54 protein-coding genes and 1 tRNA gene (1 of these 55 running past the window's edge) are annotated in these 57,269 nt (G+C 62.1%); 18 read left to right on the top strand and 37 right to left on the bottom strand.

The features are described 5' to 3' along the window. A protein-coding gene (locus IFO71_RS10655) for a sensor domain-containing diguanylate cyclase (RefSeq protein ID WP_192029617.1) crosses the window boundary here: on the top strand, positions 1-1,450 show its 3' portion. The gene continues 254 nt to the left of window position 1, outside the view; the window shows 1,450 of its 1,704 coding nt (coding positions 255-1,704); the start codon falls outside the window, past its left edge; its stop codon occupies positions 1,448-1,450. A gap of 67 nt (positions 1,451-1,517) precedes the next feature. Here IFO71_RS10655 and IFO71_RS10650 read toward each other — a convergent pair whose 3' ends face one another. Then, the gene (locus IFO71_RS10650) at positions 1,518-2,708 is read right to left on the bottom strand and encodes a trans-sulfuration enzyme family protein (RefSeq protein WP_192029616.1); all 1,191 of its coding nucleotides are present in this window, start codon (positions 2,706-2,708) and stop codon (positions 1,518-1,520) included. A gap of 101 nt (positions 2,709-2,809) precedes the next feature. Here IFO71_RS10650 and IFO71_RS10645 point away from each other — a divergent pair, with 101 nt between their 5' ends. Together IFO71_RS10645 and IFO71_RS10640 are read left to right on the top strand one after the other, a co-directional pair. Continuing rightward, positions 2,810-3,286, top strand: a complete 477-nt coding sequence (locus IFO71_RS10645; RefSeq protein ID WP_192029615.1) for an Lrp/AsnC family transcriptional regulator — start codon at positions 2,810-2,812, stop codon at positions 3,284-3,286. 117 nt (positions 3,287-3,403) lie between these two features. Continuing rightward, entirely contained in the window at positions 3,404-4,222 is an 819-nt protein-coding gene (locus IFO71_RS10640) for a hypothetical protein (RefSeq protein ID WP_192029614.1), read from the top strand. Positions 4,223-4,351: 129 nt separating this feature from the next. On the opposite strand, the gene IFO71_RS22745 is transcribed toward IFO71_RS10640, so the two are convergent. From IFO71_RS22745 to ffh, 8 genes are all read right to left on the bottom strand, one after another. Then, positions 4,352-4,552, bottom strand: coding sequence for a glycine zipper domain-containing protein (locus tag IFO71_RS22745; protein ID WP_484573326.1), 201 nt, complete (start codon positions 4,550-4,552; stop codon positions 4,352-4,354). A gap of 254 nt (positions 4,553-4,806) precedes the next feature. Continuing rightward, entirely contained in the window at positions 4,807-5,247 is a 441-nt protein-coding gene (locus tag IFO71_RS10635; protein WP_192029613.1) for an RNA-binding S4 domain-containing protein, read from the bottom strand. Between the two features lie 51 nt (positions 5,248-5,298). Then, positions 5,299-7,170 carry a molecular chaperone HtpG gene (gene htpG / locus IFO71_RS10630; RefSeq protein WP_192029612.1) on the bottom strand — a complete coding sequence of 624 codons (1,872 nt, stop codon included), beginning with the start codon at positions 7,168-7,170 and terminating at the stop codon, positions 5,299-5,301. A gap of 140 nt (positions 7,171-7,310) precedes the next feature. Next, entirely contained in the window at positions 7,311-7,670 is a 360-nt protein-coding gene (rplS, locus tag IFO71_RS10625) for a 50S ribosomal protein L19 (protein WP_192029611.1), read from the bottom strand. Between the two features lie 117 nt (positions 7,671-7,787). Next, complete coding sequence (gene trmD / locus IFO71_RS10620; protein WP_192029610.1) at positions 7,788-8,567, bottom strand: tRNA (guanosine(37)-N1)-methyltransferase TrmD; 780 nt, start codon at positions 8,565-8,567, stop codon at positions 7,788-7,790. Between the two features lie 13 nt (positions 8,568-8,580). Further along, positions 8,581-9,084, bottom strand: coding sequence for a ribosome maturation factor RimM (rimM, locus tag IFO71_RS10615; protein ID WP_192029609.1), 504 nt, complete (start codon positions 9,082-9,084; stop codon positions 8,581-8,583). Positions 9,085-9,109: 25 nt separating this feature from the next. Then, positions 9,110-9,370 carry a 30S ribosomal protein S16 gene (rpsP, locus tag IFO71_RS10610; protein ID WP_192029608.1) on the bottom strand — a complete coding sequence of 87 codons (261 nt, stop codon included), beginning with the start codon at positions 9,368-9,370 and terminating at the stop codon, positions 9,110-9,112. A 109-nt stretch (positions 9,371-9,479) separates the two neighbouring features. Next, positions 9,480-10,856, bottom strand: a complete 1,377-nt coding sequence (gene ffh / locus IFO71_RS10605; protein ID WP_192029607.1) for a signal recognition particle protein — start codon at positions 10,854-10,856, stop codon at positions 9,480-9,482. Positions 10,857-10,954: 98 nt separating this feature from the next. Between ffh and IFO71_RS10600 the strand changes: the two genes are divergently transcribed. Both IFO71_RS10600 and IFO71_RS10595 read left to right on the top strand, forming a co-directional pair. Further along, complete coding sequence (locus tag IFO71_RS10600; RefSeq protein ID WP_192029606.1) at positions 10,955-11,758, top strand: cytochrome C assembly family protein; 804 nt, start codon at positions 10,955-10,957, stop codon at positions 11,756-11,758. Between the two features lie 10 nt (positions 11,759-11,768). Next, positions 11,769-12,128, top strand: coding sequence for a PilZ domain-containing protein (locus tag IFO71_RS10595; RefSeq protein ID WP_192029605.1), 360 nt, complete (start codon positions 11,769-11,771; stop codon positions 12,126-12,128). A 5-nt stretch (positions 12,129-12,133) separates the two neighbouring features. Here IFO71_RS10595 and radA read toward each other — a convergent pair whose 3' ends face one another. Beyond that, entirely contained in the window at positions 12,134-13,495 is a 1,362-nt protein-coding gene (gene radA, locus IFO71_RS10590; RefSeq protein ID WP_192029604.1) for a DNA repair protein RadA, read from the bottom strand. A gap of 162 nt (positions 13,496-13,657) precedes the next feature. Next, positions 13,658-14,722: an ornithine cyclodeaminase gene (locus IFO71_RS10585; RefSeq protein WP_192029603.1), complete on the bottom strand. Its 1,065-nt coding sequence runs from the start codon at positions 14,720-14,722 to the stop codon at positions 13,658-13,660. A 136-nt stretch (positions 14,723-14,858) separates the two neighbouring features. Between IFO71_RS10585 and IFO71_RS10580 the strand changes: the two genes are divergently transcribed. Beyond that, positions 14,859-15,278: an Lrp/AsnC family transcriptional regulator gene (locus tag IFO71_RS10580; RefSeq protein WP_192029602.1), complete on the top strand. Its 420-nt coding sequence runs from the start codon at positions 14,859-14,861 to the stop codon at positions 15,276-15,278. Positions 15,279-15,291: 13 nt separating this feature from the next. On the opposite strand, the gene IFO71_RS10575 is transcribed toward IFO71_RS10580, so the two are convergent. The 10 genes from IFO71_RS10575 to IFO71_RS10530 all read right to left on the bottom strand — a co-directional run bounded on the left by IFO71_RS10575 (position 15,292) and on the right by IFO71_RS10530 (position 25,799). Continuing rightward, positions 15,292-16,131, bottom strand: coding sequence for a hypothetical protein (locus tag IFO71_RS10575; protein WP_192029601.1), 840 nt, complete (start codon positions 16,129-16,131; stop codon positions 15,292-15,294). A gap of 87 nt (positions 16,132-16,218) precedes the next feature. Next, on the bottom strand, positions 16,219-18,567 hold the full coding sequence (locus IFO71_RS10570; protein WP_192029600.1) for a proprotein convertase P-domain-containing protein: 2,349 nt from the start codon (positions 18,565-18,567) through the stop codon (positions 16,219-16,221). Between the two features lie 403 nt (positions 18,568-18,970). Next, a complete protein-coding gene (locus IFO71_RS10565) occupies positions 18,971-20,251 on the bottom strand; it encodes a tetratricopeptide repeat protein (protein WP_192029599.1) in 1,281 nt (426 codons plus the stop codon). Between the two features lie 12 nt (positions 20,252-20,263). Next, entirely contained in the window at positions 20,264-21,751 is a 1,488-nt protein-coding gene (locus tag IFO71_RS10560; RefSeq protein ID WP_192029598.1) for a DUF4331 family protein, read from the bottom strand. A gap of 177 nt (positions 21,752-21,928) precedes the next feature. Further along, entirely contained in the window at positions 21,929-23,290 is a 1,362-nt protein-coding gene (locus IFO71_RS10555; protein WP_192029597.1) for a chloride channel protein, read from the bottom strand. A 51-nt stretch (positions 23,291-23,341) separates the two neighbouring features. Beyond that, positions 23,342-23,417: transfer RNA gene (locus tag IFO71_RS10550), tRNA-Thr, on the bottom strand. A 75-nt stretch (positions 23,418-23,492) separates the two neighbouring features. Continuing rightward, complete coding sequence (locus IFO71_RS10545; RefSeq protein ID WP_192029596.1) at positions 23,493-24,470, bottom strand: beta-ketoacyl-ACP synthase III; 978 nt, start codon at positions 24,468-24,470, stop codon at positions 23,493-23,495. Between the two features lie 146 nt (positions 24,471-24,616). Continuing rightward, a complete protein-coding gene (gene rpmF, locus IFO71_RS10540; RefSeq protein ID WP_192029595.1) occupies positions 24,617-24,811 on the bottom strand; it encodes a 50S ribosomal protein L32 in 195 nt (64 codons plus the stop codon). A gap of 13 nt (positions 24,812-24,824) precedes the next feature. Beyond that, the gene (locus IFO71_RS10535; RefSeq protein ID WP_192029594.1) at positions 24,825-25,343 is read right to left on the bottom strand and encodes a YceD family protein; all 519 of its coding nucleotides are present in this window, start codon (positions 25,341-25,343) and stop codon (positions 24,825-24,827) included. Between the two features lie 81 nt (positions 25,344-25,424). Next, on the bottom strand, positions 25,425-25,799 hold the full coding sequence (locus IFO71_RS10530; protein WP_192029593.1) for a TfoX/Sxy family protein: 375 nt from the start codon (positions 25,797-25,799) through the stop codon (positions 25,425-25,427). A 107-nt stretch (positions 25,800-25,906) separates the two neighbouring features. On the opposite strand from IFO71_RS10530, the gene IFO71_RS10525 reads away from it, so the two are divergent. Further along, on the top strand, positions 25,907-26,335 hold the full coding sequence (locus IFO71_RS10525) for a universal stress protein (protein ID WP_192029592.1): 429 nt from the start codon (positions 25,907-25,909) through the stop codon (positions 26,333-26,335). Between the two features lie 395 nt (positions 26,336-26,730). Here IFO71_RS10525 and IFO71_RS10520 read toward each other — a convergent pair whose 3' ends face one another. The 6 genes from IFO71_RS10520 to IFO71_RS10495 all read right to left on the bottom strand — a co-directional run bounded on the left by IFO71_RS10520 (position 26,731) and on the right by IFO71_RS10495 (position 33,738). Beyond that, the gene (locus IFO71_RS10520) at positions 26,731-27,732 is read right to left on the bottom strand and encodes a HEAT repeat domain-containing protein (protein ID WP_192029591.1); all 1,002 of its coding nucleotides are present in this window, start codon (positions 27,730-27,732) and stop codon (positions 26,731-26,733) included. Beyond that, complete coding sequence (locus IFO71_RS10515; protein ID WP_192029590.1) at positions 27,729-28,931, bottom strand: HEAT repeat domain-containing protein; 1,203 nt, start codon at positions 28,929-28,931, stop codon at positions 27,729-27,731. Before IFO71_RS10515 ends, IFO71_RS10520 begins: the two co-directional genes overlap by 4 nt. Before the next feature lie 15 nt (positions 28,932-28,946). Next, complete coding sequence (locus IFO71_RS10510) at positions 28,947-29,735, bottom strand: hypothetical protein (RefSeq protein WP_192029589.1); 789 nt, start codon at positions 29,733-29,735, stop codon at positions 28,947-28,949. Positions 29,736-29,737: 2 nt separating this feature from the next. Continuing rightward, entirely contained in the window at positions 29,738-30,316 is a 579-nt protein-coding gene (locus IFO71_RS10505; protein ID WP_192029588.1) for an RNA polymerase sigma factor, read from the bottom strand. Positions 30,317-30,499: 183 nt separating this feature from the next. After that, complete coding sequence (gene hutU, locus IFO71_RS10500) at positions 30,500-32,170, bottom strand: urocanate hydratase (RefSeq protein ID WP_192029587.1); 1,671 nt, start codon at positions 32,168-32,170, stop codon at positions 30,500-30,502. 77 nt (positions 32,171-32,247) lie between these two features. Continuing rightward, entirely contained in the window at positions 32,248-33,738 is a 1,491-nt protein-coding gene (locus tag IFO71_RS10495) for an MBL fold metallo-hydrolase (protein WP_192029586.1), read from the bottom strand. A 453-nt stretch (positions 33,739-34,191) separates the two neighbouring features. Between IFO71_RS10495 and IFO71_RS10490 the strand changes: the two genes are divergently transcribed. The 3 genes from IFO71_RS10490 to IFO71_RS10480 all read left to right on the top strand — a co-directional run bounded on the left by IFO71_RS10490 (position 34,192) and on the right by IFO71_RS10480 (position 39,368). Continuing rightward, complete coding sequence (locus IFO71_RS10490; protein WP_192029585.1) at positions 34,192-35,025, top strand: BON domain-containing protein; 834 nt, start codon at positions 34,192-34,194, stop codon at positions 35,023-35,025. 237 nt (positions 35,026-35,262) lie between these two features. Beyond that, positions 35,263-36,267, top strand: a complete 1,005-nt coding sequence (locus IFO71_RS10485) for an efflux RND transporter periplasmic adaptor subunit (protein WP_192029584.1) — start codon at positions 35,263-35,265, stop codon at positions 36,265-36,267. Continuing rightward, entirely contained in the window at positions 36,264-39,368 is a 3,105-nt protein-coding gene (locus IFO71_RS10480) for an efflux RND transporter permease subunit (protein WP_192029583.1), read from the top strand. The genes IFO71_RS10485 and IFO71_RS10480 overlap by 4 nt, the downstream gene beginning before the upstream one ends. A 59-nt stretch (positions 39,369-39,427) precedes the next feature. Here the strand turns inward: IFO71_RS10480 and IFO71_RS10475 are convergent, their stop codons facing one another. Continuing rightward, positions 39,428-40,210, bottom strand: a complete 783-nt coding sequence (locus IFO71_RS10475; protein ID WP_192029582.1) for an FHA domain-containing protein — start codon at positions 40,208-40,210, stop codon at positions 39,428-39,430. A gap of 83 nt (positions 40,211-40,293) precedes the next feature. Beyond that, entirely contained in the window at positions 40,294-42,600 is a 2,307-nt protein-coding gene (locus tag IFO71_RS10470) for a bifunctional serine/threonine-protein kinase/formylglycine-generating enzyme family protein (RefSeq protein WP_192029581.1), read from the bottom strand. Positions 42,601-42,782: 182 nt separating this feature from the next. On the opposite strand from IFO71_RS10470, the gene IFO71_RS10465 reads away from it, so the two are divergent. After that, positions 42,783-43,079: a DUF3301 domain-containing protein gene (locus tag IFO71_RS10465; RefSeq protein ID WP_192029580.1), complete on the top strand. Its 297-nt coding sequence runs from the start codon at positions 42,783-42,785 to the stop codon at positions 43,077-43,079. A 615-nt stretch (positions 43,080-43,694) separates the two neighbouring features. On the opposite strand, the gene IFO71_RS10460 is transcribed toward IFO71_RS10465, so the two are convergent. From IFO71_RS10460 to petA, 5 genes are all read right to left on the bottom strand, one after another. Then, positions 43,695-44,090, bottom strand: a complete 396-nt coding sequence (locus tag IFO71_RS10460; protein WP_232371332.1) for a ClpXP protease specificity-enhancing factor — start codon at positions 44,088-44,090, stop codon at positions 43,695-43,697. 20 nt (positions 44,091-44,110) lie between these two features. Next, positions 44,111-44,749 carry a glutathione S-transferase N-terminal domain-containing protein gene (locus tag IFO71_RS10455; RefSeq protein WP_192029578.1) on the bottom strand — a complete coding sequence of 213 codons (639 nt, stop codon included), beginning with the start codon at positions 44,747-44,749 and terminating at the stop codon, positions 44,111-44,113. 69 nt (positions 44,750-44,818) lie between these two features. Then, complete coding sequence (locus IFO71_RS10450) at positions 44,819-45,547, bottom strand: cytochrome c1 (protein ID WP_192029577.1); 729 nt, start codon at positions 45,545-45,547, stop codon at positions 44,819-44,821. Further along, complete coding sequence (locus tag IFO71_RS10445; RefSeq protein WP_192029576.1) at positions 45,540-46,784, bottom strand: cytochrome b; 1,245 nt, start codon at positions 46,782-46,784, stop codon at positions 45,540-45,542. Before IFO71_RS10445 ends, IFO71_RS10450 begins: the two co-directional genes overlap by 8 nt. Then, positions 46,784-47,383, bottom strand: coding sequence for a ubiquinol-cytochrome c reductase iron-sulfur subunit (gene petA / locus IFO71_RS10440; protein ID WP_192029575.1), 600 nt, complete (start codon positions 47,381-47,383; stop codon positions 46,784-46,786). Before petA ends, IFO71_RS10445 begins: the two co-directional genes overlap by 1 nt. Positions 47,384-47,604: 221 nt before the next feature. Here petA and IFO71_RS10435 point away from each other — a divergent pair, with 221 nt between their 5' ends. Then, entirely contained in the window at positions 47,605-48,750 is a 1,146-nt protein-coding gene (locus tag IFO71_RS10435; protein WP_192029637.1) for a S1C family serine protease, read from the top strand. Here IFO71_RS10435 and IFO71_RS10430 read toward each other — a convergent pair. Continuing rightward, on the bottom strand, positions 48,733-49,650 hold the full coding sequence (locus IFO71_RS10430) for a lytic transglycosylase domain-containing protein (RefSeq protein ID WP_332309358.1): 918 nt from the start codon (positions 49,648-49,650) through the stop codon (positions 48,733-48,735). The genes IFO71_RS10435 and IFO71_RS10430 overlap by 18 nt on opposite strands. A gap of 210 nt (positions 49,651-49,860) precedes the next feature. Here IFO71_RS10430 and miaB point away from each other — a divergent pair, with 210 nt between their 5' ends. The 6 genes from miaB (at position 49,861) to IFO71_RS10400 (ending at position 55,431) form a co-directional block, all read left to right on the top strand. Next, positions 49,861-51,228: a tRNA (N6-isopentenyl adenosine(37)-C2)-methylthiotransferase MiaB gene (miaB, locus tag IFO71_RS10425; RefSeq protein ID WP_192029574.1), complete on the top strand. Its 1,368-nt coding sequence runs from the start codon at positions 49,861-49,863 to the stop codon at positions 51,226-51,228. Continuing rightward, a complete protein-coding gene (locus tag IFO71_RS10420; protein ID WP_192029573.1) occupies positions 51,225-52,214 on the top strand; it encodes a PhoH family protein in 990 nt (329 codons plus the stop codon). Before miaB ends, IFO71_RS10420 begins: the two co-directional genes overlap by 4 nt. A 211-nt stretch (positions 52,215-52,425) precedes the next feature. Then, entirely contained in the window at positions 52,426-52,896 is a 471-nt protein-coding gene (gene ybeY / locus IFO71_RS10415) for an rRNA maturation RNase YbeY (protein ID WP_192029572.1), read from the top strand. Positions 52,897-53,013: 117 nt separating this feature from the next. Further along, a complete protein-coding gene (locus IFO71_RS10410; RefSeq protein WP_192029571.1) occupies positions 53,014-53,862 on the top strand; it encodes a CorC family transporter in 849 nt (282 codons plus the stop codon). 25 nt (positions 53,863-53,887) lie between these two features. Further along, a complete protein-coding gene (locus tag IFO71_RS10405) occupies positions 53,888-55,090 on the top strand; it encodes a lipoprotein N-acyltransferase Lnb domain-containing protein (RefSeq protein ID WP_192029570.1) in 1,203 nt (400 codons plus the stop codon). Positions 55,091-55,116: 26 nt separating this feature from the next. Then, on the top strand, positions 55,117-55,431 hold the full coding sequence (locus IFO71_RS10400; protein WP_192029569.1) for a hypothetical protein: 315 nt from the start codon (positions 55,117-55,119) through the stop codon (positions 55,429-55,431). A 227-nt stretch (positions 55,432-55,658) separates the two neighbouring features. Here the strand turns inward: IFO71_RS10400 and IFO71_RS10395 are convergent, their stop codons facing one another. Together IFO71_RS10395 and IFO71_RS10390 are read right to left on the bottom strand one after the other, a co-directional pair. Then, positions 55,659-55,994 (bottom strand): hypothetical protein, encoded by a 336-nt coding sequence (locus IFO71_RS10395; RefSeq protein WP_192029568.1) that lies wholly within the window; start codon positions 55,992-55,994, stop codon positions 55,659-55,661. Further along, positions 55,991-57,269: RHS repeat domain-containing protein (locus IFO71_RS10390; protein ID WP_192029567.1), on the bottom strand; the 1,279-nt coding region annotated here is incomplete at its 5' end. The genes IFO71_RS10390 and IFO71_RS10395, both read right to left, overlap by 4 nt.

The raw sequence follows: 57,269 nt of genomic DNA, 5'->3' as shown, positions 1-57,269 counted from the left end.
GCGCAAGGGCACCGAGTTGCTATCGACCGCGGAACGCTTGCTGGTTCGCTTCGAGCAAGGCTCGGCACAGTCGGGCCACGCCAAGCAGCTTCTGGCCCTGGTGCAGGAATCCACCGAACGCGCCCAGGAGGTGCTAAGTGACGCGCGTCAGGCCGGCCCCAGCAGCGGCACCCTGGCCATGGGCCACGGCCTGATTGCTGCGCGGCTGGATCGTCTGGACAGCGTGATCAATGCCCTGCAGTCCGGCGCACAGTCGGAACTGCGTGCGTTGGATGAACGTGCCGCCAGTCGCTTTCTGATCAGCGCGGCCGCCGGCCTGGCTTCCCTGATCATCGCCTCCCTGATGCTGGCCCTGCTGTATTTCGAGGCGCGCAGCCGGGCCCGTGCCGAACACGAGCAAGGACGGCTGGCGGCGCTAACCGAGCAGGCCGAACGCCGAGCGCAGAAGCGCGAACAGGACATCCAGCGCCTGGCGGAACTGGGTGATCAGTTGCGCCCGGCCAAGAGCATCGAGGACATCGCCGAAGTATTGGGCGCCACCATGCGCAATGTGTTCGCTCAGTTCGACGGCGCCCTGTACCTGCAGGCGCCGTCGCGCAACGTGGTGCGGCGTCAGGTCGGCTGGGGCAAACCGAATCCACCGCTGGAAGATCTGTTCACGCCGGAAGACTGCTGGGCCATGCGGCGCGGCGTCTGTTATCCGACCGAGCCACATTCACCGCCTTGCCGACATCTGGCCGAAGGCACCAATCCCAAGCATGTGATCTGCGCACCGCTGATGGCGACCGGCGAGATCATGGGTGTTCTGCACCTCAGCGGCAGCATGCTGCCCGATCTGCACGAACGGCGTATTGCCCAGGCGCTGGCCGACCAGCTCGGGCTAGCGGTGGCCAATCTGCGCTTGCAGGAGAATCTACGTGTTCAGAGCGTGCGCGATATGGCCACCGGCCTGTATAACCGCCGCTATATCGAATCGGCCCTGCTGCGCGAATGCCTGCGCGCACGGCGTTCACAGCAGACCCTGGCGATTATCCTGATCGATCTTGATCGCTTCAAGGATTTCAACGAACGACACAGCCATGAAGCCGGCGATGCGGCGCTTGGCCAGATCGGCTCGATCCTGAACCAGACGATTCGTCCGGAAGACCTGGCCGGGCGCTACTCCGGCGAGAAGTTCATGGTGCTGATGCCGGAAGCCGACCTTTCCACGGCCATGGATCGCGCCGAACTGCTGCGCCGGGCGGTGCGCTCCACCCCGATCGACCTGCATGGCCGGCGGGTTGAGGCCCTGACCTGCTCGATTGGTCTCGCCCTGTTTCCGCTTCATGGCAGCGAACCTGCGCTGTGTCTGCGCGCCACCGAACGCGCCCTGGCCGAGGCCAAGAAGGATGGCCGCGATCGGATTGTCTCGGCCGAAGACGAAGGCGCAGGTAAGGTGGCGCAATCATAGGTGCGCCTTGGCGCACCGCTCTTGACGGCGATTCGGTGCGCCAAGGCGCACCCATGGACACCCTACTTCACGCCGCCTTGTCCACCGCCGGATGAGCCGCATCGAGCGCTGCACTGAGATCGTCCCATAGATCCTCGGTGTGCTCGATACCGACCGAGAGGCGCAGCAGGTCGGGCGTGATACGGGTGCGCAGCTGGGTTTCGGCATCCAACACCCGATGGGTCAGACCGGCCGGATGCTGGATCAGTGAATCCACCGAGCCCAGGCTCACCGCGGGAGTGATCAACTTAACGTTTCGCATCACCGAAGCGGCGGCCTCGTAGCCGCCATGCACACGCAGAGCAATCAGGCAGCCAGGCCCGCGCATCTGCGAGCCGAGCAGATGCGCATTGGCCACCGTGCCCAGTGCAGCGTAGTGCACCCGCGAAACCGCTGGGTGCGCCTGCAATCGCTTTGCCAGTTCGATGGCATTGTTCTGTGCCCGCTCGACTCTCAAGGCCAGGGTGGCCAGACCGCGATGCAACAAATAAGCCGCCAGCGGATGCAGCAGGCCGCCGGTGGCCGCGCGCACCGTACGCAGCGGCCTGGCATCTTCGTCGGCACAGCAAATCACCCCGGCCACCACGTCGCCGTGGCCACCCAGAAACTTGGTGGCACTATGAAGCACATAGCGCGCGCCGTGACGCAGCGGTTGCTGCAGCATCGGCGTGGCAAAGGTCGAGTCGACCAGCACCGGCACCTTGCCGGCGGCGGCCACCACGGCCTCGATGTCGACCAGATCGAGGGTCGGATTGGCTGGCGTTTCGATGATGACCAAGACGGTGTCCGAGCGGATCCGGGCGCTGATCTCGTCGGCGCTGACGAAGTCGGCCTCAATGCCAAGCAAGCCACTGGCCAGCAGGTGATCGGATGTTCCGTAAAGCGGACGCACCACCAGCACGTGGTTGCCGGCGCCCCTACGAGCCAGCAAGACGGCGCTGAGTGCCGCCATGCCCGAGCCATAGGCCACGCAGGCCTCGGCCCCTTCCAGCTGCGCAATCGCCTGTTCGGCGCGGGCCACCGTGGGATTGTGCAGCCGGGCGTAGATCGGATTGGCGGCACTGGCCTCGCCGGCCACCAGCGCATCCAGACTGGCGGTGCCCACCGCCAGATCGGTGACCGGATAGGTCGAGGAAAGATCGATCGGTGAGGCATGCACGCCCAACTGGAGAAAGTCCTCGCGACCGGCATGCACGGCGCTGGTATCAAGATGTTGCATGGCCTTCCCGCCCCAATTGGCTCAAAAGATGGCGCTATGATGAAATATCATTCGCAGCGTAAGTTGCCCCGCCGAATACTATTTCGCCAAGGAATGCATAGATGGACCTCGATCGAATCGACTTCGAACTATTGCGGCTGTTGCGAAAGAATGCTCGGATGGCCAACAAGGAACTGGCCGAACGGGTTGGCGTGGCGCCATCCACGGCGCTGGAGCGCATTCGCCGGCTGCGTGAAGCGCGGGTCATCCAGGGCTACCACGCCGACATTCAGCCCAAGGCATTGGGCATCACCCTGCAGGCCATCGTCGCCATCCGCCTGACCCAGCACACCCGCGCCCTGGTCGATAGTTTCCGCGAGCATCTGTTGCAACTAAGCGAAGTGCTGGCCTTCTATCATCTGGCCGGCGCCGACGACTTTCAGGTCCATGTGGCAGTGCAGGATGCCGATCACCTGCGCGATTTCGCCTTGAGCGCCTTCGCCCAACGACCAGAAGTGGCCCACATCGAGACCCGGCTGATCTTCGAATACCGCCGCGGTGATGAACTGCCGATCTATGTGCAGTCGGCCGACGATTGAATGCGTCCGGCAGTGGCCAACCACATGGTTTTCACAACTGCAATTCGCCGATTCGCTACAAACACGGTAGATTGAGACCCAGGGTTTTTGTCACCAACGTTGCGAAGGACCGTGCTCATGAGCGAGTCGCAAACCAGCAACCGTGGGAACGAGATTCTTCCGGAGCAGTTGCACGTCATACTGCATGAATGGAGCCAGTTGATCGGGTCCTTGGCCAACCTGATCAAGGAAAACGTCGAGGGCCTGCTGCCAGCGGTGTTTGGCCTGGCCGGACTGGCGCAGAAGACCACCGAAGCCAAGGTCGGCGCCTCCTCGTCGGCCCGCGAAGCGGGCGCCTCCCTGCGCGACCGCGCCGCCTCGCTGCAGAGCGTTCTGGCACCTCTGGCAAGCGCTGCAGACGACGCCAAGAGTTTGCATGCGCAGTGGGAAACCATCCGCGAAGAAGCCGCCGCGCTAGCTCAGAAGCATGCCGGTGATACCGAACTGAGTGGCTTCTTCCAACGCTTTGCAGCCGGCTCGGGCAGTTCCATCGATCGCCTCGATCATCTGGTGGACGCGGCAGAGGCCGTGCAATCCACCGGCCTGGGCGCGCTGCAGGAGCTCGAGCAAAGCCTGGACCAGGTCGATTCGTTGTTGCACCACGATACCGCCGAGCTCGAAGCCGCAGCCGCCAGAGTGAAACAGTTCGTTGAGTCGAGCCGAGCGGCGATCGATCAACTGATCGTCAAGCTGCAGTTCCAGGACCGCACCGACCAGATTCTGCAGCATCTGCTGGCCGACTTTGAAAGCCTGCGCAGCGCCCTGGCTGAGGTAGGTGATCAACCGTTCGATCTGGAAGCGTGGAACGAGAACCGCAAGCAGCGCTTCACCACGGTCGAAGAGCGCAGCGCCGGATCGGCGATTTCCACCGACCCGGGCGATGTAGAGTTGTTTTGATCGGCTGACAACGAGTCCAACTGGCGCTGGCCCACCCAGGATTTAAGCCACCTGCGGGCTCGCGCCCAACACGGCTACTGGGCGTTGCTGGACACTCATCGCAAGTCCGCTTGGCGGGCCGCAGACCCTTCAACCTTTCTGACTTCGCTTCTTGGCGCCTTTCGAGGCGCCCATTGCTAGCCCGAGAGCAATTCCAAGAGCGACTCCAAGTCCGACATTGTCAAAGCCTGCGCCAAGCGCAACACCAATGGCGACTCCGCTGCCCACCCACGCTCCCGCCTGGCCACTGCCGGCTGCGACTTCATCATTCTTCTTTTTGTCGGGTTCCACAGCGATTCCTTACTTGGTCGGCGACACCGTCAATCGGTACATGAGCAGCAGGCGTGGAATGCAGGGCATGCTTTCCGGCTGTACAAAGATAAGCCTACGCACATATCAGGGCAGTGTTGAAAGTCATGCCGGCATAAGGCGACTCGGATTGCCGTCCTACGAAAAGCTGAGCGATATGCCCCTCCACCTCGGCGCTAATGATTCGTTGCGGAGTCCCGGAAGCACAAACTCTTGCTTCACCGCGCACCCGCCGCCTAGCGCGGAAACCAGGGCGGCAAGCCATCATCGGGTTTGTTATTGCGCGACTTCAGCTGATTGAGCTTGCGCCGATCGCGCTTGTCGGGCCGATGGTCGGGCGGCTGAAAGCCAGCATTCTGAAGCTTGCGCGTCTCTCTCAACTCAGCACGCCGTTTGGCGGATGCTTCGTCTTCAAAGTACAGTGATTGCGCCACCGAGGCCGGGCCGCGTTGCTCAGACAGGCCTCGTACTTCGACCTCATACAGCTCACCCCCACGCTCGATCTGCAGCCGGTCACCGACTCGCACCGCGCGGGCCGGCTTGCTGACTGTCTGATCACCCAGTTTGATCTTGCTGTGCGCGACGGCCTCTTTGGCCAGGCTACGCGTCTTGAAGAAGCGCGCAGCCCACAGCCAAAGATCGATCCGAACCGAACTTGCCGTCTCGCCTGCGCTCATCGCATCGTGTCCGCGCAGTCGAAAGTGTGCCAGATCGAGCGCAACGACCGATCAGCCCAGGATGGCACGGTTCATCCGTGCCACAAAGCTGGCCGGGTCGTCCAACGCGGCGCCCTCAGCCAATTGAGCCTGTTCGAACACCAGCAAGGCCAAGTCGGTGGCGCGCTCATCGTCACTCTCAGCCTCAAATCGTTTGATCAGTCCGTGGCCCGGATTGATCTCAAGACTGGGCTGCGCCGACGGTGCTTCATGGCCGGCCGCTTTCAGCAGGCGCTGCATGTGCAGGGCCATGTCCTGGTCTTCCAACACGAGACAGGCGGCAGATTCGGTCAAGCGATCCGACACTCGCACCTCCTTGACCTTGTCGCCCAGCAAGTCCTTGAAGCGCTTGACGGTATCGGCTGCCTCTTGCTTCAGCTTCTCGCGCTGCTCCTTGTCCTTCGGCTCGCCCAGTTTGTCGAGATCCAGTTCGCCCTTGGCAATATTCTTCAGGCTCTTGCCGGCGTACTCGTGCAAGTAACCGATCATCCACTCGTCGATGCGCTCGTGCAGCAACAGCACTTCTACGCTGCGCGCTTTCAGTCCCTCCAGCTGCGGGCTGTGACGGGCCGCATTCCAGCTATCGGCGGTGAGGTAGAAGATCTCCTCCTGCGACGCCGGCATGCGACCGATGTACTCATCCAGCGAGGTCAGCTGATCGGGCTTCTCACTCTTGGTGGAGGCAAAGCGCAACAGTTTGGCGATGCGCTCGCGATTGCCGTGATCTTCCGTGACGCCTTCCTTCAGCAAGGCGCCAAACTGGGCCCAGAACTCGGCATATTTCGCCGCATCGTCATTGGCCACTTTGTCCAGCAAGTCCAGCACACGCCGGGTCAGCGCACTCTTCAATTTGTCGAGCTGACGGTTGTTCTGCAGCAACTCGCGACTGACGTTGAGCGGCAGATCGTCGGAATCGACCACACCACGCACGAAGCGCAGATAGTTCGGCAGCATCTGTTCCGCGGCGTCCATGATGAACACCCGCTTCACATAGAGTTTCAGCCCCTTGCGCTCATCACGGTTGTAAGTGAAATCAAACGGCGCCTTGCTTGGCAGAAACAGCAGGGAGGTAAAGTTCTGATTGCCTTCAACCCGGTTGTGGGTCCAGGCCAGCGCATCGTTGAAGTCGTGCCCGACGTGCTTGTAGAAGGCCTGATACTCTTCGTCGCTGATCTCGGCTTTGGGGCGTGTCCACAAGGCGGCGGCCTGATTGGCCACCTCGAACTCGTCGGTCGGCTTGCCTTCCTTCAACACAGGCAATTCGATCGGGAAGGCAATATGGTCTGACCAGGTGTTGATCAAACCGCGCAGCTTCCACGGCTGCAGGTAATCTTCGGCATCGCTCTTCAAATGCAGGGTGATGCAGGTCCCACGACTCAGGCCCGCTGCCGGTTCCAGAGTGAATTCACCAGCGCCATCCGACACCCAGCGCCAGCCTTGGTCGCTGCCGGCACGCCGCGTTTCGACCGTCACCTTGTCGGCAACGATGAACGCCGAATAGAACCCGACACCAAACTGACCAATCAGATTGGCATCGGCTTTCTGCGTGGCGCTGAGCTGCTCAATGAACTTCCGCGTACCAGACCGGGCGATCGTGCCGAGGTTCTCGATCAGTTCTTCCCGGCTCATTCCGATGCCGGTGTCGGAGACGGTCAGCGTCTTGTTCTCGCTGTCTGCACTGATGCGGATCTTCAGCTCACCTTGTTCACCATACAGTGTGGCGTCCGACAGCGCTTCGAAGCGCAGCTTGTCACAGGCATCCGACGCATTCGAAATCAGCTCGCGCAGAAAGATGTCGCGATTGGAATACAGCGAATGAATCACCAGGTGCAGTACTTGCTGCACTTCGGCCTCGAACTTGAATGACTCAACGGCAGTCGTCATTGGCAAACCCCTCAAACAAAACACGCGCAAACAAGGCGCAGGACTGTTTGCAAGGTATGCCCTCCCAGCAGGAATTCAAGGGCCGGAAATGAAAACGGCCGCCTCGTGGGCGGCCGTTCTGCTTCGGCGCTGGCGACGGCTTATTCGCCGCGGGCGCTGATGTCTTCCTTGATGCGAGCAGCCTTGCCTTCCAGACCGCGCAGGTAGTAAAGCTTGGCAGCGCGGACCTTGCCGCGGCGCTTCACTTCCACCGAGTCGATGGTCGGCGAATGGGTCTGGAACACGCGCTCAACGCCGGTGCCGTGCGAAATCTTGCGTACGGTGAAGGCGGAGTTCAGGCCGCGATTGCGCTTGGCGATGACCACGCCTTCATAGGCCTGGACGCGCTCACGGTTGCCTTCCTTGACCTTGACATTGACGACAACGGTGTCGCCCGGGCCAAAGTCCGGCAGCTGACGCTGCGTCTGCTCGGCTTCGAATTCTTGGAGGAGCTTGTTCATGGTTGCACCGACCCTGATCTGATTCTGTAGTTCTAGTGGATTGTTGATGCGCGTGCGCGTCAGGAAGTTGGCCATTATAGCCGACTTCGAAAAGAGATTTCTAGTGTTTCTGGTGACTTAGCGCACTGCGCCCGGGCCGCCATCCTGCGCTCGCCACTCGGCGATGAATTCCGCTAGCAGCTGTCGATCATCGGCACTCAGATCGCAGCGTGCGAGCACATCCGGTCTGCGCAGCCAGGTGCGGCCAAGGCTTTGTTGCCGCCGCCAGCGGGCGATCTTTCTATGGTCGCCGGAGGCCAGTAGCGCAGGGACATCGCCAAGTTCATGACGCTCAGGCCGGGTGTAGTGTGGGCAATCCAGCACGCCGTTCTCGAACGAATCCTGTACCGCTGATTGCGGATCATTGAGCGCGCCGTCCTGCAGCCGGCCCACCGCATCGACCAGCACCGCTGCAGCCAGTTCGCCACCCGACAGCACGTAATCGCCAATCGAGACTTCTTCATCGACCTCGGCCTGCAGCAGGCGCTCGTCAATGCCTTCGTAGCGACCGCAGAGCAGAACCAAACGCGGCCGATGGGCCAGCTCGCGCACCTTGGCCTGAGTCAGTGGCTGACCTTGCGGGCTCAGATAGACAACATGCGCCGGACGTGGGTCTGCTTGGCGAACCATCTGCAGACACTCACGAAGCGGATCGATCAGCATCACCATGCCAGGACCGCCGCCGTAGGGGCGGTGATCGATGGTCTTGTAGTTGTCGTGGGCAAAGTCTCTAAGTTGCCAGCTTTGTACCGAAAGCAGACCACGCTTAACTGCCCGTCCCACCACACCCACTTCGAGACTGGACTCGATGAACTCGGGGAACAGGGTGATGACGTCGATGCGCGGCGCAGCTGTCATCGCTGTGCGGCCATCAGAAATCCGGATCCCAATCGACCACCATCCGACCGGCTGAAAGGTCGATGTCCGTGATCACATCCGGTCGCAGGTAGGGAATCAGCCGCTCGCGCTCGCCCTGCACCACCACCACATCATTGGCACCGGTGGACAGCAGATGAGACACCTTGCCCAATGGCTGACCTGCAACGGTTTCCACCTGTAGGCCTTCGAGGTCCACCCAGTAGAATTCACCGGCCGGTAATTCGGGTAGCGCGCCGCGATCCACCCAGATCTCGGCACCCACCAGGGCTTCGGCCTGATCGCGACTTTCTATGTCCGCCAGACGCGCCAAAACCCCCTTCTCGGTTTCCCGACAAGAGGGCTTTTCGACGATCTGCACCACGCCGCGATGGATCAGATACCAGGGGCGGTACCGAGCCACTGCCATGGGCGTTTCGGTATGGGTGCGCAGCTTAAGCTCGCCACGAACCCCGAAAGCACCCACCACCTCTGCGACCAGTACACGGCGATCGGTCATCGTCGACTCGATCACCGATCGCAAATTAGGCCGAGGCTTGCGCCTGAGTAGAGGCCTGCTTGAACAGCACGCGGACCTTGTCGGTCATTTGCGCGCCGTGACCGATCCAATGCTGGATGCGGTCGGTGTTCAGTTGCAGCTTCGGCTCGTTGCCGGAAGCCACCGGATTGTAGAAACCCACGCGCTCAATCGCTCGGCCGTCGCGCTTGTTGCGCTGATCGGTCACGATGATGTGATAGAAGGGACGCTTCTTGGCGCCACCGCGGGTCAGACGGATCTTGACCATGTGTCTTTGCTCTGTCGTTCTAGGTTTAGGTCAGCGCCCAACCGGGCGTAGTGAACGCGCAATGATAGCCGAGCGCGCTCCATTTTGGAAGGCGCGCTGATCTAGGCGTTCAATGCATGGGGAAACCGCCCGGACCACCGCGGCCGCCCAGCATGCCTTTCATGCCTCGCATCATGCCCTTGAGCCCACCTCCGGACATCTTCGACATCATCTTTTCCATCTGCTGATACTGCTTCATCAGCTTGTTGACGTCGGCCGGCGAGGTTCCCGAGCCGCGCGCGATGCGCGCACGCCGCGAACCATTGAGCAGGGTCGGGTGGCGGCGTTCTTTCTTGGTCATCGAACGGATGATGGCGATCGAGCGGTGAATTTCCTTGTCGTTGACCTGACTCTTCAATTTCTCCGGAATCGCACCGATGCCCGGCAACTTGTCCAGCAGCGTGGTCAAGCCACCCATGTTGAGCATCTGCTCAAGCTGATCGTGCATGTCGTTGAGATCGAACTTCTTGCCCTTGACGACCTTCTCGGCCAGCTTGGCGGCCTTGTCCTTGTCGACCTTGCGCTCTACCTCTTCGACCAGCGACAGCACGTCGCCCATGTCGAGAATGCGGCTGGCGACGCGATCCGGGTGGAACACATCGAGGCCGTCCATTTTCTCCGCGGTCCCGATGAACTTGATCGGCCGCCCGGTGACATAGCGCACCGACAGCGCCGCGCCGCCGCGAGCATCGCCATCGGTCTTGGTTAGCACCACACCGGTCAGAGGCAAGGCATCGGCAAACGCACGTGCCGTGGTGGCTGCGTCCTGACCGGTCATGGAGTCGACCACAAACAGGGTTTCCACCGGATCCAGACCGGCATGCAACTTCTTGATCTCGTCCATCATGGCCGGATCGATGGCCAGGCGGCCGGCGGTATCGACCAGCAGCACGTCGACGAACTGCTTGCGCGCCTCGCTCACTGCGGCCTTGGCAATGTCGACCGGTGCCTGGCCGGTGCTGCTGGGGAAGAACAGGACGTCGACCTGCTGCGCCAGGGTCTCCAACTGCTTGATGGCGGCCGGGCGATAGACGTCGCAACTCACCACCATCACCTTCTTCTTGCGCCGCTCCTTCAGCAACTTGGCTAGCTTGCCGACCGTGGTGGTCTTACCCGCGCCCTGCAGGCCGGCCATCAGGATCACCGCCGGCGCCGGCACGTTCAGATTCAGCTCGTCGGCCGCAGAGCCCATCAGCTTGGTCAGTTCGTCGCGAACGACCTTGATCAGCGCCTGGCCAGGAGTCAGGCTCTTCAGCACCTCCTGACCGATGGCGCGTACCTTGATCCGCTCAACCAGGGCCTGCACCACCGGCAGCGCCACGTCGGCCTCCAGCAAGGCTACCCGAACCTCCCGCAGCGCTTCGCGGATATTGTCTTCGGTCAGCCGCCCACGGCCGCGCAAGCGCTGGACGGTGGAAGAAAGGCGTTGACTGAGCGACTCGAACATGGAATGCACCGCATGAGGGGGAAGCGACCGCCAAGTATATCGCGAAGCGCACACTCTGCTGATGTCAAGAATTGTCTGGCTATGCGACACTCGCGGCGATGAAATGGCTGGCTATCGCGGCAATCCTCCTCTATTTCGCGGCCTCCTGGCGCTTGCTGCGTTCCGGGCCGAACGGCGCTGCCCCGGTTGACCGCCCTGCCTTGCTGCTCGGCCTGAACGGCGGCGTGCTACACATCGCCTTTCATATCGGCACCGCCATGCAAGCCAACGCCCTGGCTCTGCATTTTTTTCTTGCCCTTTCGCTGGTGAGTGCGGCCATGGCCCTGGTCGGCACCGCGGTGTCGTTCGCCCGCCACTTCGATGCCCTGGGGCGGGTCTTGTATCCGTTCGCCGCCGTTCTGCTGGCCGCTGCCGTACTGTCGTATCGTGCGCCGCCGGCCGGCGAGGCACTGAGTTGGCCGCTGAAGGTCCACGCCCTGCTCGCCCTGTTGGCCTACGCCACCCTGGCATTGGCGGCCCTGTTTGCCTGCGCCCTGTGGTTTCAAGAGCGCCTGCTTCGGGCGCGCGCGCTGCAACATCCGCTGTTGCGGCTGCTGCCACCCCTGGTCGAGTTGGAAAGCCTGATGTTCCGCAGCATCGAGGCCGGATTTGTGCTGCTCACCGTGGCTCTTACCATCGGCGCCGTGTTCGTGGAGAATCTGTTTGCCCAGCACCTGGTTCACAAAACCGTGCTGAGCGTGTTGTCCTGGTCGGTGTTCGGTGCTCTTCTGATAGGCCGGATGCGCTATGGCTGGCGCGGCCGTCGCGCCGTCACCCTGACTTTGCTGGCAATGGGTCTGCTGCTGCTGGCCTTTTTTGGCAGCAAGTTTGTCTTGGAGCTCGTGCTGAATCGGAATGGATGATCGAGTGCGAATGAGCGATTCCAATCGCCGCCGATTCAGCCGCTTCCCGTTGCCGGGTAGCGTACGGCTGTACTCCGGCACAGCGATGTGGCAAACCGAACTGATCGATCTCAGTCTGCGCGGCGTGATGGTAGTCACCCCTCAGGGCTGGGTCGGAACGCCGGGGACTCGCTTTCGCCTCGACGTGCGCATCGAGGGCGGGATCATGATCGGCATGGGCGTCGAACTGGTGCGGGCGACCCCGCGCAGCCTGGCGTTCTCCTGCCAGAAGATCGACCTGGACAGCTTTTCGAGACTGAAGCGCCTGGTGGAACTCAATGTCGGCAACACCGACATTCTGAATCGCGAGTTGGCCACACTCGGCGAGTAGCCTGGCTAGTCGCTGGCGATCTCCAGCGCCTGGTCCAATCGATCGACGGCCAGCACCTCCATGCCCTTGGGGTTGGATTTCGGCGCATTCGCCTTGGGCACGATTGCGCGCTTGAAACCATGACTGGCCGCCTCACGCAGGCGCTCTTCCCCATTGGGTACCGGGCGCACCTCCCCGGACAGACCGACTTCGCCAAACGCAATGGTCTTGTCGGCCAGCGGCCGATCGCGCAAGGACGACACCACCGCCAGCAACACCGGCAGATCGGCCGCGGTTTCCTGCACCCGGATGCCGCCCACCACATTGACGAACACATCCTGATCAAACACGCCGACACCACCGTGCCGATGCAGGACGGCGAGCAGCATCGACAGGCGATTCTGCTCCAGTCCAAGGGTCACCCGGCGCGGATTGGACAAGGGGCTCTGATCGACCAGGGCCTGCACCTCCACCAACAATGGCCGCGTACCTTCACGGGTCACCATGATCGCCGAGCCAGCGTTCTGACTGGCGCCAGACAGAAAAATGGCCGACGGGTTGGGTACCTCGCGCAGTCCGCGCTCACCCATGGCGAAAACACCCAGTTCGTTCACCGCGCCAAAGCGATTCTTGAATGCCCTTAACACACGGAAACGACTTCCTGATTCGCCTTCGAAATACAGCACCGCATCCACCATGTGCTCGAGCACCCGCGGACCGGCAATGCCGCCTTCCTTGGTTACGTGCCCAACCAGGAACACGCTGGTGCCGGTCTCCTTGGCAAAACGCACCAGACGCGCTGCGCTGTCGCGCACCTGACTGACCGAGCCAGGCGCTGCCTGCAGCTGCTCGGACCACAGTGTCTGTATCGAGTCAGCGATGATCAGCCGCGGCTTCGCCTTGGCGGCCAGAGCGAGCACGCGCTCGACGCAGGTCTCGGCCAAGGCCTGCAGACCTTCGAGCGGCAGCCCAAGGCGAGCAGCGCGCCCGGCGATCTGCGCCAGACTCTCCTCACCGCTGACATACAGGCCCTCGACCCGGCCACTCAAAGCGGCCAAGGCCTGCAGCAGCAAGGTCGACTTGCCGATCCCAGGATCGCCGCCAACCAGCACAACCGAACCTTCCACCAAGCCACCGCCCAATACACGGTCGAGTTCGCTGATGCCGGTTTTCGTGCGCTGCGTGTCTTCCTGGGCCACCCGGGTCAGCGGAGTGATTTCCGACGGCGCATTGCCGGCCCAGCTGCCGCGCCGTTGTTGCGCTGCCGCTGAGGGCTCAACCGATTCGGTCAGCGTGTTCCAGGCGCCGCAATCACCGCACTGTCCCTGCCATTTGCTGGCGACAGCGCCGCACTCGGTGCAGACATAACGGGTTTTGCCCTTGGCCAAGTCAGATCCTTTGCTCGACAGTCAATGTCGAGCGGCATGCTACGGCGCTCGATCATTGGTGTCGACGGTCGCGGATCCTGCGACGCGCCCGGTCGATTCGAGCGCGCGGCCTAGGGCTGGCGGTGTCTTTCGGCGCGACCTCATGAACTATGCGGGCTAAACTCAGGCCGCCAGTCGATTGGCCGAGCGTCCCTTGCTCTCGCCCAACGCATCGCCAATCAAATGGCCATACAGGTCCTTGGGGTTGCGCGGCTGCGGGATCAGGCTGATGGTTTCGCCCAGACCCAGCTCACGTGCCTGATCGCGCAACAATCGCAGCGCCGAGTAGTCTTCCAAAGCGAAACCGACCGAGTCGAATACAGTGATGTCGCTATCGCTGCGCTGCCAGCCGCTTTGTCCGCTCAACACCTGCCACAGCTCGGTGACTTCGAAGTCGGCCGGCATTTGCTGCAGGTCGCCTTCAATGCGTGTCTGCGGTTCGTACTCAACAAACACTTTCGCTTGCGCAAGAACCTCGGCATGCAGTTCCGTCTTGCCCGGACAGTCGCCGCCAACACCATTGATGTGCATGCCCGGCTCCAACATGTCGGGGGTGATGATGGTGGCATTGGTCTTATCGGCAGTCACCGTGGTAACGATGTCGGCACCGCGCACCGCCTGTGTCGTACTGCTGCACATCCGCACCCGCAAACCGCGCACGGTCGAGAGGTGGGCGGCGAGCTTGGCCGTGGCGCGCGAATCGACGTCGAACAGGCGAATCTCTTCGATGCCCAGCAAATAGTGGAACGCCAGCGCCTGGAATTCGCTCTGGGCGCCGTTGCCGATCAAAGCCATCACCTTGGAATTCGGGCGCGCCAGGGCCTTGGCCGCCATCACCGAGGTCGCGGCAGTGCGAATGGCGGTGGTCAGGGTGAGCTCACTAAGCAAAGTCGGCTCGCCAGTATTCACGTCGGCGAGCACGCCGAACGCCATCACCGTCAGCAGGCCCTCCTGCGTGTTCTTCGGATGCCCATTGACGTACTTGAAGCTGTATTCGAGCGCATCGGAGACCGGCATCAGCTCGATCACCCCGACATCGCTGTGCGAGGCGACACGGGCGCACTTCTCGAATTCCGACCAGCGGCGGAAATCCTGCTCCAGATAGCCGACCATGTCGGCCAGCACAGTCGGCAGGCCACGCGTGGCAATCAAACGGGCAACATCGCGGGTGCTCAGTAAGGTAGTCATGCGGGCGTCTCCATGGCAACGAATCAATCGGGCTGAGTTCATTGTCCTGCCTTCCGCCATCAATCAGAAGATCAGAATGTGATAGTTTTTGATCTGAAATCGATCAAATAGTCAACACAAACTGCCGGAATGCACAATGGATAGTCTGGACCATTCCCTGATCAGCAAACTCAGGCTCAACGCCCGCGCCTCTGTCGCGGACTTGGCGAAAGCGCTGAAGGTGTCCCGCGGCACCATCAGCAACCGGCTCGCCCGACTCGAGAAGGAAGGCGTGATCGTTGGCTACACCCTGAAGCTGCGACCAGACGCCACGCCGAACGAAATCGTCGCCTGGACCGGCATTGCGGTCGAAGGCAATCAGCAGGTCGTGCTCCACGCCCTGCTCGGAGAGCCCGGCATCGCTGCGCTACACGACACCAATGGTCGTTGGGACCTGCTGGCCGAACTACGGGTGGACAATCTCGCAGACCTCGCCAGCGCGCTGGAGCGGATCCGCAAGATCAAGGGCATCAGCGCGACCGAGACCAGCATTCATTTGCAGAGTTATCGGGGTTGAGCGGCCGAACTCCCTACTCCGCAGGATTCTCTTCAGGCGCGTGCGTATCACGAATCTGATCAAGACGAGCGTGCGCTTTCGCTTCACCGAGCAGCGCTGCTCGCTGAAAGGCCTGGGCAGCTTTCTCCTTGTCGCCCGCCTGCTCGTGCATCAGTGCGGCGTTATAAGCGCCGATGGCATTGCCCATAGCAGCCGCGCGCTCAAATGCAGCCAAGGCGCGCTCTGGACACAAGCCAAGCACATCGTGACCCACGCCCGCCCGCAGCACACCCGCGGAAAACCCATCGTCGGCAAAGCGGTCTTCGAACTGGGCCATTGCTCCGGCGTTCATTGCGAGCATCACATCCTCGCCCTTGCGTACGCTGTATGGGCCGCTTTTCCAGATCGAAACGGCCTGTCGTGTCGTTCGCATCTCACCGCGTGCAGTCAACCAGAGAAACCCATCGCTGCCGCTTACCGGAAATCCGTCCAGCGAGCGCGACAGCCGTTGCGCCAAGGTATATCCTTCGCCTCCGGGCAGCGCGGCCGACCAGGATCCCGCCAGATACACGCTGGTATCGTCCTTGCGACCTGCACGCACGCTGGCCGCCAGCTCTTCGACCGTGAGTATGCGGTCATCGCCGTCGTAAATGCGCCAGGGACTGCTCTGCGCGCCGATGGAGAACACCCCCGGCAGATCAAGGACATTGAAGTAGTCGTGGATCACCTGCCCGGCGGGCACACAATCGGCATGTTCAGTCGCATCGCAGAACGGAATCGACAGCGTGCCCTGAAGATTCGCCCCGCTTTCGCAGCCGATTGCGGTGCCGGACCCAACGGCCAGCGACAGCCATACCAAGGGCCTGAAGATCATGCTCCACCCGCTGCAACCCGAATCGCGCATTAGGCACAAGCACAGAGCCCGGCGCAAGGCCGGGCTCTGAGCACCTGAAGTTACCGCTTAGAACTGCAGACTCCAGCCATCGATATAGCCAGTGTCACGACGTGCACGGTCGCGCACGCGCAGTCGCCAGGTACCGTTGGCAGCCTCGCTGGAGGCATTCACGGTGTAGGTCTGACTGATGTTGTCAGCGCTACCGCCGCTGCGGTTGTGCAGGTTGTAGACGCTGCCATCCGGCGCCACCAGATCGACGATCAGGTCGCCGATGTAGGTGTGGACGATGTCGACCGAAACTTCCAGATCGGACGGTGCGTTGCCACTGCGACCGCTGACACTGATATTGCTGTACACGCCGGTGCTGTTGTTGTCCGGGATCGAGACGTTGGTGGTGTTTTCGAAGTAGCTACCTCCCGGCGGGGTGGTGTCGACATCGTAGTTACCAACCAGGCTCAAGCCCGAATAGCTGCTGTAGGCATTGACCATCACATAGTAGGTGCCGGCCTGTGCGGTCGAGAAGCTGCAGGACTCATTGCTGCTGCTGGACCAGGAACGGCAGTCGTAACTGCTGGTGGTCGGCTGCGAACCGAACTTCACGTACAGATCTGCATCACCGCTGGAACCCGAGGTGTTGAACACCAGGTTGGTGGCACCGGCCGGCACGTTCATCACGTACTGCAGCTGACTGCCGGTCGCACCCGACAGACCGGTCACCGGCACGCCGTCGTACAGCATGTTGCCCGGCTGTGTACCGGCCTGAGTGGTGGCCGATGCAATGCTGGAGTAACCGCTGTTGTTGCCGGCACCGTCGTAGGCACGCACGCGGTAACGATAGGTGGTGGAAGCACTCAGCCCAGTGTCGTTGTAGCTGGTTGATGCCGCGGTGCCCACCTGGCTGAAGTTGCTGCAGCTGGCGCCAGTGCAACGCTCGATCTTGTAGCCGGCCAGGCCCGAGCCACCGGTATCGCTGGAGGCAGACCAGCTCAATCCAACCACGCTGCTGCTGGAACCGTTGGCATTCAGGCTGCCCGGCACACTGGGCGCCGTGGTGTCGCCTGGGTTGCTGCCGGCGCGGTAGCCGGGAAACGAGGTAGCACCCGTGCTGCCCGGATCAAGCCAGTTGCTAAGGCGCGAGCTGCTGCTGCCGCCACCGTTCCAGGACACCGACAGACGGCCGTAGTAGTCGGAAAGGTTGTTGCCGCAGGCAGCCGAACCGCCATGCAGCTGGCCGACCAGCAGCTTGTTCTGATTCCATAGACCCGAGCCCGAGGAACCGCCCTCGGTGGTGCCCTGATCCCAGTCCATCACTCGCCAATGGGTGCTGCCGCTGCCACCGCCGTAGCCGGACACCGACAGGGCCTGATCTTCGACTGCGATGCGCTTTTCATGACCGGCGGGGTGGTGAATGCCCACAGCGGAACTAGGCGTTGAGCCGGTTGCATCCCAGCCGGACCAGTATGGGTTGGCGCCTGACGGCACCGCTTGACTGAGCTCGATCAGCGAAAAGTCACTGGCCGAGTTGGTGGCGCGCAGGGTGGCACCTGACTGCGAATGGGTGGCAATCGAGCGCGAAAGCGGCGTGCCGCTGGATGAAGAGCCCGGCGTACGGCAAGTCGAACTTTGGTAGTTCCAGTACACCACGATGGTGCTCACGACCGTCTGCGTGCTCATGCAGTGATTGGCGGTGAGGAAGTAGGGCGTGGTGGAACCGCTGGTGTTGCCGATCAGGGTGCCGGTACAGACGTACGCGCTGCTGCCCTGATTGAAGGTGTAGTGGCCGACCGAATCGATCTGATCGCGCCAGGCATCACCCGCCGAGCAGGCAGTATCGACATTGCAGGAACCGGATTTCTGCAGACTATCTCCGCCTTCGAACAGGCCGCGATAACCATGGGTGACCGAGCCGATTTCCAGTTCGAGCTGCGATTTCTCGCGTGCATCGACGGTGATTTCGAGTCGCGCGCGCTCACCCAGCACATAAGGCGACCAGAACTCATTGCCACTGAGCTTGCTGGCGTCAATCAGACGCTCGTTGCCCTCGCCCTGGCCACGAATCAATAGCTGCGCCGAGGCCGGCAACTTGATCTTGCTGAAGTGAAAATCCAGCGACTTGGCTTCTGGCGACATCACGTCCCAGCTCCAGCGCCACTGGCCGCGACTGACGCGCTCCCAGGTGCCAAAGCCCTTGGCGCCGAGACGCATGCCTTGGGTATCGATCAGCACACCGTAGCGGTACGGGCCGCCGGTCTGCTTGGAATCTTCCATGCTCAATTTCGCCAGATCCGGCGCCGGGAGCACGGTGGTGCCGCCGAGATTGAAGTCCCCAAACTTCGTATCGACCTTGGCGGCCGCTACATCGACGGAAAAGCTCAGCAGCATGGCAGCTGCTAGTGGAGCAACAACAACACGCATCGGGTATCTCCTCGCTGAGTGGTCCCAGCCCCTTGCTGTGGACCATGGTTGAGACGTCGAAAAACATCAGCCACGGGCCGGCGCCATCAACACGCTCACGCGCCTATCCCGCCCACTTGCGTCAAGAAATACAGTTGCCCGCGGCGTTTGGCGTCTTGCCCAACCGCCCATCGAAACAACTCAGGTTCGACAGCCACCCAAGAACCCCCGGAGTCCTTCCGGTGACGCCAACCGACGAGGGTGCCCCCTAGAATTCGATCTCCCCTTCGAACTCCACACCCTTCGACGACGGCGGATTCCGCTCCCCAACGAAAGCGATACGGACCGTAACAGCCGTTCAGCGATCAGTCAACTTTGTGGATATTTGATGAGATAGGGCGCCAAACGAGCCGCGCCCGGAGCATCAGCCCGCCGAGCAAAGCGGCCTGAAGCCAGCAACATCCTGCAACTCCGGCGGTTGCAGGCCTGCAGCATCGATGCGTGAGATCAACCGACAACCACGCTCGGTTTGACCCAATGCAAACTCGACTTGTGCATTCAGGATCAAGCTACCGAGGTCAGATCGTCGCTCGACATTGCGCCGGGCCAGCGCCGCCACCTCCTCGCTCAGCCGCCCCTGCTCGAGCCAGAACTCGATCGCATGAGCGGCATAGGCGGCTTCGTCGCGGGCAAGAAGACGGTGGAACCCACTATCGGCCGCCGAGCGCCATCGCTGCGCTTCGGAGTCATCTCCGGCGCGCTGCTCGACATCGGCCAATGCCGCCATGAACTCAGGGTTGCCGGTCTGTTCGATCACTTGAACATACAGTTTCCGCGCCTGATCAAGATTGCCAAGCAGGGCTTCGCATTCAGCCAGATGTTCGGTGGCCAGGTAGTAGGCCGGCAAACGCTGATGGGCTGCGGCAAAGAAGACCCGTGCCTCCGACACTCGGCCAAAGCGCAGCAGGGCGATGCCCTGCTGGGTGTACAGCCAGGCCAAAGGCAACGGATTCACGTCGTGATAGAGATCCTGCGCGGTGCGCAGCCATAGACTGGCGCCGCGCAGATCTCCTTGCAGCAACAACAGGTCGGCTCGATGCGCCAGCGCGGCGAACTCGCCCACCGGCCGCGATGCGCTGTCCAGATCGCTCTTCAAACCCGAGTAGTCGCCCTTCGCCACTTGTATATCGCGCTGCAAGGGCAACACTTGCTCTGCTGACAGCCCAAAGGCATGCGCCTTCTGCAGGGAAAGCTCGGCGGCAGTGAATCGATGCAGAGCAGCCTGGGCCGTGGCTAAGGCACGCCATGCTGGCGCCGACTCGGGCGCCATCTGCACCGCACGCTCGGCGATCAGCAAAGCCTGCTCAGTATCGTCCTGTCGGCCGATGATCTGTGCCCGCTGCAACAGGGCCGCGCTGAGTTGACTGGCAGCTGTCACATCATCTGGCTGCTGCTGCATGCGTTGCTGCAGTGCCGAGATGCTGGATTGCAGATTGCCGATCAGCAGGGTCGGATCAGTGGTTACCCGCTGCCCGGCCGACAATGGGTAGCGTGGACCGACGATCAGCCAGCTGGATGCAGCGGTCATCGTCGATGATGACCCCGCATCGGCCGCAGTGTCGTTGCGCAGCGCCCGATCAGAGGCGCTGCACGCTGCGAGCAGGGCGGCAATCGGCAACCAGCTCAACTTAACCAGTCGATGCATTGCCCCTACCCTCTACAGCGGAGTGCCGAGGAACGGGAAGGTCGACAGAAACACACTGTCGTTGGCGACATTGTCGCTGACTCCGGGACCCACCAAGGCGCCCAGTGAGTCGTCAATCACATCGCGCGCCAGGGTGCGTCCACCGCAGTCAGCCGCCATCAACTCAACCGCCAGATAAGCATCGCAGTTGGCTTTCGATGTATCGATGATCAAACGGTCGTCAACCAACACACTTCCCAGAGTGGCGGGCGGCAACAGCGCATTGCCGCTGACTCCGTCCAAGGTGTCCAGGGCGGTGGCATTGTCGATCATCTCCTGCAGGAATAGGCCCGACCATTCATTCGGATTGCTCGACCGGTTGTAGGCCTCCTTGAGGGCTGTCCCGGTATTGGGCAGCACATTGATCAGCACGGTATTGATACCCGGGCGCCCCATGCGGTCCACCTGACCTGAGGTAAAGAACGTGCATGGCTGATTCTTGATCTGGGTCAGTCGGTTCAGGTTCAAGGTGCCGCCCGCTGTACCGAAACTGGTATCGGTGGCGGTAAATGTCAATGATCCCGTATTGCAGTCAGTGAAACTCATGGTGATGGAACCAAAAGGCACCTGGGTCACCTGGGAGGAGTCGAAATTGGGCGGGAACAGCCCCCCCGAGGTGCTATAGGCATTGTTGATGGTCATCGTGTTGCCGCTGATGGTGCCGTCTCCAACGATCCAGCGCTGACGACCCTGGGTGTCATAGGTGTACCAGGTCATGGCAACGCGATCCGGGCCGCCCGCCGTCGTCGGCGGCAATACCTCGATATGGGTGCCGAAGCCGGGCTGCGTGGCATCGAACCAGAGTCCGGAGAAGCCTGGGCTGACACCGACTTCACCGGTGCGAACGGTCGCTGCCCAGACCTTCAGCACCGCGTTTGCGCCGCCATTGTTCAATCGAGACTTGTCGACGCCGATGACCAGAGCCAGGGTATTGCCGTTGAAGGAATTGAACCCGGGATTGGTGAAAGAAGGTGTCAGCGTAGTGCGGGTGGCGTTGAACGCTGGCCCATCGAAGAAGAAGGGATCGTCGCGCAAGCCGGCGAACACTCGCATGCCGTCGCCCTGAATGGTGCGCTCAATACCACCGCTGGCGCTGAGCCCGCCGTCACCGGCACAGCTGACCCGGTTGCTCTGTTGGGTGAACTGGCAGGTAATGGTGAGATCCTGCGCGCCGTTGTTGATATAGACGCGATATTCGACCGCATCGGAAAAGCGCGAGTTGTAATCGGCCGCCGGCACCACGGTTGTCACCAGGACAAGCTCGTTGCTGTCGTTGGGATTCATGAAAGCGTAGATATCGTTGATATCCGCGGCCGGATCGGCCGTCGCGGTCGGCGCGTCTCGATGATCCGCCGCGATCGCTGGCAGCGAGATCAGCAGCGCGGACACGCCCATTGCGGTTGCGAAAATCGAGGACGTGAACGTGCGCGCCCAGGCCTGGCCCTTGTTAACTGAAAGCATGACAACCCCCATGGTCGACGCCGAGCTGGCACCGCCACCACCCTCGTCGCTCGGCTCCGATCGAAGGCGGGACTCTGAAGTGCGGACGTCTAGGTTACGCCGATCGCGTCGCCCTGGATGCAGGGTGTGAAGAAGATCACTTTTCTTCCTGCCATACGACGGCAGGTTGCGTCGCGCTCAAACGGAGGGCGTGATCGGTCGCGACTCTTCCTGGCGCCGACGCTCGTACTCGTCAATCAGGTTGCCGGCAAACGCCCGGTAGATCGGCCTGGGACAGACCAGTGACGACACCGCGCGACCCAACAAACAGGCTGCCATGATCGGCAAGACCAAGGTGCGATTGGCGGTCAGCTCGAGCGAGATCACCGTCGCGGTGAGCGGCGCCTGAGTCACACCGGCGAGAAAGCTGGCCATGCCGAGCAAGACCACCACCGGCCCGGGCAACTCGGGAAACGCCAGCGAAACCAAATCGCCAAACCCTGCCCCGACGGCCAGGGCCGGTGCAAAGATCCCACCGGGAATGCCGGCCCAGTACGACAACACGTTGGCCAACAACTTCAGGGGTGCAAACCAACCGCCGGGCCCGGCTTGCCCCTGAACCAGCTGATGCGCCTCGGCGTAGCCGGTTCCAAACACGGCGCCGCCGGCCAACACACCAATCAGGGCGAGCAGCAAGCCGCAGATCGCCGCAAACACCACCGGGCGTCGCTCTCGCAGCGCTCGCAGCCGCGAAAAGATGTCATCGCTCATCAACAGCGCGCGAGCAAACAATCCGCCCAGCAAACCGCACAGCAAACCGCAGACCAGCACCGAGAGCCAGCCCCGTCCGATCGGAAGCACGTCATGCACCTGACCGAAGTAGGCGTAATTGCCCATCAACCCCAGTGAAACGGCACCAGCAAAGATCACCGCGGTGAGGATGATGCCGCTGAAGCGATGTTCAAAGCTGCCGGCCAACTCTTCGATGGCGAACACCACGCCGGCCAAGGGCGTGTTGAAGGCCGCCGCCACGCCAGCGCCACCGCCGGCCAGCACAAAGCGCGACAACACGCGTGGATCCTGAAAACCAAAGCGCTCGCCGATCCAAAGCATCACCCCGGCGCCGACATGCACCGTTGGTCCCTCTCGCCCCACCGAGGCACCGCCAAGCAAGGCCATCAAGGTCAACAACATCTTGCCGAGCGCAATCGGCAGCGACAGCAATCGATGACGAAACTCGCTGTTTTCCTGCGGCAAGGCGGCGATGACCTGGGGAATTCCGCTGCCACGGGTCGGCCGCATGGCACCGACGGTGAGCCAGGCCAGCAAGGCAAACATCACAGGAGTGACAATCAATGGCGCCCAGGAAACCCGTCGGCGCAGCCACTCAAACCCCTGAAAGGCCAGCTCACTTAGCTCGGCAAATGCCACCGCGGCCAGACCCACCACGCAACCGCCCAACCACAGCGCCAGGCGCCGCCGCCACTCTTGTGGCGCGAAGAACTCCTGCCCCAGCCACTGGCGAAACCGTGTGTTATATGGATGCGGATCGCGCTGCAATCTTGGCCCTCCGCACGCGATCTAAGCGGCCTTGCCTTTACCCGCAAAGGGTGGTGCCGATGAGAGGAATCGAACCTCCGACCTACTGATTACGAATCAGTTGCTCTACCAACTGAGCTACATCGGCATAGGGCGCGAAAGTTTAGGCAGCTACACGCCAGCGGTCAATTATGCCAGCACTCTGCCTGTTGCTGGGGAGCTATCAATACCTGACCAAGGCCGAGCCCCAGGTAAATCCGCCGCCAAACGCTTCCAGCAGCAGCAGGTCACCGCGCTTGACCTTGCCTGATTGGACGGCGTGATCCAGCGCCAGCGGCACCGAGGCGGCTGAGGTATTGCCGTGCTTGTCGACGGTAACGATCACCCGCTCCATCGGCATTGCCAGACGTTTTGCCGTGGCACTGATGATGCGCAGATTGGCCTGATGCGGGATCAGCCAATCGATGGCGGACTTGTCGAGCTGGTTGGCGGCCAGGGTTTCCTCGACCACGGCGTCCAGGGTCTTGACTGCCACCTTGAACACCTCATTGCCCGCCATCATCACGCGCACGCCGTGATTGGGCTCATCCTTGAACCCGGCCGACACGCCTACCGGGTTGTATAACAATTCCTTGTGCGCGCCATCGGCATGCAGGTGCGTCGATAGCACGCCGGCCTGGCTATCGGCACGCAGCACCGCGGCTCCTGCGCCGTCACCGAACAGCACGCAGGTGGTGCGGTCATTCCAATCCAGCATCCGGGTGAGGGTTTCCGCACCCACCACCAGTGCCGTCCTGGCAGCTCCGGAGCGAATGAACTTGTCGGCGACACCCAGGGCGTAGATGAAACCCGAGCAGGCTGCATTGACGTCAAAGGCGGCGCAGCCGTTGGCACCCAGGCGATGCTGCAGCAGGCAGGCGGTGCTGGGGAAAATGATGTCAGGCGTGGTGGTGCCCAGAATCAGCAGGTCGATCTCACGCGCATCGACGTCGGCATTGGCCAGAGCACGCGTAGCGGCCTCAAACGCCAGGTCACCGGTGGTTTGCCCTTCGGCGGCCACGTGCCGTTGCCGAATGCCGGTCCGGTCCCGAATCCACTCGTCACTGGTCTCGACGCGCTTGGCCAGTTCGTCATTGGTCAGCACGAACTCAGGCAAGTAGCTGCCGGTACCGATGATTCGTGAATAGACAGACGTAGACATGTTCGGCTTCCCTTCGCCCAGCCCTGCACCTTACCCGCAGCGCAACGCCGGCGCATCCATCACAGAAACAAAAACGGCGGACGCAGGGCCCGCCGCTTCAGCATCGGTTTGTCCGGTCGGAATGAACCGACCGTTCAAGACTCGACTTAGTCTTCGTCGACGACCGAGTTCTTGACGTCGATCACCTTCTTACCGCGGTAGAAGCCATCTTTGGTCATGTGGTGACGCAGATGCACTTCGCCGGTGGTCGGGTCGGTGGCCAACTGCTTTGCGGTCAGCGCATCGTGCGAACGACGCATGCCGCGGCGGGACGGGGTTTTACGGCTCTTCTGGACTGCCATGGTGTCTCTCCAACTACTCTTTCTTTGCTTTCAAGGCGGCCAGAGCCGCAAACGGGTTCTGCTTGGGCTCGTCGGGCTCGTCGCTGGCTGCCGGGTTTGACAGCTCAGCCACGAGGCCATCCGGCCCCATTGGCACCACCGGTAGGGCCAGGATCAGCTCATCCTCGACCAGCTCCAGTGGCTTCAACTCTCCATCCGCACCAACCAGGACAGGTTCAACCTCGCCGGGCAGACTCATTTCTTCGTTTTCGTCGCGAACCAGACCCAGGCGCTGCCGAATCGACACCGGGAGCATGAATCTCTCCAGGCTGCGCTGACAGATCAGCGGCAACACGGCGTCAGCCTCCAGTTCGACGGTGGCGACGCCGAAGACATCGCGATCGAAACTCAGCCGGCAGACACAGGCACCATCGGCGTCAGCGAGACTTTCGCACAGGCGCTTGAACGCGGCCAAGGGCAGCTTGCCCTCGAACACCCGACGACCGGCTACCGCGCGCCACGCATCGACCGAATCAGGCAGGTCAGCAGACATAAGCGCGTAATGGTAAAGACTGCCTGGTCTTTTCGTCAACTAGATTTGCGCAGGGCGCAACGCGCAATCTGTGCCACGCGGTCATTGTCGGCGCCGTTTTGCCGCGCCTGCGGTCCTGCGCGCTCGCGCTGGTCGCTGCGCCGCGCGCGCGGCGGCTTCCCAAGCCAGGCGCGCCCAGGGCAGCATCTCCTCTGGCGAATCCAGCGCCTCGCTCGGCGGGCGAAAATAGCGCATGGTCAGTTCCTTGTCCTTGGCCCGATAAACAAACGGTGAACAACCGGCATCGCGAAACGCCGACTCGCAGCCATCGTCGACCTTGAGGAACAATTCACCATCGGCGATCAAGGCAAACATCCGCTGGTCCAGGTACAGGCCCCAGCCGCCAAACATGCGCCGTCCGCGCACGCTGCCCAGACCACTCAACAACTCCAGCGCCCAGTCGATCTCATCGTCCATCGCCCGCTCCGACACGTCACCGATTGACCAGAATCAAGACCCGCCAACCCTGAACATGTAGTCTAGTGACAAGCCCACCCCCGCAATCAATGCCTTGGAGTGCCATCATGAAATTCTTGGTTGCCATTGATGGAAGCGACACCTCGATCCACGCCTTCGAGCGCGCCGTTTCTCTCAGCCGCCAATGGGGCGGTGAGCATCATTTCCTGTTGCTCAACGTGCAGCAGCCGATTCCGCATGCCGATGCCTTTGGCTTGACCGTGGGCATGGATGGCCCGCTGCTGCAACAGATCGGCGAGCGTGAATTGCAGCGTGCCAACGCGCTTGCCCAGGAGCTGGGGCTGAACTACGAGGCCCGCACCGAAATCGGCCCGGCCGCCCACCGGCTGGCCGAGATCGCCGACGAGACCAATGCCGACATGATCGTCCTCGGCAGCAAGGGCCGTTCCAATCTGGCCAATGTGCTGGTCGGCTCGGTGGCCAGCCGAGTGCCGAACTACACCAAACGCCCGGTGTTGTTGATTCCCCCGGCCTGACCCGGCTGCCGCGCCCGGTCTGCTGACCGAGCACGGCGCGACGACTACTATTGATCCGGCCAAATGAAATCCAAGGAAGGTCTGAACAAGTCCATTCTGGACTTTTCAGACGCGCCGAGTTCGGCACCGGTCCGAACTCGTTTCGGCCGCTCCGCGGCTACGTCGAGCTTCGCTCGAATACGCTGATCAACAACGTACGTTGTTGATCGCGGCGGTGCATCCTTGCACCGCGGGAATCTCTGAGCTTGTTCAGAGATTCCCTAAATTTGATCGGATCAACAAGGCAGCCCATGAATGGGCCGCTCGCGCACGGTGCTGCAGGCGCCGTGCAGCGCCCGCGAGTCCGGGCCTGTATCGAACTCACGGGGTGTGAAGTTGAACAGGATGTTCAAACTTCAATTTGCCGGGTCAACATTTCCTGCCAGGTAACGGTCGAGAAAGCGCAAGGCTTGGTCTGAGCCGGATTGACCGAGCCAGAACAGCGCCTGCTTCTTGGCCGATCGTGGATAGTCGCCCTGGATCAGGTCGATCAGCGCCTGATCTGCCCCCTGCTCCAACTGACTCAGGGCAAACACCGCCTTTTCCTGCAGCTCCACCGAGGGCTTGCTGCGCAGGACCTGCTCGATCGCGCCCCGTGTTTGCGGATGCTCGGATTGCGCCATCCAGAACAAAGCCTGACCACGCGATTCGGCAGACTGTCCTGAGTCGTCGGCGACGCTTAGCAAGCTGTCCGCAGCGGCCGGCAAATCCGATTGCGAGAGCACAAACAAGGCGTGTTGCTGGATATCGCCAGCACCGGGGTCGGCGGCGGCACGCTGTATCGGCGGCAAGCCCTCAGCCCCTCGCACCTGACCCAGCCAGAACAGGGCATCGCGCCGCACCTGTTCGCGCTGCCCGGCTTGGCTACGCTGGATCAGCCGGCCGGTGGCCTGCGCATCAGCGTGCTGGGCCATCAGCACGACGGCGGCACTGCGTACTTGCTTGTGCAGGCTTTGTTCCAGTTCGACATCGAGCCAGGCCAGACTGGCCGATGAGGGAACGCCTTCGAGTAGCTGCGGCGTGCTGTCCAGGCTCACCGGGCAATTGGCTGCCAAGCCATGCAATTGCCGGGTCCTGCCTTGTTCGCGCAGGGCGAAAATCAACAGACCACCCGCCTCGCCTGCGCCGTCTGACGTCCACTGCAGCCTTTTGGGCGCACCACGGCGTCCAAGAGTGCAGCCCTTGTTGCGCACTTCAGTACCGCGAATCTCGTAACAGCAAGGTCCATCGCCAGACTGCTCAATCATGGGCACGCGCCAGCTGACCCAACCGTCGTCGGGCAAGCTGGGCATTTCGGTAGCGCCGACGGCACCGGCACACGCCAACACCAGCGCACCCAGCACATACTGTGCGCTCATTCGCCTTCTCCTTCGCGGATCGCCTGTTCGATCAGATCGAGCGCAGCATCATCGCCGGTAATCGTCATCATGCGCAGAATCTCGCGCCGCTCGTCATCATCGCGCGCCCTGCCATACAGGGTCGACAATGCCTTGCTGTCGCCGCTGATCATCAAGCCTTCCAGCGCCGCGCGCCGAAGCTCTGGATGGGACAGTTCGGGATACAGGGCCGCCAAGTCAGCGCTGGCACCGGCAACACCAAGATTGCGCAGCGCTTTGGCACGCAGCTCTACATCGGCCTGTCCGCGGGAAAATTGGGCCAGGGCGGCGACATCACCGCTGATGCCAAAGGCATCGAGAGTGGCACCCAGGACATTCCGATCTTGACTATGAGCCGCGAGGTCTTTCAGCGCATCACTGGCCCCGAGCGCGCCCAGCAGGTGGATGGCATGCACCTGTAGTTCGGCATCCTGGATTGACTTGGCGGCGACGAGTATCCCGTCGACATTGCCGGCGACCATGTAGGCATCCAGCACCGCCTCACGGCTTGCATGATCGCCATGCTGGTAGATCTGTCCCAAGGCTTTCATCGCCTCAGCGTCACCTCCGATGCCCAGCATCTGAATGGCTTCACGACGTAACGGGTTGTTCGCATCCTTGGCCACCGCCAGAATCATCTGACTGGCCTCGCCCCCATCAAGCTGACTGAGCACAAACAGCGCGCGCTGCTTGCTTTGCGCCGGATAGTCACCTTCGATCACCTTCTTCAGCAGCGGAATCGCACGCTCAGGCGGTGCTGACATCAAGCCATCCAGGGCAGCATCGACCAAGCCGTTTTCTGCATTGGCCGGCTTGCGCTGTTCGAGCAGTCGATCAGCCTCTGCCATCCAGCGACTCAGCGGAAACTCGCGGCGCAGCTTGTCGATGACAACACTGGCCTCTTTGCGTCGCTTTGCCTGGTTCAGTGAATATGCCTGCCAGTACAAGGCAGCATCCACCGCCTGTGGCTCGTCCTTGCGCAGGCGCTGCTCCAACGTCTCGAACTGCTTGAATGCCTCGCTCCAGTCCGAGCGCTTCAAGGATTCATGACCTTGCCAGTACAGGCTCTGGTTGTCCTTTCCGCTTGGCGCCATGGCCTGATCATTGGGCACCGCGATCGCCGCTCCCGACAGAACGCCGCTCAGCAGAATGGCGGCCAGCGGCTTGAGAATCAGCTTCATGCTCAACCTCTATGTTCAAATTGATGTGGTTCGACGTGCGCTCAGACCGGCTTCCACGGCGCGCACTTGAAAGATCAGGTCCTCGCGCTCAACGAAGTCGCCGAGGCCCTTGCGTGTTTGGATGTCGTCAGCGCGCACGGGGTTAGCCAGCTCGATCAGGACCGGCTCAATTTCCTGCAACAGCCGCAGCAAACGGCGATCGCCCTGATGGTCGGCGGCCGCCATGTACAGGCGATGGTTGTCCAGCAAGGAACGGGCAAGGTCGGCATTGCCTTCGGCGATAGAACCGGTCTGCCCGTTCGATGCTGTCAGCAGTGCACGACGGGTTGCATTCAGATGCCGGACCATCGTGGCCTGGTAGATGCGTCCGGAAGACAGCTCGACGGTTTCCGGAACGTGCGCGGCCACGACCGTGGGCGGCGGCGCCTGTCGCCCGGCAAAGAATCCCACACCGAGCAGCAGCGACGCGGCCAACGCGCCTCCGATCAGGCGCCCCCAACTGCGTCGACGTGGTCGCCGTGAATGCTGCATTCGCGCCGCGCCGATCGGTGAACTCGAGGCCATGGCATTGCCTGCGCCTCGTAATCGAGGCGCCAGACCTTGCCACAGCCGGTCACCGAGCTGCGGGTCGGGTTCCGGCACTGCATCCAAGTCCGCTGCTTGCAGGGTCGACTGCAAGACCGCAAGACGACGACTCAGGGCAAGGTCTTGTTCAAGTGCATCTCTGATCTGTTGCCGACGCTCGGCGCTCAGCTCGTCACCAAAGTGATACAGCACCAATTCGTTATCACTGATCGGTGTCATGTCTACCTCCAATCCACCAAGGCCGAACGCAGCTTGCGCACGGCGCGAAACACGGCCTGCTTGCTTTGGCCGATGTTGAGCGAAAGGGTTTGCGCAATGTCTTCCAGCGACGCGCCTTCGACGTGTTTCAGTACGAAGGCGGTACGTTCCATTGCACTCATCTGCTCGAGCTCCTGCACCACCCGGCCCTGCAACGCAGATGCCACCAAGTGGTCTTGCGGCGTCGGCAGTTCGGACTCGGCCGCCTCAAGGAAGGGGTCGTCGGCCGACGCGTCCTGTGCGGGAGCAGACTGTTGCCGGCCATCCTGATGACGCGCATTGCGCCGCAATTGCTCCAATGCCGCATTGACGGCAATCCGGTGCAGCCAGGTGGCGAAGCCGGAACGCCCATCGAACTCGGCCAACCCGCGCCAGGCCTTGTAAAAGGCTTCCTGGGCGGCGTCTTCGGCCAGCATGTGGTCGCGCGTGATCCTCCAGCACAGCTGGAAGACTTTTCGGCTATGTCGTTGAACTATCTGGTGAAAAGCGGCTTCTGACCCGCCCCGAGCCGCCACCACCAGGTCCTGGGAATCGATTTCCATAGGGCCTTGGATGCACGCAACCGGGAACAGGTTAGCTCCCATCGCATTTGCTCAGATTCCAGCGGCGCCGAGAGTGGTGCGTCCAAGACGCACCCTATCTTTTCACCCACTCATAGGTGCGTCCAAGACGCACCCCATCTTTTCAACCACTCTTTGTGCGTCCTGGACGCACCGGCGCCGAGCCTACAGCATCGGCAAGTTGAGGCCCTGCTCCTTGGCGCAAGCCTTGGCGATGTCGTAGCCGGCATCGGCATGGCGCATTACGCCGGTGCCGGGGTCGTTCCACAACACCCGGCCGATGCGCTTGTCGGCGGCGTCTGAACCGTCACAGACGATGACCACGCCGCTATGCTGCGAGAAGCCCATGCCGACGCCACCACCATGATGCAGCGAGACCCAGGTTGCGCCGCCGGCCACATTCAACATCGCGTTAAGTAGCGGCCAATCGGACACCGCATCGGAGCCATCCATCATCGATTCGGTTTCGCGGTTCGGCGAGGCCACCGAACCCGAGTCAAGATGATCGCGGCCAATCACCACCGGTGCTTTCAGCTCGCCATTGCGCACCATCTCGTTGAACGCCAGGCCCAGACGATGGCGATCGCCCAGGCCAACCCAGCAGATTCGCGCCGGTAGGCCCTGGAAGCTGATCCGCTCCTTGGCCATATCCAGCCAGCGATGCAGATGCGGGTCGTTGGGGATCAATTCCTTCACCTTGGCATCGGTCTTGGCGATGTCTTCCGGATCGCCCGACAAGGCCACCCAGCGGAACGGCCCGATGCCGCGGCAGAACAGCGGTCGCACATAGGCCGGCACAAAACCGGGGAAATCGAAGGCGTTCTGGCAGCCGGCTTCCAGCGCCATCTGCCGAATGTTGTTGCCATAGTCGAAGGTGGGAATGCCCATGTCCTCGAAGTGCAGCATGGCTTCGACGTGGATACGCATCGAATGCTTGGCCGCTTCGACTACCGCTTTCGGATCGGACTTTTGCATATCGAACCAGTGCTCCAGCGACCAGCCGGCCGGCAGGTAGCCGTACAGCGGATCGTGGGCCGAGGTCTGATCGGTAACGGCATCCGGCCGCACACCGCGGCGCACCAGCTCAGGCAGCACTTCGGCGGCATTGCCCAACAGGGCGATCGACTTCGCCTCACCGGCAGCGCAGTAGCGCTCGATCCGCGCCAGTGCATCGTCGAGATCGCTGGCCTGCTCGTCGACATAACGGGTACGCAGGCGCATATCGATACTGGATTGTCGACACTCGATGGCCAGCATGCAGGCCCCCGCCATGGTCGCCGCCAACGGCTGGGCGCCGCCCATGCCGCCGAGTCCGGCGGTCAGAACCCACTTGCCTTTCAACTCACCGCCGTAGTGCTGGCGACCCATCTCGGCGAAGGTTTCGTAGGTGCCCTGGACGATGCCCTGCGAACCGATATAGATCCACGAGCCGGCAGTCATCTGGCCGTACATCATCAGGCCTTTCTTATCCAGCTCGTTGAAGTGATCCCAGGTCGCCCAATGCGGCACCAGGTTGGAATTGGCGATCAGCACCCGCGGCGCATCGGGATGGGTCGGGAAGACGCCGACCGGCTTGCCTGACTGGATCAGCAAGGTCTGATCGTCTTCCAGCTGGCGCAGCGATTCGAGGATCTTGTCGAAACAGGCCCAATCGCGGGCTGCCCGGCCAATGCCGCCATACACCACCAGTTCCGCCGGATTCTCGGCCACGTCCGGGTCGAGGTTGTTCTGGATCATCCGGTAGGCGGCTTCGCTAAGCCAGCTCTTGCAGGATTTATCCGAGCCGCGCGGGGCGCGGATAGTGCGCGAGGGGTCGCGACGACTGGCTTGGGTCATGGCCTATGCGTTCCGTATGCGAAAGCGCAATTATAGGCCGGTCGCTGCGTAGGTCGCTGGGCCAGCGGCCAACTGCCCTATTCGCTGTGCGCCGCGCGACTGGACTCGCACAACGGGCTGGACAACCAACTCTCCAATTGCTGGCGCGCGGTGAGCGCAGCGGCGTGCGATGACATCACCCGCGCGTCGGCCGGAAGATGCTTGATGGCCCAGGAAGCGAACCAGCATTCGCTACCCGCCCGCGACTCAGCTGGCGCAGTGGTGCCTGGATTCGGCATATGCAGGTCGGACTGAAAGAAGATCCGCTGCTCCGGCAACCACACGCCGAGCATGGCCTCGACATGAGGGTTGGCGCCAAGCGACCACAACTCCAGCGGACGGCGCGCATCATCCAAACGAAGTCGCTGTTCAACGGGCTGCACACGCAATTCGAGACCGCGCTCACTGAGCCGATCGGCCGGCATCGATGCCGCATTGAGGGAGGCCTGCAGGAAGGCAGCCGTCGCCGCCGGCGCATAGACACTGGCCTCCTCGGCGGCGAATGCGCGCGCACCACCGGCATGGTCGTCGTGCGCATGGGTCAAGGCCACGGCGCGGATCGGGCGCTGCGGAAAGTGCTGGCGCAAAAAGTCCACAAGCCGCTCCGACAGCCCGCTGATTCCGAGCCCGGGCACCAGATCAGCCGGCGGGATCTGCGCCAACTCCACCCAGCCGGCCGGCGCATCGGCCACCACCAGCCCATCCTCGGTATCGACCACCAGATGGTGAAAACCGGTGCGGACATTGCGTACCTGAAATACACCCGGTTCCAGTTCGAGCAGGCGCGGCGCCACCCGGGAGGGCCAGTGCTCGCCAGGAATTTCCACCGGCGTCTGCCCACCACTGGGCAGCCATATCCCCTGCGACTCTTCTGCACTGAGATCGCTCACGTCGACTTCGGCACGCAGGAACACCTCGCCACCGATTTCGATCCGCAGTCGACGCGGGTCGGCTGCCGAGCCGTCTGCCCAATCCCAATGCCAATCGACGCCGACGCGTCCGCGCAAGGGCAAATCAGCCATCGCGCGAAGCGTGTGCAATCGGCCATTCACCACCCGCAGATCCACCGGCAAGTCGCTGCCCGGATACAGCACACGCTGCCATCCTTCGGCGGCACCCTCGACCCGCCACTCAGGATGCTCGGCCAACTCCGACACCAGCACTGCTGGCACGATACGTCGATAGCGTGCGGCCTCTGATGTGGCGTCCACGTCTACGAATGCCAGATCCGGTGGATGCTGCGCATTGACGATGCGAACCGACCGCGAATCGGGGTAGGCCTGGGCGAATTCTTCCCGCACGTCGGCATTGATCGCCGCGTCACTGGAAAAGTACACCCGCCCACTACCCGGCTCGGCGATCACGCACCATCGCGCCGGGTGAGTTTGTCCGCTACTGGGATGCAGTCCTTGACCACGTACTCCAAGATCAACCGCGCCCTGCAAGCAGAATTCGCGTAAAGACCGCGGGTCTGCGTGCACCATGGCGACCGCGCCGTAGAGCGCCAGCACAAGCAGTAGGCGAGCCATCGACTAGGGGCCTTATGGGTTAGCCTGTATCGTTGTAAGCGTAGCCCATCGGGCAGAGCGACAGGTGGCGTGCGCGGCAAGCGGGTAGTTTCCTGCGCCCAATGGTTAATCATCACTCCGGCTATCGCCTGGCTATGCAGGATCGACGACCAATCCCCGCCTGCATCAATAGCTAAGCTGCCCGTTAAGTCAGCAGCAATTAATTCGAGCCAGACTGATCAGCGCTATGGTGTACGCAGTGCAGGTGTTCCAAGGAACCCTTTGCAGGGTCACACGATCGCAACCCAAACAGGGTTCAACCGTGTGTGGCGACTGAAGCCAGCCAAAACACACACACCTGCATCGGGCCGCCGATCCGGCGCCCCGCATCTCCGCAGACCGGAGCCGTTCGCAAGGCGCATTGTGAATTCCTGCTGGAGGAATTCAGTGTGCTCCCAGGAAGGAGGATTCCGTATGCTCACTACCGCAAACAAATTAACGCCACTGGCTCTGCTGGCGGGTTCCGCGCTTTCCGCTCCCGCTGCCGCCGGAACACTGGACGAAATGACCCAGGATGCCAGGGATGCTTACCACGAGGGCATGATCTGGGCCACGTATGCTGTCGACCCTTCGCTGGATGGGCTGGATCTCTCGGTCGAAGTCGATGGCAACAAGGCCATCTTGAACGGTCGCGTGCAGTCGGTGGTGGAGCATCAGCTCGCCGAAGCGATTGCCTTGAGCACCGAGGGCATCAATAAGGTCGACAATCAGATCGCGATCGATCCAAGTCTGGTCGTGGTCACCACCACGGTCTCGCCGCAGCGCAGCTTCGCCCGGCTGGTCGGCAATGCCGCCATCAGCGCCAAGGTGAACTCCTTGCTGCTGTGGAACGAATACACGGATGGTCTCGATATCAGCGTCGACGCCGACCACGGCAAGGTCACTCTGACCGGCGTGGCCGATACTGAAAATGCCAAACAGATCGCCGAGCGGCTGGCCGGCAGTGTCGCCGGCGTACGTGAGGTCGATAACCAACTCAGCGTCGACTCGAAGTCCAAGGGTCAGGTGACCATGGCCGATGATGGCGACGGTCGGCTGGATGACACGTGGATCGAAGCCAAGTTGACCTCCACCTTGCGTTACGTCGATGGCATTGATGCCCACAGGATCGATGTGGAATCGAACCAGGGTAAGGTCGTGCTGAGTGGTGAGGTCGACAGTGTGGCAGAGCGTCGATTGGCTATTGAGCTGGCGCAGGGAACCCGTGGCGTGCGGTCGGTGGATGCTCAAGCGCTGACCGTCAGCTGACACAAGCCACGTGGCGAGCGGCGGACTCGCCATGCCGACGCACGCTGAGCTTGTCGAAGGGTGCCTGGATGAAGCGGCCCGTTCGCCGGCAGCATGGACGGTGCCGCTGCGTGCTGAACACTTTCCTAGCGCAACTGAGCGGCGAGTGAACCAAGCGGCGCCGCCGCCGCGTAACGCTTGGTGCGCGTGCAGCGGGCCGCCATAATGGCGCCTGCCCCGCTGTCGTCTGGATGCCCTATGCGCGTCTTTCTGTTCGCCGCACTGCTGGCGCTTGGTGCGGCGTCGCCGTGTGCTGCCGCCGAGTTCAAGACTGCTCGACTTTCCGACGTGGCGCCCGCAAGCCGGCACGAATTCACCGCCGTGGTAATCAGTGCCAATGACAGTCAACTGGCCAGTGAAGTCGGTGCCGTGGTGCGGGCGATACATGCCGATGTTGGGACCAAGGTGGTGCAGGGCCAGCTGCTGATTGAGCTTGATCCGCGCGATGCCGAACTCGGTGTTCAGCAGGCCAGCGCTCAATTGGCGGCCGCCGATGCGCAATTGCTGTTGGCCGAGCAACGCCTGCAGCGGGGCAAGGAGCTCGATCGGCGCGACTTCATTGCCGACGATGAGTTGCTCGCCCTTGACACCCAGGTGCGCGCCGCCCAGGCCGAACGCGCCATTCGCGTCGCTGGCCTGGCCGCGGCCAAGCGGCAGCGGGAGAAATGCACGATTCGCGCACCGTTCGATGGCGTAGTGCAAGCCCGCACGGCGCAAGTAGGTGCCCTGGCCATGCCCGGCGCACCGATGTTGCGTATCGTTGCCACCGGCGGCCCGGAAGTGGAAGCGGCCCTGCCCGACGGCCTAATCGGCGCTGCCGACGCGGGCTTTGGCTTTGCGTTCCACTATCGCGGCAGTTGGCTATCCCTGCGCCTGGTTCGACATAGCGAGGTGGTCGACCCGAACAGCCGCAGTCGCCTGGCTCGCTTCGAGTTCATCGATGCGCCCGCCCCGGCTGGCAGCAGTGGCACCTTGCGCATCGACGGCCAGGGCTTTGCCTTGCCGCCGTCGCTGGTGATTGAGCGCAACGGACAGCGTGGCGCCTTTGTCGTCGAGAACGGTACCACCCGCTTCCGCGCCATTGATGGCGCCCTGCCCGGGCGCAGCGCTCAGGTCGATTGGCCGGGCAGCACACTGATCGTGACCGAGGGTCAGCGCACCGCCGAAGACGGCCAAGCCATCGTCGCGGAAGGCGCCGAATGAGACTGCTTGAATCGCTGATCCGCAACCACCCACTGGCGAACATCGCCTTTGCGGTGGTGATCATCATGGGCCTGCTGTCCTATCTCCGCATGCCGCGCGAGCAAGACCCGGAGATCAACTTCAACTGGGTCAACATCAGCACTGCTCTGCCCGGCGCCAGCGCTGCGGATGTTGAAGAACGGGTCACCAATCCCCTGGAAGACTCGCTGCGCAATGTGCAGGACATCAAGTTTGTCGCTAGCTCCTCGCGCGAGGGCGTGTCGAACATCCTGGTTCGCTTTCGCGACATGCCGGAGCGGCAGTTCGACAAGCGCATCAACGACCTGCGGCGCGAGATCCAGAATACCGCCAGCGCCGAGTTGCCGGCCGATGTGATCGACCCGGTGGTGCTGGAGATCACCACTTCAAATAGTTTCCCCACCGCCATGGTGGTGGTGACCGGGCCGGCCGCCGATGAAACCCTACGTTTTGCCTCCCGTGGTGTGCAACAGGATCTGGAACAGATCGCTGGCGTCGATCGTGTACTGGCGCTCGGCTTTCAGGATCCGGAGTTGCTGGTCGAGTTCGATCCCGAGGCGCTGGCGGCGCGCGGTGCCACCGCCAGTCAGCTGGCCGATGCCCTGAGGTTCTGGTTTCGCGACATCGTTGCCGGAAAGCTCAAGACAGGCGGTAGCGAGTGGTTGATCCGGGTCCAGGGTACCTCGGCAGATCCTGCCGAGGTAGGCGACTTCGCCCTGCGCTTGCCGGGCTCTGCACACAGCGTTCCACTCGATCAGGTGGCGATGGTGCGGCGTGGCATGGACACCCCACGTCACCTGGCCGCCACCGATGGCCGCGCAGCGGTACTGATGTCGGTGAGCAAAGTGAGCGGGCTCAACACGCTCGACCTGGTGCAGAGGATCAGTGACTACGTCAAGGCCAAGAACGACGTACTTGCGGTGCAAGGCCTGAGTATTGCCATGGCCGATGATCAGACCATCCCCACCCGCGATGCGTTGCGGGTGATGCAGTCGAACGCCCTGATCGGCCTGGTGCTGGTAATGGCGGTGTGCTGGGTGTTCCTGGGTTCACGCATCGCGATCATGGTCAGCCTAGGTGTGGTGTTCTCGATTGCCGGCGCGATCTGGGTGCTAAGTGCGATGGGCAATACGCTGAACGTCTCAGTGCTGCTCGGCATCGTGATCGTGCTCGGCATGCTAGTCGACGACGCGGTGGTGGTGGTTGAGGCGATCTACTTCCGTCTGCAGCGCGGCATGCCGGCAATGCCGGCGGCATTGGAATCACTGTCCGAAGTTGGCCTGCCGGTGACCGCCGCGGTGGCGACGACGATGGCCGCCTTCCTGCCGCTGATGCTGCTGCCGGGCATCGTCGGCAAGTTCATGTTCGTGATCCCGCTGGTGGTGACGATCGGCTTGGCGGTGAGCCTGGTAGAAGCGATCTGGATGTTGCCGGCGCATGTCACTACCTTGGGCAAGCATTCCTTGCGTCAATCCGGCACCCAGGCCTGGCGTGAGCGCTGGACCCATCGGGTGCGTGTGCGCTACACCCGCGCCTTGATTCATGTGATGCGCCGCCCGGGGCGCTATCTGTTGCTCGCACTGGCTCTGTTCCTGGGCGCGATCGGGGCCGTTGCCAGTGGCGCAGTAAAGATGCAGTTCTTTGCCTTCGATCCGCTGCGCATTTTCTATGTCAATGTCGATATGCCGGCCGATTCGCCGATCGAACAAACCCTGCGCCGCACCTCGGAGGTGGAACAGATCGTTCGGTCGTACTTGCAGAAGGACGAAGCGCGCTCGGTGGTGTCGCTTGCCGGCATCAAGTTCACCGAAATGGAGCCGGTGTACGGCGATCATTACGGCCAGATCACCGTATCGCTGAACCCGGCCGGCAACGAAGACCGCAATGTCGACGAAGTGATCGAGGCAATGCGCACGGCGATCGAGCAAGCACCGGGCGCCTCGCACAACTCGTTTCTGCGCATTGCCGGCGGCCCGCCGGCTTCCAAGCCCATCAGCGTCAAGGTGCGTGGCGATGATCTCGATGAGCTACGGCGAGCCACGGCTGCCCTGAAGGAACGGATCAAAGAAATCCCTGGCGCGCACAACGTACAGGACAACGATACCGCCGGCCGCGCCGAATTCAGCCTGCGGGTTGATGTCGATGCCGCTCGCCGGGCCGGACTGGATGCAGGCGACGTGGCGCGACTGGTGCGTCTGCATGTCGATGGCGAAGTGGTAGCCGACTTGCGCGACCGCGGCGAGAAGCTGGAACTGCGTGTTCGCGCTGCACCGCGTACGCTCGATCGAATCGATGCCCTACTGGCCGATCCGGTCGCCCTGCCGGGCGGCGGCATGACCAGCCTCGGCACCCTGCTAGTCACCGAACAGGGCCTCAGCCCAGGCCTGATCCGGCACTGGAACTTCCGCCGCGCCATCACGGTGGAAGCTGAACTGGCTGCCGACGGCGTCGACACGCTGGAAGCCGATCGACTGTTGAAGGCTGCCTGGGAAGGATTGCGGCTGAACTATCCGGGTGTCGACCTGGATTTTTCCGGCGAATTGGACGATATCAACGAATCGCTGGCCGCCATGCCCCCGCTGTTTCTGCTCGGTCTGGGCTTGATCTATTTGATTCTGGCCGCGCAGTTCCGCAGCTACTTTCAGCCCCTATTGATCCTGGTCACCGTACCGCTGGCGTTTATCGGCGTCACCCTCGGCTTGCTGATCTCACAGAATCCGATGTCGCTCTACACCCTGTACGGGGTGATCGCCCTGACCGGTATATCGGTGAATGCCGCCATCGTGCTGATCGACGCCGCCAATACGCGGCGCGCCAACGGCATGCGAACCCTACACGCCACCCTCTATGCAGCGCGACGACGTGTCATTGCGGTGTTGATGACCACGGGCACCACCATTGCCGGCCTGTTTTCTCTGGCCTTCGGCATTGGCGGCAAGTCGCTGTTGTGGGGGCCGGTGGCCTCCAGCATCGTCTGGGGCCTCAGCTTCTCGGCCGCCCTGACCCTGTTCGTAGTGCCGGTGCTGTATCGCTACTTCAATCAACAGGGTGGACCGGGAGGACTTGCCAAGCCTCGCAGGTGATTGGCAGAAAGGTCGAGTAGCCTACCCGCCGACTGGCGAGTAGGCATCCTCAGTCAGACCTAACGCAAGAAGTAGAACGCCGCGCCAGCCGCCGCCGCCAAGACCACCACCGCTCCGATGATCAACGGCAGCTTGCTGCCGGCGGCTTTGGGCAATGGCGCCTGAGCAGTGGCTTTGCTGGCATTGGCGATTTCCATACCTGGGGCGACCAACAGAAAGCGGATGGTGTCCAGTCGCAACTCATCACCTGGCTTCAGCAGGCCGTTCTGCACGCGCTGGCCGTTGATGAAGGTGCCATTGGCCGAACCTAAGTCTTCGACTGCCAGGCCATCCTGGGTGGGCTTGACCTGCGCATGGCGACGCGAGACTTCGTCGCTGGCGATGCAGATATTGCACTCATCCGAACGCCCGATGGTCTGCAGGGTTCCCACCGGGAAGGCCTTGCCAAAGGCCGGACCGGACACCCCGCGCAACACAAATTTCGGCACGGCCATGCGCATCCGGGTGGCACCGGCATCTCCTTCCGGCTCAGGCGCGTTGGCCGGTGCGCTGCTGGCACGCTCGACCATCACCACCCGGGCCTGCACGGGACCAAAGCCCAGCGTGTCACCGCCGCGCACCGCCATCACCCCTTGAACCTTCTTATTGTTCAGGGTGACTGCATTGCTGGCGTCGGGCACGCGCAAGGTCAGCATATTGCCGGCCAGCTGCAGCTCACAGTGCACCGGCGCGATCGCATCGAGGTCGAGCTTCACCTGTGAATCGGGCGCACTGCCAACGCGATTGACGCCATCGCTCAGCAATACCTGAGAGTGTTCTCCGTTCGGGAAAATCAGCTTCATCCTGTCCTCGAGTCAATCCAGAGCCGGTTTGAACACCGCCTCAAAAGCCGCAATCATTTCGTCCCCAGCGAGCAAATCAGCCACTATTTCGGCGGCTCGACATCTCGCGCTACGCGGAAGCCTATCGTATTGGAGGCGTCTTCGGCTGGAAACCCTCGGTCGGTGTTGCTCAGCGAGTCCGATTCCCAGCTCAAACCGACCGCCATTCGGCTCTTGCAATCCGAGCGTTCGCAATTCTGTGTCCACTCGCGCACATTGCCGACCACATCGAACAGCCCTGGCGGGCGCTCGGCGAAACGGCCGACCGGTGCCGTGCCGGGAAAGCCGTCATTGCAGCTGACTGCCAGCTTGCGGGTGTTCTGCTGCTGACCGAAGGCGGCGTCTCGAAGATTGGCGCTGCAATCGGTGGGGGGGCGAACCATCGGCTTCAACTCGACCGACCGTGGCAGGCGGTAGGGCTTGCCGGTCTGTTCCGCCAACCAGCTGACATAGGCATCGGCCATGGCATAGCTGACACAGACGACCGGGTGCTGGTCATCTTGCGGCAAATCAGGTTTCTGCCAGTCGAGTTTCTTGCGCGAGAAGAAGCGCACGATGCCCGGCGTGTCGCTGTCGCGGCAATCGGGCAGCTTGCTGAAACGCGCCTGGCCCTTGGCCTGCCAGAATTCGCGAAAATCCCCCACGGTCACCTCGTAGCGTCCCAGTGCCACGGAGTCGCTGATCTGCACCATCATCGGCCCGCGACCGCTTCCAAGCGCATCCTGGAACTGGTATCCGGCCTTGCCGATCCCATTCACCAGGGCTTGCAAGGCCTGACGCTTGGAGCCATCCAGCGCATGGCTGGCGTACGCGCTCATCCAGCGCTGCGCCTCGCTGCGCTTCCAGGCCTGCAGTGCCGAGCGGATGCGCGCTTCCCACTCGGCCAGCCGCTGCTCCTTGATCGAACGCACTTTCGATGCCACCGCGTCGCCGCCAGGCACATTGACCACAACCTGCTCTGCGCTGGCCAACAGTTCCGCCCACTTGCCAGTCTCAGTATCGGCATCCACACGCTCCGCCAGTTCGACATAGGCGTGGCCGACGTCGACCAGGCCCTGCTGTGCCTCGGCGTTGCCCGGCTCGATGGTCAGCACCAACTGATAGCGATCGAACGCATTGTTGGGCTTGGGCGAGGTCAAACGACCATTGCGCAGGTTGATCTTGCCGAGGTTCAACAGCTCCACCACCGGATCCACCACGGTGGCTATTGGCGCCTCTGGATCGACTGGCAGCAACTCTTCATCGGCCTGCAGATCCTCCACGGGGGCGTCCTTGACCTGCGAGTCAACTGTTGCGGCGCCCGGCCCGGGCAGCGGCTTTGCCGGGCTTGTCTTGGTCACCGCTTTGGCCGGCGGCTTGCTCGGTGGGCGCTGGTTGTCGCGGATCGAACTCCAGATGCCAAGCGCCAGTACCACTCCGGACAGCACCGCACCGCCGCCCAGCAACAGGGGTAGTTTCGGCAAGGCCTGCAGCCGGCTCAGAATGGAGGGGCCGCGGTCACTTGCCTTGATGCTGGGCATCGGCCGCGGCGTCACCGAGGCCACTGCAGCGAACTCCTCCGGTGCAGCCTGGCGCAATCCCTCGATGAAGGCAGCACAGTCGCGATAACGCTGGTCCGGCACCTTCGCCATTGCCTTGTCGATCACCGGCTGCCAGCGCGCCGCCTCCTCCGGCAATGAAGGAACCGGCTCATGCACATGAGCAAAGGCCACAGCAAACCCGTCGTCGCCCTGGTACGGCGGATAACCGGCCACCGCTTCGAACAGCAGTACCCCGAGGCTGTAGATATCCGAGCGATTGTCGATCTCCACGCCACGCGCCTGCTCAGGGCTCATGTAGTGTCCGGTGCCGATCGACAGGCCAGTGGCGGTGATGCGCGACGTCGAGGTCAGGGCTCGAGCAATGCCAAAGTCAGTCAGCACCGGCACATCGTGACCATCGAACATGATGTTGCCCGGAGTGACATCGCGATGCACGATGCCGCGCGCGTGGGCGAATCCGAGGGCACTGGCAACCGCCACCAGCACGCGCACCAAATCGTTCTCGGACATGCCGTCGCGCAACCGCGAAGCGAAATCTCCGCCCGGCAGCAGCTGCATCGAAAAATAGTGCACGTGCTGCGGCGTCACGCCGACGTCGTACACCGGGACGATATTCGGGTGGTTCAACGAGGCCAGCATGCGCGCTTCCTGCAGGAAGCGCTGGGCATAGTTGGCGTCGGCAGCCAACTGGGTCGCCATGACCTTGAGCGCGACTTCGCGATCCAACAGATCCTGGCGCGCACGGTATACCGTTGCCATGCCGCCACGACCAATTTGACCGAGGATGGTATACCCCGGAATTTCGATCACCGCGCCCCCCAGACCTGACCGATCATGGACAATTCTAGCCCGGATACTTAAGAAGGTCGCACCGGCAGACCCGGCGATCAGAAGCATGCCGAGCTTTGTGCTGGTTCCTGACGCATTCGCTGCCAGATGCACCGAATGAAGCAGCTGTTGAACCGCGCCCGCCCTGCCCCCAAGATTCGCCAATGACGTCCATACTTATCACCCTCCTGCTATTGGCCGCCGCCGTATTCGCTTGGTCGGCGGCACGCGATGCCGCTGCGCTGGCACAACACCAGGCCCGGCTGCTGTGTCGAGAACATGGTCTGCAACTTCTCGACCAGACCGTGGCCCTGCGCTCGATCAAGCTACGTCGCGATGACCAAGGACGGTTGCGCTGGCAGCGGACCTATCACTACGCCTACAGCAGCAATGGTGAGAACCGCGAAACCGGAATGATCGCCCTGCTCGGCGACCGGGTGATCTGGAGCAGCCTGCCCTAGTGTCATGTCGCATAAATAACGTTCATCAATGACGTATACTTTTCCGGGCTTGGTTGCGGGAAACGCTGATGGGCCGATTGCGCGCGGATGGTGAGATTGAGCTCTTCGTAACCCGATACAACGCTGACGCAACCCCTTTCCAGTGGATCGCCACCGCCGACTCAATCTTGCAAAAGATCGCGCGCCTTGCGAAACGTATTTCTGCGACAGGATACTAGGCAAAGTGGCAGCGCGCTTGGCCTGCCGCATTGTCCAGCGGGCTCAGGGACCGCCCTTCAACGGGCTCTGGCAGGCCGCTGAAATACTGATTTCAGCGGCCTGTTAGGGCGCGCCAAGGATGGCGCGCGCGAGAATCGATCACGTCAAATGTTTGATTCTCGGCAAACCGTTCGACAGGCTCACGGCAAGTGTGGCGCGGCTCTGCCGCGACCGGCTTGCCGTGAGCCTGCCGAACGGCGGTCCCTGAGCTTGTCGAAGGGTTGCGTTGAAAAACTCCCGGATGGAGGTTTTCAGCAACCTGCTAGTAGCTGGGTGCTTTGCTGCGACGGCTCACGTTGGGTTGCTGAACGGCCTGTGGACGGTTCCGTTGAATCAACAACGCACCCGGCAACCGGTCTACTTCACCACCCGCAGATGGCTGCGCTTGGGCGCATCTTCGGTCGGCTCCGGCGGTTCCGGCGAGGGCGGCGGCTCGAGCTCGTTGTCGTCCCGCGGCAGCATCATGCCCTGGCCGGTTTCCTGCGCATAGATCGCCAGCACCGCTTGAACGGGCACTTTCACCTGCTGGCTGACACCGGAAAAACGCGCCATGAAGCTGATCTGATCATTGCCCAGATCGAGCCGTGCAACCGCACGCGACGCCACGTTCAGCACGACCCGTCCGTCCTTGATCGCCTGCGCCGGCACCGCCACACCCGGAATGGACGCGTCCACCAGCAGATACGGTGTCAATTGGTTGTCCCCAATCCATTCGTAGATCGCACGAATCAAGTACGGTCGATTCGACGTCATACGGGGGGTATTGCTTTCGGTCATGCTGTTTCTTCGCGCAGGGCACGCTCTTCGGCGGTCAGGCTGCGCACAAAACCAGGACTGCGGAAAAGCCGCTGACCGTAGTCTTCGATCAGCTTGCCCTCTTCGCGTGGCAGGTTGATATGGAGTGACGGCAATCGCCAGATGATCGGCGCCAGCGCGCAATCGGCCAGACTCATTTCGGTGTTGAGGAAGAACTTGGCGACCTTCAGCAATGGCGCCATTTCGATCAATAACTCGCGCAGACGCTTGCGCGCCGTGTCGGCCTGGGCCTTGGGTGCTTCGCGGATCAGCTGAATCTGAGGCAGCCAGTCATGCTCCATCCGCAGCATGGCCAAGCGCAACCGGGCCCGTGACAGCGGATCGATCGGCATAAGCGGCGGGTGCGGGTAACGCTCGTCCAGATACTCACTGACCACCGACGCCGAATACAGCACCAGATCCCGCTCTACCAGAGTGGGCAGGGTGTGGTAGGGATTCAATTCGACCAGATCGTCCGGGGGCTTGGCAGGGTCGACCAGAACCAGATCGTAGGCCACGCCCTTGGCAGCCAATACCAGGCGCACTCGATGGCAGAGCACATTGTCTGCCGCGGTGAACAGGGTCAACGTGTTGCGAATCCGCGGGCTTGAAGCCATAGACGCCCTCCCCCTTTCCGGATGAAAACGGTGAGCACCCCAGGGGGCGCCCACCGCAAATTCCGGGCCTCAGTGCACGTCGCGCCAGTATTCGTGCTTGAGCAACCAGGCGAGGAACGTGAAGGCCGCGAGGAAGAGAATAACCCAGACGCCGACCGAGGTGCGCTGCATTCCGGCCGGTTCACCCACATAAGTGAGGAAATTCACCAAATCTCTCAGCTTGGCGTCGAATTGCTTGGGGTCGAGCTTGCCCTCGACGGCCAGCTCCAGCTTGGCCGGCGCGCCGGCGTGCTCACCTTCGCCGTAGATCGGACGCTGAATGCCCTGCAGCTCCCACAGCACGTTCGGCATGCTGGCATTCGGCAACAGGGTGTTATTCCAACCGGCCGGACGCGTCTCATCGACGTAGAACGACTTCAGGAAGGTATACACCCAGTCCGGGCCACCGGGCTTGCTGCGCGCGATCAGCGACAGATCCGGCGGAGTCTTGCCGAACCATTGCTGCGCGTCGGCCGGGTCCATGGCGATCTTGATCTGGTCGGCAAACTTGCCACCGGTCAGATTGAGGTGCGACATCACCTGCTCTTCGCTCAGCTCCAGGTCCTGGGCAATGCGCGAGTAGCGCTGGAAGCCCAGCGAGTGACAGCCGGCGCAGTAGCTCATGTACATGGCAGCGCCGCGTTGCAGCGATGCCTTGTTGTTCACCGTCGCGGCCGAGCTCTGCAGCGCGCCGCCGCTGGCAGCAAACACCACCACCGGGACGAAGGCGAGGAAAAAGGCAGCAATACGCTTAATCATGCTCGGGCACCCGCTCCGGCACCGCCTTGACCGAGTCGAGCTTGGTCCAGAACGGCATAAAGATGAAGAACGCAAAGTAGTAAACGGTGAACAATCGGGCCATCAGTGTCTGCGTGGCGCTGCCCGACTGCATACCCAGCCAGCCCAAGGTCACGAAGGCGATGACGAAGATGGTCAGCAGGGTCTTGGTGATCGGGCCGCGATAGCGAATCGACCTGACCGGGCTCTTGTCCAGCCAAGGCAGCAAGAACAGGATCAGCACCGCGCCGCCCATGACGATCACGCCGAACAGCTTATCCGGCACCGCACGCAGCATTGCGTAGTAAGGCGTGAAGTACCACACCGGCTTGATGTGCTCCGGGGTGACCAGCGGATCGGCCGGAATGAAGTTGTCGTACTCCAGGAACAAATCGCCGAAGGTCGGGGCAAAGAACAGGATGAAGGCCATGATGGTGAGGAAGAAACCGACACCAAACAGGTCTTTCACTGTGTAGTACGGATGGAACGGAATGCCATCCAGCGGCACGCCCTTTTCGTCCTTCTTTTTCTTGATGTCGACGCCTTCCGGGTTGTTCGAGCCAACTTCGTGCAGGGCGCCCAGATGCAGCACCACCAGCAGCAGGATCACCAGTGGCAGCGCGATGACGTGCAGGGCAAAGAAGCGATTCAGGGTGGCATCGGAGACCAGATAGTCGCCGCGAATGAACTCGGTCAGGCCATCGCCGATATAGGGCACGGCACCGAACAGGTTGATGATCACCTGCGCACCCCAGTAGCTCATCTGACCCCAGGGCAGCACATAGCCCATGAAGGCCTCGGCCATCAGGGTGAGGAAGATCAGCATGCCGATGATCCACACCAGCTCACGCGGCTTCTGGTAGGAGCCGTAGATCAGGCCACGGAACATGTGCAGGTAGACGACGATGAAGAACGCCGAGGCACCGGTACTGTGCATGTAGCGGATCAGCCAGCCCCACTCGACGTCGCGCATGATGTATTCGACCGAGGCGAACGCCTCAGCTGCCGACGGCTTGTAGTTCATCGTCAGCCAGATGCCGGTGACGATCTGGTTGACCAGTACCAGCAGGGCCAGCGAGCCGAAGTAGTACCAGATGTTGAAGTTCTTCGGCGCGTAGTACTCCGACATGTGCTTGCGGTAGGCCGGCGCCAGGCCAGGCGCACGCGCATTCACCCAGTCGGTGACGCCGTCGATGGTGCGGGTGATGAGATTGCTCATTAGGCCGCTCCTTCCGGATCTACGCCGATCACGATGTGCTTGTCATCCTCGAAGCGGTACGGCGGCACCTTGAGGTTGCTGGGCGCAGGCACGCCCTCATAGACGCGACCGGCCATGTCGAAGCGTGAATTGTGGCAGGGGCAATAGAAGCCGCCTTTCCACTCAGCATCGAAGGGCTGCGGCTCGAGCTCCGGGCGGAACAGCGGCGAACAGCCAAGATGGGTGCAGGTGCCGATCAGCACCGCGATTTCCGGCTTGATCGAACGATGTGCGTTCTTCGCATACTCGGGCTGCTGATCCAGATTCTCCGAGTTCGGGTCGCGTAGCCGCGACTCCTGGCCGGCCAGCGTTTCGAGCTGCTCGGGCGTGCGCCGGATCAGCCACACCGGTTGACCGCGCCATTGCTCGATCACCCGCGCGCCCGGTTCGAGCTTGCTGATATCGACCTTCACCGGCGCGCCAGCTCCCTGGGCACGGGCGCTGGGCTGCCACGATTTGATGAACGGCACTGCGGCCGCGATTGCGCCCGCCCCACCGACGACAGCAGTCGTCGCGGTGAGAAAACGGCGGCGGCCTGGGTTTACACCTTGGTCAGCCATTCGGCTCTCCACACACAGATAATTCAGAACCAGTTCGGATCTGTCGGGTAACGTGCCAGAAGCCCCCGGCAAGGATTTCCCGACCCCATCGACGGCCGTCATATGCGACCTCGACGGTGCCCGCGAAGCGCCGTAGTGTAGCGGAACGCGTCCGGCAGCCACAACGCTGACGATGGCCCGTGCGAGAATGTGGATCACTGCCGAGGAATTGTTTGGTGAACATGGCCGGATGGCTGCCGTGGCTGCGGCTTACTGTGAAAGCAATTGTGCTGGGCCTGGCGCTGGCCTTCGTGGTCCTGATGTTCCGCCCGGATTGGGCCGAACGGCTGCGCGATGCGCCGGCCGTGCGTGCCAGCCAGCCAGCAGCGCTGTCGGTCCAGACACCGAGATTGAGCTATGCCGAGGCCGTGGCCAAGGCGGCGCCCTCGGTGGTCAGCATCTACACCGCACGTGTCATTACCGTGGCCCCGGTGCTGCAGAACCCAGTCTCGCAGCGCTTTTCCGGGCTGGGGCAACCGAGGTCGCGGCTGGAGCGAGCCCTGGGCTCCGGGGTGATCGTGAGTTCAGACGGCTACGTACTCACCAACCATCATGTGATTTCCAACGCCGACGACATTCAGGTCGTGCTCTGGGATGGCCGGGTCACCCAGGCCCGCATCGTCGGCAGTGATCCGGACACCGAGCTGGCCGTGCTGAAGGTCGACGGCAGCGACTTGCCGGCGATGTCGCTGGAATCGGCCGGCGGCTCGCGGGTCGGCGACGTGGTGCTGGCCATCGGCAACCCGTTTGGGCTGAGCCAGACCGTGACCCAGGGCATCGTTTCGGCCCTGGGCCGCAATCAGGTCAGCAATCGCAGTACGTACGAAGACTTCATCCAGACCGACGCCGCGATCAATGAGGGCAACTCCGGTGGCGCCCTGGTCAATGCCGAGGGCGACCTGATCGGTATCAATACCTTCGTGCTGGATCGGGCGGCAGGCGCCGAAGGCATCGGCTTTGCCATTCCGGTGCAGACGGCGCGGTCGGTACTGACCGAAATCGTCGAGAAGGGCATGGTGGTCAGGGGCTGGATCGGCGCCGAGTACGGCGATGCACCGATCATCCCGGGCGGATTGACGCCAGGCACCACCCGTGGCGTGGCCCTGATGTTTGTGTATCCGGGTGGCCCGGCCGATGCTGCCGGCCTGCGACCGGGCGATATCCTGACCCGCTTCAACGGTTTCGAGGTGGTCGATCGCCTCGATCTGCGCGAACGCGAAGCAGCGCTGCAGCCGGGCAGCCGGGTAGCGATCGAAGGATTTCGCGCCGGCCTTCCGATCCGCGGCGAGTTGGTACTGATCCAGCGTCCGCTAGCGCGGCGCAGCTGATCCCGCCGCCGCCACCGCAGTACTGACGCTCGGCCCCAGGGCCTTGCCGTAGCGACGATGCAGAATGCCCACACGCTCGACAAACAGCTCGGTCTCGGCGTACGGCGGCACTCCGGCAAAGCGATCAACCGCACCTTCGCCGCTGTTGTAGGCCGCCGCAGCCAGCTTCGAATTGCCCTTGAAGCGCTTCAGCAACCAAGCCAAGTACTGCGTGCCGCCATTGATGTTCTGCGCCGGCACGAACGGATCTTCGACGCCAAACCGCTTGGCGGTATCCGGCATCAGCTGCATCAGACCCTGCGCGCCCTTGTTCGACACCGCATTGGCCCTGAACGCCGATTCGGCATGAATCACCGCCCGCACGAAGGCCGGATCAACGCCATGCTCGGCTGCGGCCGTGGCCACCTCGTCGACAAAGGAATCGGTATTCAGCGACACCGTTTCGAAATCGACACTGGAGCGCACCCGGCAGGCGAAGCAGCTCTCGATATAGGTGAACAGCACCGCTGACCGCACCCCTTTGGGCGGTCGATTGGTGTAGTGGGTAACACCATCCTTGATGTAGCGATATACCGCGCCGCGGGTGACTCGATCGGGCTTCTCTGCCGCCACCGGCGCTGCGGGTGCCGCTTCGCCCGTGGCAGTGCGGAACTCCACCTGGGCGCCCTCAACCGGCGCCGGGCGGGCAGGTGGCGGCGCATCGGGCACGGTGCTGACCGCCTTGCAATTGCTATAGCCCACACGGCTGCTGGTGAAGGCGGTTTCGCCCTTGGCTCCGGTGCAGCGGTACAAAGTGCCGGCGCTGACCTCAGCCGGCGGCAAGGCGGCAAAGGCCACCAGCAGCCAGGGCCATGCCCACGCCCAAGCCCGTCGCGCCAGATGTGTTGCCGTTCGACTCACTGCCCTTTCCGCCTTGCCAAGCTTGATACCGCGCCAATTTCCCGATCCTACGCCGCCCTTTCGGGCAAGGGTAGAGCGCCGAACCTGGACCTACCGGATCAGCGGCAAGTTCCCCGCCGGCCATTCAGGGCCATTCTGCAGCGGATTCAGCTCCAATGCGCTATCGTATCCGGTTACGTCCCACTCTGCCTCGCCTGCGGCGCCTGCCCTATGTCCGGAAAGCTATTCGTCAAAACCCACGGCTGCCAGATGAATGAGTACGACTCGGCCAAGATGGCCGACGTGCTGGCGCAGTCGCATGGCCTGGAACTCACCGACAACGAGGCCGAGGCCGACGTCATCCTGATCAATACCTGCTCGATTCGCGAGAAGGCGCAGGAAAAGGTGTTCAGCCAGCTGGGTCGCTGGAGGCCGCTGAAGAAGAAGAACGAGCAGGTCATCATCGGCGTTGGCGGCTGCGTGGCCTCGCAGGAGGGCGATGCCATTCTCAAGCGCGCGCCCTATGTCGATCTGGTATTCGGACCGCAGACCCTGCACCGCCTGCCCGAGCTGATCGAAGCCAAGCGCAAGTCGGGTCAGGCCCAGGTCGATATCAGCTTTCCCGAGATCGAAAAGTTCGATCGGCTGCCCGAGCCGCGCGCCGAGGGCCCTACCGCTTTCGTGTCGATCATGGAAGGCTGCTCGAAGTACTGCACCTTCTGCGTGGTGCCCTACACCCGCGGCGAGGAAGTCAGCCGACCGTTCATGGATGTGCTGACCGAGGTCATACAACTGGCGGAACAGGGTGTTCGGGAAGTCAATCTGCTGGGCCAGAACGTCAACGCCTATCGCGGCACGATGGACGATGGTGTGGAGGCTGATCTGGCCCTGCTGATTCGCGCCATTGCCGAGATCGAGGGTATCGGCCGGATTCGCTTCACCACCTCGCACCCGGTCGAGTTCACCGACAGTCTGGTCGAGGCCTATCGTGACGTGCCGAAGCTGGCCGCTTATCTGCATCTGCCGGTGCAGGCCGGCTCCGATCGCATCCTGGCAGCGATGAAGCGCGGCCACACTGGGCTCGAATACAAGGCCAAGATTCGACGGCTGCGCGAGGCCCGGCCGAACATCTCGATCAGCTCGGATTTCATTGTCGGCTTTCCCGGCGAAACCGAAGCTGACTTCGAGAAGACCATGAAGCTGATCGAGGACATTGGCTTCGATCAAAGCTTTTCCTTCATCTATTCGGCCCGCCCCGGCACCCCGGCCTCGAATCTGGCCGACGACACGCCGGCGGAAGCAAAATCGGCCCGCCTCAGCCGGCTGCAAAAGACCATCGACGAGAACGCCAAGCGCATCTCGGCCGGCATGGTCGGCACCATCCAAACAGTGCTGGTCGAGGGACCGTCAAAGAAGGACCCAAACGAAATGACCGGCCGCACCGAAAACATGCGCTATGTCAATTTCGCCGCCCCGGCGCGGCTGATCGGCCAGTTTGTCGAGGTGGAAATCACCCATGCCATGGCCAACTCCCTGCGTGGCCGGGTGGTGACTGAGCGAGGCACGGCCAACCAAAACAACGAGGCACTGACCGCGTGAGTCAGGAAGAAAATCTCGAGTTCGCCCTGGATCTCGACGAGGGCGAACGCTTGGCCAATCTTTGCGGCCCGCTGGATGAGCACCTGCGGCAGATCGAACTGCGTCTCGGGGTGACCATCGGCAATCGCGGACCGGTGTTTCGAGTGGCGGGGCCCAAGCGAGCCGTGCGCCGAGCCCAGGCGGTCTTGAATGACCTCGCCGATGAAAGCGCCCTGGTGGTGCTCACTCCCGAGCACGTACACCTGCGCCTGCAGAGTGAGCCTGAGGCCGAACACCACGGCCATGATGGCGCCCAACCACAGGATGTGGTTATCAAGGTGAAACGCGGCGTAGTGCGCGCCCGTGGCCCGAACCAGCAGCGCTACCTGCATGCCATCGCGACCCACGACATCAATTTCGGCATTGGCCCGGCCGGCACCGGCAAGACCTTTCTTGCCGTCGCCATGGCGGTGGAAGCGCTGAACGAATCGCGCATCCAACGCATCGTGCTGGTGCGACCGGCGGTGGAAGCCGGCGAGCGGCTCGGATTTCTGCCCGGTGATCTGGCGCAGAAAGTCGACCCCTATCTGCGACCGCTGTACGACGCCCTGTACGAAATGCTCGGCGTCGAGCGGGTAATGAAACTGGTGGAACGCAATGTGATCGAAGTGGCCCCGCTGGCCTACATGCGCGGCCGCACCCTCAACGATGCGTTTGTGATTCTGGACGAAGCCCAGAACACCTCGGTCGAGCAGATGAAGATGTTCCTGACCCGCATCGGCTTCGGCTCCACCGCCGTGGTCACCGGCGACCTCACCCAGATCGACCTGCCACGCCACCAGCGCTCCGGCCTGCGTGATGCAGCCGACGTGCTGAAAGGGGTCAATGGCATCAGCTTCACCTTCTTCAGCGCCCGCGACGTCGTCCGCCACCCCCTGGTCGCCCGCATCGTCGAAGCCTACGACGCCCGCGACGCTGAGCGCGAACGCAACAGCGAGGCGAGCTAGCCCGCTTCAAGCCCCTCCCCCCTGGCGGGGGCGAGGGGGATTTGCACTTCCTTGGTTCGCCGAGCGTGCACTGCAGGGACAACGGCCTGCTCGCTTCCAGCTCCGGGAACAGGACTGAGCGCGCCCAACGGGCGGCCCTCCCGACACCCACTCTTTGCCCCCACTCGCCCACCCAGGCACAATGACCTTCTCTTCACCTGACGTTTGCGCAATGCCACGCTCAGCTCAGTTGGACCTCAGTGTGAGTTACGCCGTGCCACGCCGCGGCCTGCCCTCGGCGGCCTCGTTTCGGCAATGGGTGGAAGCCGCCCTGTACGGACGGGTCAAGCGCGCCGACCTGGCCCTGCGCCTGGTCGGCGACTACGAAGGACGCTCCTTGAACCGCCACTATCGCGGCAAGGACTACGCCACCAATGTGCTCAGTTTTCCGGCCGAACTGCCGCCCGGAGTCAATCTGCCGGTGCTCGGCGATATTGTCATTTGCGCTCCGGTCGTGCTGAAAGAGGCCCGGCTGCAGGGTAAATCGCCCAAGGCGCACTTCGCCCACCTCACTGTCCACGGCACCCTGCATCTGCTCGGATTCGACCACGATGACGAGCGCGATGCCGAGGCGATGGAAGCCCTGGAGCGCGAAATCCTGGCCGAACTGGGCTTTGAGGATCCGTACGCCGAAGACGAATAGCCACCGATGTGACTGTGCGGTGCAGCCCGGCCCCGATCCGGCTCACTTCCTGCAAGCCTCAGGTCACCCGATTGCGGTAAACTGCCGGCTCCGCCGATCGGCGAATATCCAGGTTCCATGCCAGACGAATCCGACAGTAGCACCGCTCCCCAGCGCTCTTGGTTTGACCGTATCAGCCAAGCATTTTCCGGGGAGCCCAAGAATCGCGAAGAACTGCTCGAAGAGCTGCACGCCGCGCAGGCCAACGGCCTGTTGGGGGCCGACACGCTGGAGATGATCGAGGGCGCCTTGCGCGTGGCCGATCAGCAAGTCAGTGATGTCATGGTGCCGCGTGCGCAAATGGTGTCCCTGCCGGTGGACGCCAGCTACGACGACATCCTCGACCAGGTGATCGAAAGCGGGCATTCGCGTTTTCCCGTACATGGCGACGACAAGGACGAGATCCTTGGCATCTTGCTGGCCAAGGACCTGCTGCGCGGCTGCGGCCAAGAGCGGCTGGATGGTGTTCGCAGCCTGCTGCGTCCTGCCGTGCTGATTCCCGAATCCAAACGGCTGAACGTCCTGCTCAAGGAGTTTCGCCTGAGCCGCAATCACATGGCGATCGTGGTCGACGAGTACGGTGGCGTGGCTGGTCTGGTCACGATTGAAGATGTGCTGGAAGAAATCGTTGGCGAGATCGACGACGAGCACGACGATGCGCGCGATGAGAACGCCATGATCGCGGCCGAAAGCGAGCACAGTTTCCGCATCAATGCGCTCACCCCGATCTCCGACTTCAACGAGCAGTTCGGCACCGAATTCTCCGACGACGAGTACGACACCGTCGGCGGCTTTGTGGTGCATGCCATTGGCCACCTGCCCGAGCCCGGTGAGGAACTGCGCATCGGTCGCTGCCACTTTCAGGTCACCGCCGCCGACGCCCGCCGCGTGCATGCCTTCAAGATGACCTTGGCCACCGATGCCTGAAGCCAAACGGCGAGGCATAGCCCGCATGCTGGTGCGCTGCCTCGCCGTCTGGTTGCTGTTCAGTGCCGTCGGCGCTCAGGCCGCCGTGGATCGCATCGCCCTGGTCACGCTCGGACCTGGGGAGGAGTACTGGGCCCGCTTCGGCCACAACGCGCTGATGGTGATCGAGGACGACGGCCGCGCCACGACTTACAACTACGGCTTCTTCGATTTCAGCCAGCCGAATTTCCTCGGCCGTTTTCTGCGCGGGCATATGACCTACCAGCTGGTCGCCATGCCGGCTGATCAGGATCTCGATTACTACCGCCGCCAAGGGCGCTCGGTGCGGGTGCAGTGGCTCAATCTGAATGCCGAAGAGCGCGCTTCGCTGGCCAAGGACCTGGCCTGGCAGGCGGAACCCGAGAACGCCGAATACCGCTACGACTACTTCAAAGCCAACTGTTCCACCAAGGTACGCGACGCCCTGGACAAAGTGCTCGGTGGCGTCATCCGTCAGCAGCTCAACGGTCGCTCACGCGGCCTCAGCTATCGCGATGAAGCCCTGCGCGTCGGCTACCACGAAGAATGGATGTACTACGGCATGCACTTTGGTCTTGGCATCGAAGCCGACCAGGTGATGAGTCGCTGGGATGAAGCCTATATCCCCGATCGTTTTGCCGAGGCGATTCCGCTGATCAAGCGCGCCGATGGCGAGCCGCTGATCGTCGGCGACGAGCAATGGCTGCCGCAGCTGGTCGAGTCTGCGCCCGCGGGTACGCCACGCTTCCTGTTCAGCGCGGCCGCCATCGGCTTCGGCCTGGCCGCTCTTATCCTGCTGTTTGGTCGCCACCGCGGCCTGCTCGGCACCCTCACCCGCAGCGTACTCGGCGCAATCTGGTTGTTCAGCGGCCTCGCCGGCCTGCTGATGATCGGCCTCTGGGCCTTCACCGACCACAGCGCCGCCTGGGCCAATCGAAACCTGCTGCTGTTCTCCCCCCTCGCCCCCCTCCTGCTCGCCACCCTCCCCGCCCTGGCCCGCAATCAGGAAATATGGAAAGGCTGGCGCTGGCTCGCTTTGTTTCATCTCACTCTCGGCGCGGTGGCGATCGCGGCCTATTTTCTGCCCGTGCAAACAAGGCAGGACAATTTGGAGTGGATACTGTTGATGGTTCCGGTGGGGTTTGGGGTTTGGCGGTTGATGAGAAGAACATCTGAGATCAAGCACTCTGTGATCTCAAAGTCCTCCTGAAGCGACAGCCACTCAGGTTAGTAGCCGTGCTGCTGAGCTACCACTCGACCACATTCATCGAGAGTAAGCACAAGAAAGTTTCCTGGGATATCCGGGTTTTCGGAGAGGGTGACACGCCATCCCTGTTCAAACCTGGTTGCATAGACATGCAATTCGCCATTCCTTCCGGTGTGCCCGACATGCTCCAAGGCTGCTCGAATCACCATGGTTTCATCGGTCTGATGACTCGCACAGGCAATTGGCGCTTCTTGCGTCCGAACAAACTCCTTCATTGCGCATGCGGTCAAGAGCAACACAACGTATGGGAAAAACCGCCGCATTTAGATTTGAACCTCGGGTGAGGAAAAACCGGCTAATCGACACTTGCCCGCCTCAAAAAAGACGCTGCCGCATCGAGTACTGCGCTGCGCTCGTTTGACGTGCGAACCCGGCATCTCCAGTGAATTCTGATTGGAAAGTCAGAGTCCATCACCTCAGAGCCTAGCAGCTCTCTTAACTCATAAGTCCTGCCTGTGCCCAGGCCAGCGGACCACGCCTAGACTGACTTGTTCAGTGGTTCCCGAAGAGTTCACCTTGCTTCGGCTCCCAGAAAGTCATTCCAATCATCCTCCGTCATGCGACGAACGTTGCCCATCCGATCCACAATCAGCTCAAGCCCACTATCGACCGGACCGTTGCTCTGAGCGACGCTAACTATCCAAGCGCAGTTCCAACTGACGCCTGTCAACTCCAGAGTCAGTGCCGACAGCTCGTCCACGTTCAAGAACTGTTTCACCTTCCCAAACGCTTCGTCCTTGCTTGCCGATGCCTGGGGAGGACAGGCTTTCGTACCCACAAGAGCGCAACCGCCGAGAACCAGTGCGACGAAAGCAAGACCCATCTTCGCAATTGGGGAGATGCTCATTGGCAGCCGTACCTCGGCCTGTCATACCGTTCGATCCTGCGAATCTCCCCGTCGACTTGGCTGCTGCATTCCGGAGTGCTGCAGGTAAGCTTCCTCATGCGAAGGCAGCGAAGCTGTTTTGCATATGCAGCACACTCGTTCGAATTCGTGTCGGTTCCGGCTTTGAAGTACCCCCGCGCTATTCCGCATCCTGTGCATTCTACGCTTGGGATGTGAGCGTCCTCGTGGTCCTCAATGCAAGAGTCAATGATTGCCGACACGAACGCATCGGAGTAGCGAGTCGAGTCAACGTTTGAGCAAGGGACAGCTCGACCGAAGCAACAGACAACCATGCCGCGATCTTCCCGATCATACGGCCACCCCTCGAATCCGGCGCCCATCATCCTGGCTGCACCACAGCATGGCCCGACTGAGGCTCGCCCATCGGGATCCAGTCTTTTCACCGGCTGCGCCCTTGAGTAAGAGTAGTAGTGCTCATTTGAATCAGGCCAAGCCTGATCAAACTCCATGAACCTGCCCAACTTGGGGTCGTAGCTCCGAGTGAAGCTGTACGCGTGAGCGACTTCCTTGTCGAAGTACTGCCCCGGAAGTCGAAAAAAGGAAACCACATCACCAATGGCTTCGCCAAACACTGCGATTCGTTTCTGTCGAAGCGCACTCGCGCCACTCTCCGATGCGCCGTGGAGAGTTCCCAAATTGTCAACTTGCAAATAGTCCATGCTGTCGCCCCGCTTCTGCAGGACTGGGTCCGTAGACCATAGCCGGCCCGGCGCAAAGAGACTGAGCTTGACCACGTTCGGCGCTGGCGCTGCACCAATCGAAGCCACTGCCTCCGCCGCATACCCCTCATCGCTATACGCCAAATACTCCTTAACTGGCTGTTCCCCTCCCGGATGCCCTTCTGCCCCGAGATACAGCGTTTTCCACAATCTTCTTCCAAACGGATCGTAGTAGTACTCTGCGACGAGGTTGCCTGCGGCATCGCGCACTTCACTCATGCGTTCTTCGCTGTTGTAGGCATAGCTTTGGATCGGCTGGCCTGTCGTCGGGTCCTTCTTTGCCGTGGTGCTGCCATTCTCGTTGTAGCTGTAGGTGGCAAAGCCTGAGTGCAGCAGCTCGTTATTTGCGTTGTACTGCCAAGTGAAACCGGGTGTCTGGCGCTGGTCGGTCAGGCGGTTGCCGAGCAAATCGTAGGTGTAGCGGTCGTCGGCGAACGGAAAGGTGTTGGGCGCCATCGAGTCGTTGATCTGATCGTTGTTCGTTCCGTTCGGGTAG

This window comes from Pseudomarimonas arenosa, assembly GCF_014841215.1.
Taxonomy (GTDB): domain Bacteria; phylum Pseudomonadota; class Gammaproteobacteria; order Xanthomonadales; family Xanthomonadaceae; genus Pseudomarimonas; species Pseudomarimonas arenosa.
This window is presented reverse-complemented; position numbering and strand designations above follow the sequence as displayed.

Coding starts and splice junctions, on each gene's coding strand:
- IFO71_RS10650 (WP_192029616.1), bottom strand. CDS start 2,708: ATGCAACATCTTGATACCAGCGCCGTGCATGCCGGTCGCGAGGACTTT.
- IFO71_RS10645 (WP_192029615.1), top strand. CDS start 2,810: ATGGACCTCGATCGAATCGACTTCGAACTATTGCGGCTGTTGCGAAAG.
- IFO71_RS10640 (WP_192029614.1), top strand. CDS start 3,404: ATGAGCGAGTCGCAAACCAGCAACCGTGGGAACGAGATTCTTCCGGAG.
- IFO71_RS10635 (WP_192029613.1), bottom strand. CDS start 5,247: ATGAGCGCAGGCGAGACGGCAAGTTCGGTTCGGATCGATCTTTGGCTG.
- htpG (WP_192029612.1), bottom strand. CDS start 7,170: ATGACGACTGCCGTTGAGTCATTCAAGTTCGAGGCCGAAGTGCAGCAA.
- rplS (WP_192029611.1), bottom strand. CDS start 7,670: ATGAACAAGCTCCTCCAAGAATTCGAAGCCGAGCAGACGCAGCGTCAG.
- trmD (WP_192029610.1), bottom strand. CDS start 8,567: ATGACAGCTGCGCCGCGCATCGACGTCATCACCCTGTTCCCCGAGTTC.
- rimM (WP_192029609.1), bottom strand. CDS start 9,084: ATGACCGATCGCCGTGTACTGGTCGCAGAGGTGGTGGGTGCTTTCGGG.
- rpsP (WP_192029608.1), bottom strand. CDS start 9,370: ATGGTCAAGATCCGTCTGACCCGCGGTGGCGCCAAGAAGCGTCCCTTC.
- ffh (WP_192029607.1), bottom strand. CDS start 10,856: ATGTTCGAGTCGCTCAGTCAACGCCTTTCTTCCACCGTCCAGCGCTTG.
- IFO71_RS10600 (WP_192029606.1), top strand. CDS start 10,955: ATGAAATGGCTGGCTATCGCGGCAATCCTCCTCTATTTCGCGGCCTCC.
- IFO71_RS10595 (WP_192029605.1), top strand. CDS start 11,769: ATGAGCGATTCCAATCGCCGCCGATTCAGCCGCTTCCCGTTGCCGGGT.
- IFO71_RS10585 (WP_192029603.1), bottom strand. CDS start 14,722: ATGACTACCTTACTGAGCACCCGCGATGTTGCCCGTTTGATTGCCACG.
- IFO71_RS10580 (WP_192029602.1), top strand. CDS start 14,859: ATGGATAGTCTGGACCATTCCCTGATCAGCAAACTCAGGCTCAACGCC.
- IFO71_RS10575 (WP_192029601.1), bottom strand. CDS start 16,131: ATGATCTTCAGGCCCTTGGTATGGCTGTCGCTGGCCGTTGGGTCCGGC.
- IFO71_RS10570 (WP_192029600.1), bottom strand. CDS start 18,567: ATGCGTGTTGTTGTTGCTCCACTAGCAGCTGCCATGCTGCTGAGCTTT.
- IFO71_RS10565 (WP_192029599.1), bottom strand. CDS start 20,251: ATGCATCGACTGGTTAAGTTGAGCTGGTTGCCGATTGCCGCCCTGCTC.
- IFO71_RS10560 (WP_192029598.1), bottom strand. CDS start 21,751: ATGCTTTCAGTTAACAAGGGCCAGGCCTGGGCGCGCACGTTCACGTCC.
- IFO71_RS10545 (WP_192029596.1), bottom strand. CDS start 24,470: ATGTCTACGTCTGTCTATTCACGAATCATCGGTACCGGCAGCTACTTG.
- rpmF (WP_192029595.1), bottom strand. CDS start 24,811: ATGGCAGTCCAGAAGAGCCGTAAAACCCCGTCCCGCCGCGGCATGCGT.
- IFO71_RS10535 (WP_192029594.1), bottom strand. CDS start 25,343: ATGTCTGCTGACCTGCCTGATTCGGTCGATGCGTGGCGCGCGGTAGCC.
- IFO71_RS10530 (WP_192029593.1), bottom strand. CDS start 25,799: ATGGACGATGAGATCGACTGGGCGCTGGAGTTGTTGAGTGGTCTGGGC.
- IFO71_RS10525 (WP_192029592.1), top strand. CDS start 25,907: ATGAAATTCTTGGTTGCCATTGATGGAAGCGACACCTCGATCCACGCC.
- IFO71_RS10520 (WP_192029591.1), bottom strand. CDS start 27,732: ATGAGCGCACAGTATGTGCTGGGTGCGCTGGTGTTGGCGTGTGCCGGT.
- IFO71_RS10515 (WP_192029590.1), bottom strand. CDS start 28,931: ATGAAGCTGATTCTCAAGCCGCTGGCCGCCATTCTGCTGAGCGGCGTT.
- IFO71_RS10510 (WP_192029589.1), bottom strand. CDS start 29,735: ATGACACCGATCAGTGATAACGAATTGGTGCTGTATCACTTTGGTGAC.
- IFO71_RS10505 (WP_192029588.1), bottom strand. CDS start 30,316: ATGGAAATCGATTCCCAGGACCTGGTGGTGGCGGCTCGGGGCGGGTCA.
- hutU (WP_192029587.1), bottom strand. CDS start 32,170: ATGACCCAAGCCAGTCGTCGCGACCCCTCGCGCACTATCCGCGCCCCG.
- IFO71_RS10495 (WP_192029586.1), bottom strand. CDS start 33,738: ATGGCTCGCCTACTGCTTGTGCTGGCGCTCTACGGCGCGGTCGCCATG.
- IFO71_RS10490 (WP_192029585.1), top strand. CDS start 34,192: ATGCTCACTACCGCAAACAAATTAACGCCACTGGCTCTGCTGGCGGGT.
- IFO71_RS10485 (WP_192029584.1), top strand. CDS start 35,263: ATGCGCGTCTTTCTGTTCGCCGCACTGCTGGCGCTTGGTGCGGCGTCG.
- IFO71_RS10480 (WP_192029583.1), top strand. CDS start 36,264: ATGAGACTGCTTGAATCGCTGATCCGCAACCACCCACTGGCGAACATC.
- IFO71_RS10475 (WP_192029582.1), bottom strand. CDS start 40,210: ATGAAGCTGATTTTCCCGAACGGAGAACACTCTCAGGTATTGCTGAGC.
- IFO71_RS10465 (WP_192029580.1), top strand. CDS start 42,783: ATGACGTCCATACTTATCACCCTCCTGCTATTGGCCGCCGCCGTATTC.
- IFO71_RS10460 (WP_232371332.1), bottom strand. CDS start 44,090: ATGACGTCGAATCGACCGTACTTGATTCGTGCGATCTACGAATGGATT.
- IFO71_RS10455 (WP_192029578.1), bottom strand. CDS start 44,749: ATGGCTTCAAGCCCGCGGATTCGCAACACGTTGACCCTGTTCACCGCG.
- IFO71_RS10450 (WP_192029577.1), bottom strand. CDS start 45,547: ATGATTAAGCGTATTGCTGCCTTTTTCCTCGCCTTCGTCCCGGTGGTG.
- IFO71_RS10445 (WP_192029576.1), bottom strand. CDS start 46,784: ATGAGCAATCTCATCACCCGCACCATCGACGGCGTCACCGACTGGGTG.
- petA (WP_192029575.1), bottom strand. CDS start 47,383: ATGGCTGACCAAGGTGTAAACCCAGGCCGCCGCCGTTTTCTCACCGCG.
- IFO71_RS10435 (WP_192029637.1), top strand. CDS start 47,605: ATGGCCGGATGGCTGCCGTGGCTGCGGCTTACTGTGAAAGCAATTGTG.
- miaB (WP_192029574.1), top strand. CDS start 49,861: ATGTCCGGAAAGCTATTCGTCAAAACCCACGGCTGCCAGATGAATGAG.
- ybeY (WP_192029572.1), top strand. CDS start 52,426: ATGCCACGCTCAGCTCAGTTGGACCTCAGTGTGAGTTACGCCGTGCCA.
- IFO71_RS10410 (WP_192029571.1), top strand. CDS start 53,014: ATGCCAGACGAATCCGACAGTAGCACCGCTCCCCAGCGCTCTTGGTTT.
- IFO71_RS10405 (WP_192029570.1), top strand. CDS start 53,888: ATGCTGGTGCGCTGCCTCGCCGTCTGGTTGCTGTTCAGTGCCGTCGGC.
- IFO71_RS10395 (WP_192029568.1), bottom strand. CDS start 55,994: ATGAGCATCTCCCCAATTGCGAAGATGGGTCTTGCTTTCGTCGCACTG.